This window comes from Buttiauxella brennerae ATCC 51605 (assembly GCF_001654925.1).
Lineage (GTDB): Bacteria > Pseudomonadota > Gammaproteobacteria > Enterobacterales > Enterobacteriaceae > Buttiauxella > Buttiauxella brennerae.
Genome location: NZ_LXER01000035.1, coordinates 1 through 57,671, shown reverse-complemented (window position 1 = coordinate 57,671; position 57,671 = coordinate 1). Strand labels below are relative to the sequence as shown.

General features: G+C 50.2%; 54 protein-coding genes (1 of these 54 running past the window's edge). 32 read left to right on the top strand and 22 right to left on the bottom strand.

The window, feature by feature from the left end; all coding sequences use genetic code 11:
- From M975_RS19365 to coaD, 6 genes are all read left to right on the top strand, one after another.
- Positions 1–911 carry the 3' portion of a glycosyltransferase family 4 protein gene (locus M975_RS19365; protein ID WP_064561504.1) on the top strand. 217 nt of this gene lie to the left of the window's left edge, so 911 of the gene's 1,128 nt are visible here — the last part of the coding sequence; the start codon falls outside the window, past its left edge; its stop codon occupies positions 909–911.
- 3 nt (positions 912–914) lie between these two features.
- Positions 915–2,015: a glycosyltransferase gene (locus M975_RS19360; protein WP_064561503.1), complete on the top strand. Its 1,101-nt coding sequence runs from the start codon at positions 915–917 to the stop codon at positions 2,013–2,015.
- A 20-nt stretch (positions 2,016–2,035) separates the two neighbouring features.
- The gene (locus M975_RS19355; RefSeq protein WP_064561502.1) at positions 2,036–3,037 is read left to right on the top strand and encodes a glycosyltransferase; all 1,002 of its coding nucleotides are present in this window, start codon (positions 2,036–2,038) and stop codon (positions 3,035–3,037) included.
- Between the two features lie 168 nt (positions 3,038–3,205).
- Positions 3,206–4,480, top strand: a complete 1,275-nt coding sequence (gene waaA / locus M975_RS19350) for a lipid IV(A) 3-deoxy-D-manno-octulosonic acid transferase (protein WP_064561501.1) — start codon at positions 3,206–3,208, stop codon at positions 4,478–4,480.
- A complete protein-coding gene (locus M975_RS19345) occupies positions 4,480–5,256 on the top strand; it encodes a glycosyltransferase family 2 protein (protein ID WP_064561500.1) in 777 nt (258 codons plus the stop codon). The genes waaA and M975_RS19345 overlap by 1 nt, the downstream gene beginning before the upstream one ends.
- Complete coding sequence (gene coaD / locus M975_RS19340) at positions 5,253–5,741, top strand: pantetheine-phosphate adenylyltransferase (RefSeq protein ID WP_064515006.1); 489 nt, start codon at positions 5,253–5,255, stop codon at positions 5,739–5,741. Before M975_RS19345 ends, coaD begins: the two co-directional genes overlap by 4 nt.
- Before the next feature lie 191 nt (positions 5,742–5,932).
- Here coaD and mutM read toward each other — a convergent pair whose 3' ends face one another.
- The 4 genes from mutM to radC all read right to left on the bottom strand — a co-directional run bounded on the left by mutM (position 5,933) and on the right by radC (position 8,126).
- Complete coding sequence (gene mutM, locus M975_RS19335) at positions 5,933–6,742, bottom strand: bifunctional DNA-formamidopyrimidine glycosylase/DNA-(apurinic or apyrimidinic site) lyase (protein WP_064561499.1); 810 nt, start codon at positions 6,740–6,742, stop codon at positions 5,933–5,935.
- 72 nt (positions 6,743–6,814) lie between these two features.
- The gene (gene rpmG / locus M975_RS19330; protein WP_002208990.1) at positions 6,815–6,982 is read right to left on the bottom strand and encodes a 50S ribosomal protein L33; all 168 of its coding nucleotides are present in this window, start codon (positions 6,980–6,982) and stop codon (positions 6,815–6,817) included.
- Positions 6,983–6,995: 13 nt separating this feature from the next.
- Positions 6,996–7,232: a 50S ribosomal protein L28 gene (gene rpmB / locus M975_RS19325; RefSeq protein WP_064561498.1), complete on the bottom strand. Its 237-nt coding sequence runs from the start codon at positions 7,230–7,232 to the stop codon at positions 6,996–6,998.
- Positions 7,233–7,448: 216 nt separating this feature from the next.
- Positions 7,449–8,126, bottom strand: coding sequence for a RadC family protein (gene radC, locus M975_RS19320; protein ID WP_064561571.1), 678 nt, complete (start codon positions 8,124–8,126; stop codon positions 7,449–7,451).
- A gap of 164 nt (positions 8,127–8,290) precedes the next feature.
- Here radC and coaBC point away from each other — a divergent pair, with 164 nt between their 5' ends.
- The 3 genes from coaBC (at position 8,291) to slmA (ending at position 10,655) form a co-directional block, all read left to right on the top strand.
- Positions 8,291–9,502, top strand: a complete 1,212-nt coding sequence (gene coaBC, locus M975_RS19315) for a bifunctional phosphopantothenoylcysteine decarboxylase/phosphopantothenate--cysteine ligase CoaBC (protein ID WP_064561569.1) — start codon at positions 8,291–8,293, stop codon at positions 9,500–9,502.
- Positions 9,480–9,938 carry a dUTP diphosphatase gene (gene dut, locus M975_RS19310; protein WP_064561497.1) on the top strand — a complete coding sequence of 153 codons (459 nt, stop codon included), beginning with the start codon at positions 9,480–9,482 and terminating at the stop codon, positions 9,936–9,938. The genes coaBC and dut overlap by 23 nt, the downstream gene beginning before the upstream one ends.
- A gap of 120 nt (positions 9,939–10,058) precedes the next feature.
- On the top strand, positions 10,059–10,655 hold the full coding sequence (slmA, locus tag M975_RS19305) for a nucleoid occlusion factor SlmA (protein WP_064561496.1): 597 nt from the start codon (positions 10,059–10,061) through the stop codon (positions 10,653–10,655).
- Between the two features lie 30 nt (positions 10,656–10,685).
- Here the strand turns inward: slmA and pyrE are convergent, their stop codons facing one another.
- Positions 10,686–11,327, bottom strand: coding sequence for an orotate phosphoribosyltransferase (gene pyrE, locus M975_RS19300; protein WP_064561495.1), 642 nt, complete (start codon positions 11,325–11,327; stop codon positions 10,686–10,688).
- Between the two features lie 145 nt (positions 11,328–11,472).
- Entirely contained in the window at positions 11,473–12,189 is a 717-nt protein-coding gene (gene rph / locus M975_RS19295) for a ribonuclease PH (protein WP_034461471.1), read from the bottom strand.
- Positions 12,190–12,313: 124 nt separating this feature from the next.
- Between rph and M975_RS19290 the strand changes: the two genes are divergently transcribed.
- A complete protein-coding gene (locus M975_RS19290; RefSeq protein ID WP_064561494.1) occupies positions 12,314–13,177 on the top strand; it encodes a YicC/YloC family endoribonuclease in 864 nt (287 codons plus the stop codon).
- Between the two features lie 235 nt (positions 13,178–13,412).
- On the top strand, positions 13,413–14,030 hold the full coding sequence (locus M975_RS19285) for a trimeric intracellular cation channel family protein (RefSeq protein WP_064561493.1): 618 nt from the start codon (positions 13,413–13,415) through the stop codon (positions 14,028–14,030).
- Here the strand turns inward: M975_RS19285 and ligB are convergent.
- Positions 14,024–15,715 (bottom strand): NAD-dependent DNA ligase LigB, encoded by a 1,692-nt coding sequence (ligB, locus tag M975_RS19280; protein WP_064561492.1) that lies wholly within the window; start codon positions 15,713–15,715, stop codon positions 14,024–14,026. The genes M975_RS19285 and ligB overlap by 7 nt on opposite strands.
- A 255-nt stretch (positions 15,716–15,970) precedes the next feature.
- Here ligB and gmk point away from each other — a divergent pair, with 255 nt between their 5' ends.
- The 5 genes from gmk to recG are packed head-to-tail and all read left to right on the top strand — an operon-like array spanning position 15,971 to position 21,834.
- Complete coding sequence (gene gmk, locus M975_RS19275; RefSeq protein WP_064561491.1) at positions 15,971–16,594, top strand: guanylate kinase; 624 nt, start codon at positions 15,971–15,973, stop codon at positions 16,592–16,594.
- A 54-nt stretch (positions 16,595–16,648) separates the two neighbouring features.
- Positions 16,649–16,924 (top strand): DNA-directed RNA polymerase subunit omega, encoded by a 276-nt coding sequence (gene rpoZ, locus M975_RS19270; protein ID WP_034499980.1) that lies wholly within the window; start codon positions 16,649–16,651, stop codon positions 16,922–16,924.
- A gap of 18 nt (positions 16,925–16,942) precedes the next feature.
- On the top strand, positions 16,943–19,054 hold the full coding sequence (gene spoT / locus M975_RS19265; protein WP_064561490.1) for a bifunctional GTP diphosphokinase/guanosine-3',5'-bis pyrophosphate 3'-pyrophosphohydrolase: 2,112 nt from the start codon (positions 16,943–16,945) through the stop codon (positions 19,052–19,054).
- Between the two features lie 4 nt (positions 19,055–19,058).
- Entirely contained in the window at positions 19,059–19,748 is a 690-nt protein-coding gene (gene trmH / locus M975_RS19260) for a tRNA (guanosine(18)-2'-O)-methyltransferase TrmH (protein WP_064561489.1), read from the top strand.
- Between the two features lie 4 nt (positions 19,749–19,752).
- A complete protein-coding gene (recG, locus tag M975_RS19255) occupies positions 19,753–21,834 on the top strand; it encodes an ATP-dependent DNA helicase RecG (RefSeq protein ID WP_064561488.1) in 2,082 nt (693 codons plus the stop codon).
- 4 nt (positions 21,835–21,838) lie between these two features.
- Here recG and gltS read toward each other — a convergent pair whose 3' ends face one another.
- On the bottom strand, positions 21,839–23,041 hold the full coding sequence (gltS, locus tag M975_RS19250; RefSeq protein ID WP_064561487.1) for a sodium/glutamate symporter: 1,203 nt from the start codon (positions 23,039–23,041) through the stop codon (positions 21,839–21,841).
- A 229-nt stretch (positions 23,042–23,270) separates the two neighbouring features.
- On the opposite strand from gltS, the gene M975_RS19245 reads away from it, so the two are divergent.
- Positions 23,271–24,662, top strand: coding sequence for a nucleobase:cation symporter-2 family protein (locus M975_RS19245; RefSeq protein ID WP_064561486.1), 1,392 nt, complete (start codon positions 23,271–23,273; stop codon positions 24,660–24,662).
- A gap of 125 nt (positions 24,663–24,787) precedes the next feature.
- Positions 24,788–26,470 carry an AsmA family protein gene (locus tag M975_RS19240; protein ID WP_064561485.1) on the top strand — a complete coding sequence of 561 codons (1,683 nt, stop codon included), beginning with the start codon at positions 24,788–24,790 and terminating at the stop codon, positions 26,468–26,470.
- An 11-nt stretch (positions 26,471–26,481) separates the two neighbouring features.
- On the opposite strand, the gene fabY is transcribed toward M975_RS19240, so the two are convergent.
- From fabY to M975_RS19210, 6 genes are all read right to left on the bottom strand, one after another.
- The gene (fabY, locus tag M975_RS19235; protein ID WP_064561484.1) at positions 26,482–27,423 is read right to left on the bottom strand and encodes a fatty acid biosynthesis protein FabY; all 942 of its coding nucleotides are present in this window, start codon (positions 27,421–27,423) and stop codon (positions 26,482–26,484) included.
- Between the two features lie 44 nt (positions 27,424–27,467).
- A complete protein-coding gene (gene dtd, locus M975_RS19230) occupies positions 27,468–27,905 on the bottom strand; it encodes a D-aminoacyl-tRNA deacylase (RefSeq protein WP_064561483.1) in 438 nt (145 codons plus the stop codon).
- Positions 27,902–28,774 (bottom strand): virulence factor BrkB family protein, encoded by an 873-nt coding sequence (locus tag M975_RS19225; RefSeq protein ID WP_064561482.1) that lies wholly within the window; start codon positions 28,772–28,774, stop codon positions 27,902–27,904. Before M975_RS19225 ends, dtd begins: the two co-directional genes overlap by 4 nt.
- Positions 28,771–29,367 carry a glucose-1-phosphatase gene (gene yihX / locus M975_RS19220; protein WP_064561481.1) on the bottom strand — a complete coding sequence of 199 codons (597 nt, stop codon included), beginning with the start codon at positions 29,365–29,367 and terminating at the stop codon, positions 28,771–28,773. Before yihX ends, M975_RS19225 begins: the two co-directional genes overlap by 4 nt.
- 202 nt (positions 29,368–29,569) lie before the next feature.
- Positions 29,570–30,361: a DeoR/GlpR family DNA-binding transcription regulator gene (locus tag M975_RS19215; protein ID WP_064561480.1), complete on the bottom strand. Its 792-nt coding sequence runs from the start codon at positions 30,359–30,361 to the stop codon at positions 29,570–29,572.
- A gap of 36 nt (positions 30,362–30,397) precedes the next feature.
- Entirely contained in the window at positions 30,398–31,294 is an 897-nt protein-coding gene (locus M975_RS19210) for a sugar kinase (protein WP_064561479.1), read from the bottom strand.
- A gap of 196 nt (positions 31,295–31,490) precedes the next feature.
- Here M975_RS19210 and yihU point away from each other — a divergent pair, with 196 nt between their 5' ends.
- The 7 genes from yihU (at position 31,491) to ompL (ending at position 40,243) form a co-directional block, all read left to right on the top strand.
- The gene (gene yihU / locus M975_RS19205; protein ID WP_064561478.1) at positions 31,491–32,381 is read left to right on the top strand and encodes a sulfolactaldehyde 3-reductase; all 891 of its coding nucleotides are present in this window, start codon (positions 31,491–31,493) and stop codon (positions 32,379–32,381) included.
- A gap of 20 nt (positions 32,382–32,401) precedes the next feature.
- Complete coding sequence (gene yihT / locus M975_RS19200) at positions 32,402–33,277, top strand: sulfofructosephosphate aldolase (protein ID WP_064561477.1); 876 nt, start codon at positions 32,402–32,404, stop codon at positions 33,275–33,277.
- Positions 33,278–33,293: 16 nt separating this feature from the next.
- Positions 33,294–34,535, top strand: a complete 1,242-nt coding sequence (gene yihS, locus M975_RS19195; RefSeq protein WP_064561476.1) for a sulfoquinovose isomerase — start codon at positions 33,294–33,296, stop codon at positions 34,533–34,535.
- A gap of 35 nt (positions 34,536–34,570) precedes the next feature.
- On the top strand, positions 34,571–36,610 hold the full coding sequence (locus M975_RS19190) for an alpha-glucosidase (protein ID WP_064561475.1): 2,040 nt from the start codon (positions 34,571–34,573) through the stop codon (positions 36,608–36,610).
- Between the two features lie 47 nt (positions 36,611–36,657).
- Positions 36,658–38,058, top strand: coding sequence for an MFS transporter (locus tag M975_RS19185; RefSeq protein ID WP_064561474.1), 1,401 nt, complete (start codon positions 36,658–36,660; stop codon positions 38,056–38,058).
- A 12-nt stretch (positions 38,059–38,070) separates the two neighbouring features.
- Positions 38,071–39,483 carry an MFS transporter gene (locus tag M975_RS19180; RefSeq protein WP_064561473.1) on the top strand — a complete coding sequence of 471 codons (1,413 nt, stop codon included), beginning with the start codon at positions 38,071–38,073 and terminating at the stop codon, positions 39,481–39,483.
- A 73-nt stretch (positions 39,484–39,556) separates the two neighbouring features.
- Positions 39,557–40,243, top strand: a complete 687-nt coding sequence (ompL, locus tag M975_RS19175; protein ID WP_064561472.1) for a porin OmpL — start codon at positions 39,557–39,559, stop codon at positions 40,241–40,243.
- 72 nt (positions 40,244–40,315) lie between these two features.
- Here the strand turns inward: ompL and typA are convergent, their stop codons facing one another.
- Positions 40,316–42,142 (bottom strand): ribosome-dependent GTPase TypA, encoded by a 1,827-nt coding sequence (typA, locus tag M975_RS19170; protein ID WP_064561471.1) that lies wholly within the window; start codon positions 42,140–42,142, stop codon positions 40,316–40,318.
- 343 nt (positions 42,143–42,485) lie between these two features.
- Between typA and glnA the strand changes: the two genes are divergently transcribed.
- From glnA to glnG, 3 genes are all read left to right on the top strand, one after another.
- The gene (glnA, locus tag M975_RS19165) at positions 42,486–43,895 is read left to right on the top strand and encodes a glutamate--ammonia ligase (RefSeq protein ID WP_064561470.1); all 1,410 of its coding nucleotides are present in this window, start codon (positions 42,486–42,488) and stop codon (positions 43,893–43,895) included.
- 147 nt (positions 43,896–44,042) lie between these two features.
- Positions 44,043–45,092: a nitrogen regulation protein NR(II) gene (glnL, locus tag M975_RS19160; RefSeq protein WP_064561469.1), complete on the top strand. Its 1,050-nt coding sequence runs from the start codon at positions 44,043–44,045 to the stop codon at positions 45,090–45,092.
- A gap of 8 nt (positions 45,093–45,100) precedes the next feature.
- On the top strand, positions 45,101–46,510 hold the full coding sequence (glnG, locus tag M975_RS19155) for a nitrogen regulation protein NR(I) (protein WP_034461490.1): 1,410 nt from the start codon (positions 45,101–45,103) through the stop codon (positions 46,508–46,510).
- Between the two features lie 107 nt (positions 46,511–46,617).
- Here glnG and hemN read toward each other — a convergent pair whose 3' ends face one another.
- A complete protein-coding gene (hemN, locus tag M975_RS19150; protein ID WP_064561468.1) occupies positions 46,618–47,991 on the bottom strand; it encodes an oxygen-independent coproporphyrinogen III oxidase in 1,374 nt (457 codons plus the stop codon).
- A gap of 149 nt (positions 47,992–48,140) precedes the next feature.
- Positions 48,141–48,662, bottom strand: a complete 522-nt coding sequence (gene yihI / locus M975_RS19145) for a Der GTPase-activating protein YihI (protein ID WP_064561467.1) — start codon at positions 48,660–48,662, stop codon at positions 48,141–48,143.
- Between the two features lie 586 nt (positions 48,663–49,248).
- Here yihI and yihA point away from each other — a divergent pair.
- Positions 49,249–49,905 carry a ribosome biogenesis GTP-binding protein YihA/YsxC gene (yihA, locus tag M975_RS19140; protein WP_064561466.1) on the top strand — a complete coding sequence of 219 codons (657 nt, stop codon included), beginning with the start codon at positions 49,249–49,251 and terminating at the stop codon, positions 49,903–49,905.
- Positions 49,906–49,992: 87 nt separating this feature from the next.
- Here the strand turns inward: yihA and spfP are convergent, their stop codons facing one another.
- Complete coding sequence (gene spfP, locus M975_RS23650) at positions 49,993–50,040, bottom strand: small protein SpfP (protein ID WP_071892919.1); 48 nt, start codon at positions 50,038–50,040, stop codon at positions 49,993–49,995.
- A gap of 153 nt (positions 50,041–50,193) precedes the next feature.
- Positions 50,194–52,986 carry a DNA polymerase I gene (polA, locus tag M975_RS19135; RefSeq protein ID WP_064561465.1) on the bottom strand — a complete coding sequence of 931 codons (2,793 nt, stop codon included), beginning with the start codon at positions 52,984–52,986 and terminating at the stop codon, positions 50,194–50,196.
- 447 nt (positions 52,987–53,433) lie between these two features.
- Here polA and M975_RS19130 point away from each other — a divergent pair, with 447 nt between their 5' ends.
- Positions 53,434–54,321, top strand: coding sequence for an acyltransferase (locus tag M975_RS19130; RefSeq protein ID WP_064561567.1), 888 nt, complete (start codon positions 53,434–53,436; stop codon positions 54,319–54,321).
- Positions 54,322–54,352: 31 nt separating this feature from the next.
- On the opposite strand, the gene dsbA is transcribed toward M975_RS19130, so the two are convergent.
- From dsbA to M975_RS19115, 3 genes are all read right to left on the bottom strand, one after another.
- A complete protein-coding gene (gene dsbA, locus M975_RS19125) occupies positions 54,353–54,976 on the bottom strand; it encodes a thiol:disulfide interchange protein DsbA (protein WP_064561566.1) in 624 nt (207 codons plus the stop codon).
- Between the two features lie 28 nt (positions 54,977–55,004).
- On the bottom strand, positions 55,005–55,991 hold the full coding sequence (locus M975_RS19120; RefSeq protein WP_064561464.1) for a serine/threonine protein kinase: 987 nt from the start codon (positions 55,989–55,991) through the stop codon (positions 55,005–55,007).
- Positions 55,992–56,067: 76 nt separating this feature from the next.
- Positions 56,068–56,337, bottom strand: coding sequence for a YihD family protein (locus M975_RS19115; protein ID WP_064561463.1), 270 nt, complete (start codon positions 56,335–56,337; stop codon positions 56,068–56,070).
- Positions 56,338–56,361: 24 nt separating this feature from the next.
- Here M975_RS19115 and mobA point away from each other — a divergent pair, with 24 nt between their 5' ends.
- Entirely contained in the window at positions 56,362–56,991 is a 630-nt protein-coding gene (gene mobA, locus M975_RS23040) for a molybdenum cofactor guanylyltransferase MobA (protein WP_064561462.1), read from the top strand.
- Complete coding sequence (gene mobB, locus M975_RS23035; protein WP_064561461.1) at positions 56,992–57,495, top strand: molybdopterin-guanine dinucleotide biosynthesis protein MobB; 504 nt, start codon at positions 56,992–56,994, stop codon at positions 57,493–57,495.
- Positions 57,496–57,671: the final 176 nt, after the last annotated feature.

Below are 57,671 nucleotides of genomic sequence, written 5' to 3'. Positions count from 1 at the left end.
ATGCTGCCAGAAAACTGTGGCAACGCGAAAATTTCGATATTGTTCAGAGCCATGAACGCATCGCTGGGTGTGATATTTATCGGGCTGGAGATGGCGTTCACCGCCGCTGGTTGCTCCAGAGAGCGCGGATTTTACCGGCCTGGCGCAGAAAATGGTTGTTTCTGGACAGATACCATCGCTATGTCATGCAGGCTGAAAGGGCGATGTACCAGGCTCCTGAGCTAAAAGCCGTCATCTGCAACGCCGAAATGGTAAAACAAGAAATCATCGAAGATTTCTCTATACCTGCTAATAAGATACATGTCATCTATAATGCAATTGACTCCTCCCGCTTCGTTCCAGCAAGCGAAGACTTAAGGGTCAAACTACGCAATGAAATGGCTATCCCGCAAAATGCGGTGGCACTGGTCTTTGTGGGCTCAGGGTTTGAACGTAAAGGGCTTGCGGGTGCAATACAGGCCATTGCTGGCACCGATCGCTATCTCATCGTTGTCGGGCAAGATAAAGCAGAAAAACAGTACCAGGCGCTGGCGCAATCACTCGGCTGCCTGAGTCGGGTTCGCTTTATGGGAATGCAGAAAAATACTCTGCCTTTCTATCAAGCCGCTGATGGATTATTACTACCAACGCTATATGATCCATTTCCAAATGTGATTCTTGAAGCGATGGCATGTGGTTTACCGGTTATTACGTCACTCACCTGTGGTGGGGCGGAATTTATAACAACCGGACAAAATGGATACGTTTGCGATGCACTCAATATTTCGCAGTTATCTGCAGCGGTAATGGCTATACCGTCACGCTTAGCAGATGAGAAAATGGGAGTTTATGCTCGTGAGCGCGTCAGGGATGCGACACCGGAAAAACTTTCACAGCAATTGATTTCGCTGTATCAAAACATACTGGATTAGACGATGCGTATCCTAATGATTATTGATGGCCTGCCTGGTGGCGGTGCTGAAAAAACTGTACTCACCTTGTCGAAAGGTTTGGTTGGTATGGGCCATCAGGTTTCAGTGTTTTCTCTGCGCCGCGTCTGTGACTACGAGATCCCGGAAGGTGTTGATTATCAGGTCATTCTGGATACCTGCAAAAAACCCTGGCGCAAGCTGACTGAGCTGTCGCGCCGTGCCGCTCTACTCGACAGCGCGATAGAACAGGCACAGATAAAGGGAAGTTTTGACCTCATCTTTTCGCATCTGCATAAAACCGATCGCATTGTTGCTCATACCAAATCTATTCCACGCGAAAAACTCTGGTATTGCGTTCATGGCATGTTCTCTTTCTCCTATCTTCAGCATCGCCGTGGTTTCTCGCGTTGGTTAAAACGTAAGAAAATTCAAAACGTTTATCAAAAAAGCAATGTTGTCGCTGTATCAAAAGCAGTACTGCAAGATATTACTCAGGGTTTCGACATCACTCTCTCCCGGAGCGCTGTTATACATAACCCATTCGATATCGACGGCATTCATCTGCGAGCGAAAGAGCGTTGTGAAATGGCCGGGCAGGATTATCTCATCCACGTTGGTCGCTACCATGAACATAAACGGCATGACCGATTAATCAGCGCCTATGCCATGAGTGGGATTCAGGCTCCGTTAGTCTTAATGGGCAACGGTAGCGACGAACGTATCGCCGAGTTAAAAGCACAGGCCTCTGCGGAAGGCGTTACAGATCGCGTTATCCTGAAATCATTTGTTCCGAACCCTTATCCGTGGATTTCCAACGCACGCATGCTGATATTAAGTTCAGATTGCGAGGGGTTTGGTAACGTGCTGGTCGAAGCGCTGATTTGCCAGACTCCCGCCGTCAGTACGCATTGCCCTGGCGGGCCTGCGGAGATTCTCACCGGCGAGCTCGCTCGTGGTCTTTCAGGAATGAGTGCCCAGGAACTTGCGAATACCATGCTGGATATTTATAACAACCCACCGGTTATTGATACCACGACGATTGAGTCATATAGCATTGGTGCCATCTGCCAGCAGTATTTGTCTCTGGCTACAGAAGAAAGATAACAAAATTTTCAGGTAATTTTATGCCACAGAATTCACGTCCCCTACTGAGCGTTGTCGCCGCCGTATATAACGGTGAGCTTTTCTTAGCTAAGTTCTTCGCCTGCCTTGCAGCGCAGAATATCGACAACATGGAAGTCATTATGGTGAACGATGGTTCAACTGATGGTTCCATGGCGATTATTGAAGCCTGGCGCAGCAAGTTCCCCGGCATGAAAATCATCGAGCAAGAAAACCAGGGTGTTTCTATTGCGCGCAATACCGGACTCGCAGTGGCAACAGGTCAGTACCTTTCCTTCCCGGATATTGATGACGATTTTAAGCCCGGCATGTATCGCCATTTGCTTGATCTGGCACTGAAAAACAACCTGGATGTCGTTACCTGCAATGGTAATTACGTGTATGAGAGCAATAAGAAACCTACACGCCCTATTTTCCCGCAGGATAAACTTCAGTCCACCGATGTACTGAGTGGTCCACAATGGCTGAAGCGCGCACTGGATTCACGCAAATTTCTGCACGTTACCTGGCTAAACCTCTATCGCCATGATTTTATTCGCGAACATGGGTTTACGTTTGAGCCAGGTTTGCGCCACCAGGATATTCCATGGACAACAGAAATTTTGCTGGCCGCAGAACGCGTTCAATACACTGATGAACAGTACTACGATTACTATATTCATTCGGCTTCGGTTTCCCATAAACCTGATACCGACGACACGCTGATCCGTTCGGCCCGTCACTATATGAAAATACTGGAAATGCTGGATGCGATTAACCAGCGTTACCCGGATGCAGTTAAAAATATCCCCGCCTGTAACTGGCAAATAGCAAAAGAAGGCCTTGGGATACTGCATACTTTCAATAACATGAAAGATCCGCATAAGAAGAAGATGATCATTCAGGAGTTTTTTGATCGCGGAATCTGGCGCCTTATCTGGAAAAATGCCCGTGGATTCCGTCTGCGCTGGCGCCTGGGTCGCCGTTATCTGAAACTAAAGAAAGCGACACGCGTACCAGGCTAAACAATCGTTCTGTTGAGGGGAGCCGCGTGCTGCCCTCCATTTCTGCAATACCAGCACTATCTCATTTGAATACTAAGCAATGCCTTCGTGAAGTTACCAAAACAATAGCTTTAAGCTTCCCGAATGCTTAGAATTTGCCCGCCGATAATGAAAATACGGAAAATTCGCTTGGAATCGTTGTATACCGCCCTGTTCTACCTTATCCAGCCCCTTGTGTGGCTGCGACTATTACTCCGTAGCCGTAAAGCTCCTGCGTATCGTAAACGCTGGGCGGAACGCTACGGCTATTGCCGTGGAAAAGTGGAGCCCGATGGTATTCTTCTGCATTCAGTTTCCGTAGGGGAGACTCTGGCCGCAATTCCGTTGGTCCGGGCATTACGCCATCGTTACCCAACGATTCCGATTACCGTTACAACAATGACGCCAACAGGCTCAGAACGCGCCGAATCTGCATTTGGGCAAAACGTGCATCACGTCTATTTGCCTTATGATCTCCCTTGCGCAATGAAGCGCTTTTTCAATACCGTGCGCCCCAAACTGGTTATCGTGATGGAAACCGAGTTGTGGCCCAACATGATCAACGAATTACACAAACGTAAAATCCCACTGGTCATTGCCAATGCCCGCCTTTCTGCCCGCTCGGCAAAAGGGTATAAAAAACTGGGTAAATTTACGCGCCGTCTGATGAGCAAAATTACCCTCATCGCCGCGCAGAATGAAGAAGATGGCGGCCGTTTCATCGAACTTGGCCTGAAACGCTCGCAGCTCACTGTAACCGGCAGCCTGAAGTTTGATATCTCTGTGACCCCTGAACTTGCCGCTCGAGCGATAACTTTACGCCGTCAGTGGGCGCCGCATCGTAAAGTCTGGATTGCCACCAGCACCCATGATGGCGAAGAGAGCATCATTCTTGATGCCCACCGCCAGTTGCTGGCGAAATTCCCGGATTTACTGTTAATTCTTGTGCCTCGTCACCCGGAACGCTTCAAAGATGCACGGGATATGGCGCAGAAAGCGGGTTTCAGCTACATCATGCGCAGCAGTGGTGAAAAGCCATCCAACAGCACCCAAGTCGTGATTGGCGATACTATGGGCGAACTGATGATGCTGTACGGAATTGCCGATCTCGCTTTTGTTGGCGGCAGCCTTGTTGAACGGGGCGGTCATAATCCGCTGGAACCTTCCGCTCATGCAATTCCAGTGCTGATGGGACCTCATACCTTCAACTTCAAAGATATTTGCGCCAGATTGCAGCGTGCTGACGGGCTGATTACCGTCACGGATGCAGCGTCATTGGTTAACGAAATCACGACACTGCTGACTGACGAAGATTATCGCCTTTACTATGGCCGTCATGCCGTAGAAGTGCTGCACCAGAATCAAGGCGCATTGCAACGCTTGCTACAATTACTGCAACCGTATCTGCCACAACGGAGCCATTAATGCCCAATCGTTTGTCCGTCGTGATGATCGCTAAAAATGCGGCAGACGTTCTGCCAGAGTGTCTGGCTTCCGTCGCATGGGCAGATGAAGTGGTCTTACTGGATTCAGGAAGTACGGATTCTACCGTCGAGATAGCCCTTCAGGCTGGTGCAAAGGTTTTCATTAATGAAGACTGGCAAGGCTTTGGCAAGCAGCGTCAGCTCGCACAGAGCTACGCCAGCCACGATTATATTTTGATGATCGATACCGATGAGCGCGTCACACCAGAGTTGGCCAGCACACTCAAAGCGGTACTGGATAACCCTCAGGCGGATGCGGTGTACAGCATTGCACGCCGTAACCTGTTTCTCGGGCGTTTTATGCGCCACAGCGGCTGGTATCCAGACCGTGTGACTCGCCTCTATGCCCGCTCGCGTTACCACTATAATGATAATCAGGTTCATGAATCTCTCGAGGCACCCGGGGCAAAAGTTATCCCGCTTAAAGGGGATTTGCTTCATTTGACCTGCCGTGATTTCGCAAGCTTCCAACGCAAACAGTTGAATTATGCGTCCGCCTGGGCGCAGGAACGCCATCAGCGTGGTAAACAAGTCAGCATCGCGGGTATTTTCGGTCACACCTTCGGGGCATTTTGTAAAACTCTGCTGTTACGCGCTGGTTTTCTCGATGGGAAACAGGGCTGGTTACTTGCTGTCGTCAATGCACAATATACATTTAACAAGTACGCTGAACTCTGGGCACTGAATCAAAGCTACACGGAAAACAAACCTCTATGACCACCCGAGCGATTTACCCAGGCACGTTTGATCCCATTACCAATGGTCATCTGGACATCGTGACTCGCGGTGCGATGATGTTCGATACCCTGATTCTGGCGATTGCGAACAGCCCGCATAAAAAAACCCTCTTCACACTGGAAGAAAGAGTTCAGCTCGCGCAAGGCGTTACGGCACATTTGCCGAATGTTGAAGTGGTCGGTTTTAGCGATCTGATGGCAAACTTTGCGAAGACCCAGCAAGCGAATGTCCTGGTGCGGGGGTTACGTACAGCAGCGGATTTTGAGTATGAGATGCAACTGGCTCATATGAACCGCCACTTAATGCCCGAGCTTGAAAGCGTGTTTCTGATGCCGTCGAAGGACTGGTCTTTTGTCTCTTCGTCGCTGGTTAAAGAAGTGGCTCGCCACCATGGTGATGTTGCACATTTCCTGCCGAAAGCAGTTTGCAAAGCGTTACTGAAAAAAATCAATCAGCCCCAATAGCATTCGAGTTGCAGGTAGGCGGCAAGGAAGCAACAAATTTGTCTGGAACAAATTTGAACGCTGCTTGCAGCGTCCCCAAAGGGGTAAGGCCCATGGATGGGCCGCATAATCCCCAGGAGCTTACTTGAGTAAGTGACTGGGGTTAGTGAGCGCAGCCAACACCCCTGCGGCTTGAAGGATGATGGGGATAATTAATGCTGGCAGTGGCGGCAATAAAAAGTACTGCGCTGTCCATGCTTGCTGATAATAATTGGTGCACCACAAACCCTGCATGGTTCACCTGCCCGTCCATAAACTTGTAATTCCTGAGCGAAATAGCCCGGCTTACCATCAGACTGCAGAAAATCTTTAAGTGTCGTACCACCTTGATCAATTGAGCGAAGCAGCACTGCTTTAATCGTCTTAACCAGTAAATCACATTCTGTTTGAGACAATGACTGCGCAGCTCTATCCGGATGGATCCCCGCAGCAAACAGCGATTCGCTGGCGTAAATATTACCCACTCCCACCACAAGCTTGTTATCCATCAGCCACGGCTTAATGGCGATTTTCTTTTTCGCGGATTTTTCACGCAGATAATCAGCCGAAAACTCGTCGCTCAGTGGCTCTGGGCCAAGATGTGCCAGCACATTGCTACCTTCAAGCTCTTTCGCCCACAGCCACGCACCAAAGCGGCGTGGATCTGTATAACGCAGGACTTTGCCGTTACTCATCACCAAATCGACGTGATCGTGTTTTTCAGCAGGATAATCTTCAGGAAGAATGCGCAGGCTACCCGACATGCCAAGATGGATAATAATCCAGCCATCGGGAAGTTCGAGCAGCAAGTATTTAGCGCGACGCTGCACACTTAAAACGGGTTTATCACTCAGAGCATGGATTTCATCAGAGACAGGCCAACGCAGTCGACCATTACGCACGACAGCATGCAAGATGGTTTCACCAACCAGATGCGGCTCTATACCACGTCGGCTGGTTTCTACTTCAGGTAACTCGGGCATAAATCCTCCGCACTCTAAGTCCTAAAACAAAAAAACCCCGCCGAAGCGAGGTTTTCATCAAAGACACTAAAATTATTTAATTTTAGCTTCTTTGTACAGTACGTGTTGACGGACAACTGGATCGAATTTTTTCAATTCCAATTTTTCCGGCTTAGTACGCTTGTTCTTCGTGGTGGTATAGAAGTGACCAGTACCAGCAGAAGAAACCAGCTTGATCTTCTCGCGAACACCTTTAGCCATGACTTAGTTCCTCTTAGTACTTTTCGCCACGGGTACGCATATCGGCCAAGACCGTTTCGATACCCTTCTTATCAATTACACGCATACCTTTAGCAGATACACGCAGTGTGACAAAACGCTTCTCGCTCTCAACCCAAAAACGGTGAGAGTGCAGGTTCGGCAGGAAACGGCGTTTAGTCGCGTTCATTGCGTGGGAACGGTTATTACCCGCCACCGGACGCTTGCCAGTAACTTGGCAGACTCGGGACATGTCTATTCTCCAAAAATCAAATTAGCTCGAGCTTCGTATAGGGTTATGGCGCCTCGTCAGGCCGCAAGCCTGGTCCCTGGCGGTTCAATGTGAACCACAGTTCCAGGCGCATAATGCCAAAACCCGAGATTCTCAAAGGTGGCGTAGTATACGCTGCCTAACGCATGTGCTCAAGTCCCGAACAGACAAAGATCCCCAAGGATCGCGCAATTCGTCTTAAATCCACCCACGTTCGGCAAAAGAAACGTACTCTCCACGGCCAATAACAAGGTGATCGAGCACTCGAATTTCCATAAACAGGCAAGCTTTTACGATACGCTCAGTAATAACACGATCAGCTTTACTCGGTTCTGCTCGACCAGACGGGTGATTATGCGCGAGTATTAGTGCCGCTGCATTGCATTTCATCGCTTCACGCACAATTTCTCTCGGATGAACCTCAACATGGTTCAATGTTCCCGAAAACATAGGGCAATGTTTAATCACCCGATGCTGATTATCCAAAAAAATAACCATAAAGATCTCACGCTCTGCTGTGGTCAGTTGGCTTTGGATGAAATCCCTTACAGAATCAGGCTCATTGAGTGTTAATTCCTCAACGCCACGCGAATAGTAATAACGCCTCGCCAACTCAGCTATGGCGTTCAACTGGGTGTATTTAGCGTTCCCAATGCCCTTCACATCTTTGAATTGTGAATAATCTGCCGACAATAGTCGACTTAACGAGCCAAACTGCTGCAGCAAACTTTGCGCAAAGCTCAGTACATTCATATGTCTGCGACCAGTGCGTAAAAAAAGCGCCAGTAATTCCACATCAGATAATGAGCTAGCCCCAAATTTCAAAAGCTTTTCTCGCGGCATTTCTACTTTGACTTGTCTCAATGACCCATCCATCAGAACCTCCATGCTCTTGTTTGTCCTGATTGTGCACAACTCGAGCCATACATACGACACGCAAATATTCTCCATGCGGGATGCCTCGCAAACAGCAAAAAGTCGATACCGAATGAGTGTGGTAAAATAGCCAGATGACTGTGACTTCTGGTGGGAAAATCATGATGGGGCTTTCTGGCAAAAAAATTGTTCTGGGTGTGAGCGGCGGTATCGCGGCGTATAAAACACCTGAACTGGTACGCCGTCTGCGCGAACGCGGCGCTGAGGTTCGGGTGGTAATGACAGAGGCTGCCAAAGCTTTTATTACACCTCTTAGTTTACAAGCCGTGTCCGGTTATCCAGTGTCAGACAGCTTGTTAGATCCCGCAGCAGAAGCAGCGATGGGCCATATTGAATTAGGGAAATGGGCCGATTTAGTTATCCTCGCCCCCGCGACGGCAGATTTAATTGCCCGCATTGCCGCAGGTATGGCTAACGACCTGGTGAGCACGATTTGCCTTGCGACTCCGGCCCCTGTTGCTGTCTTGCCCGCCATGAACCAACAAATGTATCGGGCAATAGCAACTCAGCACAATCTTGAAGTTCTCTCATCACGCGGTTTGTTGATGTGGGGGCCCGATAGCGGCAGCCAGGCCTGTGGCGATGTGGGTCCAGGCCGTATGCTTGACCCGTTAACGATTGTGGAAATGGCCGTCCAACATTTTAGTGTCATCAAAGACCTGCAACATCTTAACGTTATGATTACTGCGGGCCCGACCCGCGAACGTCTGGACCCGGTACGGTATATCACCAACGATAGTTCGGGGAAAATGGGCTATGCGATCGCAGCTGCAGCTGCAGCGCGTGGTGCTAACGTGACATTAATTTCAGGGCCCGTGTCCTTGCCAACACCGCCATGGGTGAACCGCATTGATGTCACCACGGCTCTGGAAATGGAAGCGGCAGTTCAACAACACGTCCAGGAACAACACATTTTCGTTGGCTGTGCGGCTGTTGCAGACTATCGTGCCGCTGCGGTTGCAGGCGAGAAAATCAAAAAGCAAGGCGATGAAATCACAATAAAAATGATAAAAAACCCGGATATTGTTGCCGGTGTCGCAGCACTTTTAGCTCATCGCCCTTATGTTGTTGGGTTTGCCGCCGAAACAAATAATGTGGAAGAATACGCCAGGCAAAAACGCGTAAGTAAAAACCTCGATCTGATTTGTGCGAACGATGTCTCACAAGCAGGCCAGGGATTTAACAGCGAAAACAATGCATTGCACCTTTTCTGGCAGGATGGAGATAAAGTCTTACCTCTTGAGCGTAAGGAACTCCTTGGCCATCTTTTACTGAACGAGATAGTTACCCGTTATGATGAAAAAAATCGACGTTAAGATTCTGGACCCACGCGTTGGCCAACAGTTCCCACTGCCGACTTATGCAACTTCCGGCTCTGCGGGCCTTGACCTGCGTGCATGCCTGGATGACGCCGTAGAGCTTGCCCCAGGCGTAACGAAGCTGATTCCAACCGGGCTTGCTATCCATATCGCCGATCCGTCTCTGGCGGCAGTCATTCTGCCTCGTTCAGGTCTCGGTCATAAGCATGGCGTAGTATTAGGCAATCTTATTGGGCTGATAGACTCCGATTACCAGGGCCAGTTAATGGTTTCTGTCTGGAACCGCGGGCAAGACCACTTCACTATTGAGCCGGGCGAGCGCATTGCACAAATGGTGTTTGTGCCTGTCGTGCAGGCGGAATTCAACCTGGTTGAAGATTTCGACTCCAGTGACCGTGGCGAAGGCGGTTTCGGCCATTCTGGCCGCCAGTAACTTCGTTTATAAACGTAACCCCACAGCGTAAAAAATGTGAAAAAATCGCAAACTTCAAGTTTGCGAGCGCTGTGTGGCTACTTGCCTGACAAGTGCGTTATTTCAGGGGTATTTTAGAACATGGCAGAAAAACAAACTGCGAAACGGAATCGTCGCGAAGAAATACTTCAGTCTCTGGCCCAAATGCTTGAATCCAGCGATGGAAGCCAACGAATTACAACCGCCAAACTTGCGGCGACTGTTGGCGTTTCCGAAGCGGCACTTTATCGACATTTTCCAAGCAAAACGAAAATGTTCGATAGCCTTATCGAGTTCATTGAAGACAGCCTGATTACCCGTATCAACCTTATTTTGAAAGATGAGAAAGATACCCACGCCCGGTTACGTTTGATTGTTCTTCTGATTCTTGGTTTTGGCGAACGCAACCCTGGCCTTACTCGTATCCTCACAGGCCATGCGCTGATGTTTGAACAAGACCGTCTGCAAGGTCGCATCAATCAGCTCTTTGAGCGTATTGAAGTGCAAATGCGCCAGGTCATGCGTGAAAAGAAAATGCGTGAAGGCGAAGGTTTTATTACCGATGAGTCACTGCTGGCAAGCCAACTTCTGGCGTTCTGTGAAGGGACGTTGTCGCGTTTTGTTCGTAGCGAATTCCGCTATCTGCCTACCGAGGATTTTGATACCCGTTGGCCGCTGGTTGCCTCACAACTTCAGTAATTGAAAAGGGCCTTTGAAAGGCCCTTTTTCTTACACGCCGTACTGAGTACGGTATTCCTGCACGGCAGCCAGATGCACGGCCATTTCAGGTTTTTCTTCCAGATATTCAACCAGGTCTTTCAACGTGATGATGGAAATCACTTTGCACTGATAATCACGCTCAACTTCCTGAATGGCTGAGATTTCGGCACGGCCACGTTCCTGGCGATCCAGTGAAATTAACACGCCAGCCAGTGATGCATTGTTGGCTGCAATGATTTCCATTGATTCACGGATTGCCGTACCGGCAGTGATAACATCATCCACCAGCATCACACGCCCTTGCAGCGTGCTACCAACGAGACTTCCGCCTTCACCGTGATCTTTTGCTTCTTTGCGGTTGAAGCAATATGGCACATCACGCTCGTGATGTTCAGCCAACGCAACGGCGGTCGTCGTCGCAATGGGGATACCTTTGTAAGCCGGCCCAAACAGCAAATCGAAATCAATACCGGAATCCATTAACGCGGCGGCATAAAAACGGCCCAACAGTGCCAGATCACGCCCGGTATTGAACAGCCCGGCATTGAAGAAATATGGGCTGGTACGCCCCGATTTCAGCGTGAACTCTCCAAACTTAAGTACCTGCTTGTTAAGCGCAAACTCAATAAACTGGCGCTGATACGGTTTCATGGATTTGCTCCTTTGCATTTCATTTAAATATTTACCCAAAATAATCCGAGTGGCATCACGTCGACAAGAGAGCGAATGCAGCCAACAAAGATGCAGCTTGAAGTATGACGGGTATAAAAAAGGCGACTCTCAGAGTCGCCTAAAATTAATTTTCTAACGCCGCCTTCTGCGCCGTTACGATTGATTCAATTCCCCCTCGCGCCAACGCCAGTAGCGCCAGTAACTCTTCATGGGTGAACGGCTCGCCTTCGGCGGTGCCCTGAACCTCGATCATTCGGCCATCTTCCATCATCACGACATTCATGTCGGTTTCTGCAGCAGAATCTTCAACATACTCAAGATCGCAAACAGCAGCGCCATTAACAATCCCGACGGATACTGCAGCGACCATCCCTTTCATCGGGTTGGTTTTCAGCTTACCTGCAGCAACCAGTTTATTCAGCGCATCAGCCAGCGCAACACATGCACCGGTAATAGACGCGGTACGAGTACCGCCGTCAGCCTGCAAAACATCGCAGTCCAGCGTGATGGTGTATTCACCGAGAACTTTCAAATCTACTGCTGCGCGAAGCGAGCGAGCAATCAGGCGTTGAATCTCAAGAGTACGACCGCCTTGCTTACCTTTTGCTGCTTCACGGAAGTTACGCGTATGAGTTGCACGAGGCAACATACCGTATTCTGCAGTGATCCAACCCTGGCCCTGTCCTTTCAGAAAACGCGGAACGCCTTCTTCAACAGTGGCGGTGCAAAGCACTTTGGTATCGCCGAACTCGACCAGCACGGAGCCTTCTGCGTGTTTGGTGTAATTACGGGTCAGGGTGACTGGGCGCACTTGTTCGGCGCTACGACCTGATGGACGCATGGGGTTATCTCCGGCTAAAACGAATGTGGCTGCGCATTATACGGACTTCGCTCGCTTATTCCTATCCTGCCAGGGCAGGCATGGCTATAATCCCCACATCTATTACGCAATACGGTTACGAAATATGATCCGCAGTATGACCGCTTATGCCCGACGTGAAGTAAAAGGCGAATGGGGCAGCGCCTCCTGGGAGTTACGTTCGGTAAACCAACGTTATCTCGAGACTTACATTCGCATGCCAGAGCAGTTCCGTAGCCTCGAACCCGTGGCACGCGAGCGTATTCGCACCCGTTTAACACGCGGAAAAATCGAATGTAATCTGCGTTTTGAACCTGATGCCCGCTCCCAAAGTTCTTTGCTGCTCAATGAAAAACTGGCTAAACAGCTGGTAGAAGCGGCCAACTGGGTCAAAATGCAAAGTGATGAAGGCGAAATCAACCCGGTTGATATTTTGCGCTGGCCTGGTGTGATGTCCGCACAAGAACAAGATTTAGACGCCATTACCGCTGAAATCCTTGCCGCACTTGATGGGGCGCTGGACGACTTTATTGTTGCCCGCGAAACCGAAGGCGAAGCGCTGAAAGCAATGATTGAGCAACGCCTGCAAGGTGTGAGCGCTGAAGTCATCAATGTTCGTGCACAGATGCCTGAAGTTTTGAAATGGCAGCGCGAGCGTCTGGTTGCAAAACTGGAAGATGCCCAAGTTCAGCTTGAAAATAATCGCCTTGAGCAAGAGTTAGTGTTGATGGCGCAGCGTGTCGATGTTGCTGAAGAGCTGGATCGCCTGGAAGCGCACGTCAAAGAGACATACAACATTCTGAAGAAAAAAGAAGCTGTTGGCCGCCGCCTCGACTTTATGATGCAAGAATTCAACCGCGAGTCGAATACCCTTGCCTCAAAATCTATCAATTCAGATGTCACCAATTCAGCGATTGAACTGAAAGTGCTGATTGAACAGATGCGTGAGCAGATTCAGAACATCGAGTGATGTTCACATTGTCTTTCTAAGCCCGCACTATGCGGGCTTTGTCATTTAAACGACCTAATCCATCAATTTAAATAATCCACTTTAAATACATAAACCACAGAAAACCCCTATCTCACTGCTAAAAAACACGATTACGCATTAGTAAATGTAATCAAAACCGCTTCGCTTTAAAAAAACTCAATCGTGACATTGTTCACAAAACGTTACCCTCTCAGCGTTTCCACTGGAGGTATCAATGCTATTACACATTCTTTATTTGGTCGGGATTACCGCCGAAGCAATGACCGGCGCACTCGCTGCAGGCCGCCGCCGCATGGATACTTTCGGTGTCATCATTATTGCGACAGCTACTGCACTTGGCGGTGGGTCTGTGCGTGACATTCTGCTTGGGCACTACCCGTTAGGCTGGGTGAAACACCCTGAATACGTCGTGATTGTGGCCGTTGCCGCTGTACTCACCACCGTGTTTGCTCCTGTGATGCCTCATCTGCGCCGCCTTTTCCTGGTTCTCGACGCGCTTGGATTGGTTGTTTTCTCTATCATCGGTGCACAAATCGCCTTGGATATGGGTGAAGGCCCAATCATCGCCATTATTGCAGCCGTAGTGACCGGCGTATTTGGTGGTGTCCTGCGCGATATGTTCTGTAAACGTATCCCACTGGTTTTCCAGAAAGAGCTATATGCGGGCATCGCTTTCGCCGCAGCAGTGCTTTACATTGTTTTGCAGCACTATGTTTCGAACCAGGACGTGGTGATCATTTCCACACTTATCTTTGGATTCACTACGCGCTTACTGGCATTACGCCTGCGCCTTGGGTTGCCTGTGTTTCATTACAAACATGCCGATCACTGATCGATAAACCCCTGAATTCCTTGCTGCGCAAGGAAAGTCGCTAACGCAGCAATTTGGGGGTTATTCACAAACTCGACCAACTTTTTAGCTCTCCCAGCCCCAATTCCCGGTAGTTTTTGCCAGCTAAGCTCATCCCGCGCGACTAAATGCGACCACTGTGAATCTGGCAGTGTGCTGAATACTGCCCTTGGTAGCGGTAAACCAAATGCCATCAACCACTGGCTGAACGGTTGTTGCCGGGCCTGGGTAAATTGCTGCCATAAATGCGCTACCCGGGCCGCAGAAATACCACCTATTTGAGACAACTCCCCCTGCGTTAGCGTGAGCCACGAAAAGATGTGCGCCAGATGGAGGTGCTGTTGAAGTTGCTGCCAGGAACGCAAGCTCACGCCATTGATATTCAACACAGACGGGGAGCTCAACCAGGCAAGCCGGGCGATAAACTGCTCGCGGCACCGCTCTTCAAAATACAGGCAGCTCAATGGGGTGAGCGTTTTCTCCTCAGGAGGTTGCGGTTTATTTCTCTGGCTGACTCGCCATACCACCTCATCCATACGTGGAATTCCCTGCCCCGCGAGACTCACCAGGACTTGATCACCAGAAACAACATCCAGGTTTTGCCAACGCTTAACCGAACCGATGCTCACGCGTTTTATCTGTTTATCATCTATTTGTAAGGGAACCAGGTTAAGGACAACAGCAACCTTTCCCGTACGCCCAACCGTAAACTCAATGCTTTTCACTTCAGCAAGTTGTTGGGCTGGTGAGAACTTCCATGCAATCACCCATGTCGCACTCCCAGGAAGCCAATATTTCCCAGGGGGCTCTGCTGCTTCACGGATAACAATGCCATCTGTCACAAAGGGCAGGGGTGACATAAACCAGGACTCCCGCAGCGAGGCTATTTCGTCCACAGACTTAACGGGCTTTGACCAGCTTTTAGTCAGCGGGAAGCCCGCCTGTGCAAGCACGTCCAACTTCTGGCTCATTTCGGCAGGGCCATCTGGCCAGGCCCATATGAATACCCCCAACTCATTGAGCAATTCGGGATCGCCCTGGCGCATCATGGCACCCGCAACTTTTCCTCTGGCGTTAATTCCACCCATAACGTTCTGGACGTGGTTATCTCTTTTCCAAAAAAGCTCTCCCTGTAATACGCTATTGGCCAGCGGCCCTGACAGCGTTTTAGGGATGGCAGGAATCATTTTGGCTTTTGCTGACCAGTCTTGCCCTTTCTGACCATCGCCACGACTCAGGAATCCGGCCAGATGCCCCTGCCTGTATACCAACGTCACCGCGACGCCATCAACTTTAGGTTGTACCCAAAGATCGGTTTTACCTTTTATCCACTGCATAACGGCTGCCCGGTCGGGGAGTTTAGTCACACCAGTATGAGCAATCGGGTGCAGCGCTTTTCCCTGTGTCGAAAGTTGGGGCTGCTGCAGTTCTTCCCCCGGGGTAAAACAATGTTGCCATTCGTTGAACTGCGCGCGCAGGGCATCGTATGTCGTGTCACTGACGGTACTGACGCCTTGCTGGTAGTAAGAGCGATCCCATTGCGTAAGTTTCTCATCCAATTTCTCCATCTCCTGCCGGGCTTGAACAGACGACCAGGCCGGGCACGTCGCCGACGCCATTGCGCTGAGCATTCCCAGCAACCCTATAAGCTTTGTTACCCACCTCATAAATGCCTCCATTTCAAACGAATAGAGGTATAACGCCTGGCTGTGAGCAATACGAATGGAGATTAAAGCGCGTGCGGGACACCTTCAGAGACTTTTACTTTGTTGCAGAAACTGGGCGCATTCTTTGGAAAGCATTGCGCAAAATGGCAGAAATATTGCTGGGGAGTGCGACAAATTCTCCGTGAGTCGCAGACGACGTGTATAATAGGCTCGCATACGCTCTTCTTTTTATGCTTACCGAATAAGTTAGAACTCATGGCTCAAGGCACGCTTTATATCGTTTCCGCTCCAAGTGGCGCGGGGAAATCCAGCCTCATCCAGGCTTTGTTAAAAACACAACCGCTGTACGACACGCAGGTTTCTATCTCCCATACCACTCGTGGTATTCGCCCGGGAGAGAAACATGGTGAACACTATTTCTTTGTAGAAAAGGAAGAGTTCAGGCAGATGATTGCTGAAGACGCATTCCTGGAACACGCTGAAGTGTTTGGCAATTACTATGGCACTTCACGCCATGCCATTGAACAAGTTCTGGCTACAGGTGTGGATGTGTTTTTGGATATTGACTGGCAAGGTGCGAAGCAGATTCGTCAGAAAATGCCGCACGCCCGCAGTATTTTTATCCTGCCGCCGTCAAAAGACGAGCTTGATCGTCGCCTTCGTGGCCGTGGGCAAGACAGTGAAGAAGTTATCACTAAGCGAATGGAGCAAGCTGTTGCAGAAATGAGCCATTACGCGGAATATGACTATTTAATCGTCAACGACGATTTTGACACCGCACTGTCAGATTTAAAAATTATCATTCGTGCCGAGCGTCTACGAATGGGTCGCCAAAAAGCGCGACATGACGCTTTAATCAGCAAACTATTGGCAGACTGAGCCCAGTTTCAGTATCATGCCCAGTCATTTCTTCATCTGTGGAGCATTTTAATTATGGCACGCGTAACTGTTCAGGACGCTGTTGAGAAAATTGGTAACCGTTTTGACCTGGTTCTGGTCGCCGCACGTCGCGCTCGTCAGATGCAAACTGGTGGTAAAGATCCACTGGTCGCTGAAGAAAACGATAAAACGACTGTAATCGCACTGCGCGAAATCGAAGAAGGGTTGATTACCAACCAAATTCTCGATGTTCGTGATCGCCAGGAACAGCAAGAGCAGGAAGCCGCAGAACTGCAGGCTGTTACCGCTATTGCTGAAGGTCGTCGTTAATTAGCCTGCGGGTAGCCCTTGTATCTGTTTGAAAGTCTGAATCAACTGATTCAACAATACTTGCCCGAGGAGCAGATAAAGCGACTTCGGCAAGCATACCTTGTTGCGCGTGATGCTCACGAGGGGCAAGCACGTTCAAGTGGTGAACCCTATATCACCCATCCCGTAGCGGTTGCCTGCATTCTGGCCGAGATGAAACTCGACTATGAAACGCTTATGGCGGCGCTACTGCATGATGTGATTGAAGACACCCCTGCCACCTACCAGGATATGGAACAACTGTTTGGCAAAAGCGTTGCCGAACTGGTGGAAGGGGTATCTAAGCTCGACAAGCTGAAATTCCGCGATAAGAAAGAAGCTCAGGCTGAAAACTTCCGCAAAATGATCATGGCGATGGTGCAAGACATCCGCGTCATTCTGATCAAACTCGCCGACCGCACGCATAACATGCGCACTCTCGGGGCGTTGCGCCCTGATAAACGTCGCCGCATTGCTCGCGAAACCCTCGAAATTTATAGCCCTCTGGCGCACCGTCTCGGTATTCACCACCTGAAAACCGAACTGGAAGAGCTGGGCTTTGAAGCGCTTTACCCGAACCGTTACCGCGTTATTAAAGAAGTGGTTAAAGCGGCGCGTGGTAACCGTAAAGAGATGATTCAAAAAATTCTCTCTGAAATCGACGGGCGTTTACAAGAAGCGGGCATTCCTTGCCGCGTCAGTGGTCGCGAAAAACACCTTTATTCCATCTACTGCAAAATGACGCTCAAAGAACAGCGTTTCCACTCGATTATGGATATCTACGCTTTCCGCGTAATTGTTCACGACATGGATACCTGTTACCGCGTTCTTGGGCAGATGCATAGCCTCTACAAGCCACGTCCGGGGCGGGTTAAAGACTATATCGCCATTCCAAAAGCGAACGGATATCAGTCCCTGCATACTTCAATGATTGGCCCACACGGCGTGCCGGTTGAAGTGCAAATCCGTACCGAAGATATGGACCAGATGGCAGAAATGGGTGTTGCCGCTCACTGGGCTTATAAAGAGCAAGGTGAAAGTGGCACTACCGCGCAAATCCGCGCCCAGCGTTGGATGCAAAGCCTTCTGGAATTGCAGCAAAGCGCCGGTAGCTCATTTGAATTTATCGAGAGCGTAAAATCCGATCTGTTCCCGGATGAGATTTATGTTTTCACGCCTGAAGGGCGCATTGTCGAATTACCTGCAGGTGCGACACCTGTCGATTTCGCCTATGCCGTGCATACCGACATCGGCCACGCCTGTGTTGGCGCACGTGTCGACAGGCAACCCTATCCGCTGTCTCAGTCGCTCAGTAGCGGCCAGACAATCGAAATTATTACCGCACCGGGCGCTCGCCCGAATGCTGCCTGGCTGAACTTTGTGGTGAGCTCAAAAGCTCGCGCCAAAATCCGCCAGATGCTGAAAAACCTGAAGCGTGATGACTCGGTCAGCCTTGGCCGTCGTCTACTTAACCATGCTTTGGGTGGCAGTCGTAAACTCGCCGAGGTTCCACCAGAAAGCATTCAACGTGAGCTTGAGCGCATGAAGCTCGCCACACTTGATGATTTACTGGCTGAAATAGGCCTCGGTAACGCCATGAGCGTTGTTGTGGCCAAGAACCTGCAAGGTGAATCATCCGTGATTGCGCAGGGCAACACGCCTGCACACAGCCACTTGCCTATCAAAGGCGCTGATGGCGTGCTGATTACGTTTGCTAAGTGTTGCCGCCCTATTCCTGGCGACCCGATTGTCGCTCACGTCAGTCCTGGCAAAGGGCTGGTTATCCACCATGAGTCTTGCCGTAACATTCGTGGCTACCAGAAAGAAGCCGAGAAGTTTATGGCGGTGGAATGGGATAAAGAGACTGAGCAGGAATTTATCACTGAAATCAAAGTAGATATGTTCAACCATCAGGGCGCCCTGGCGAACCTGACAGCGGCTATCAACACCGCAGGCTCGAATATTCACAGTCTCAATACCGAAGAAAAAGATGGCCGCGTCTATAGCGCGTTTATCCGCATGTCTGCCCGCGATCGTGTGCATCTGGCCAACATTATGCGCAAAATTCGCGTAATGCCGGATGTCATTAAAGTTACCCGCAACAGAAACTAGTGTTATGAATCCTCAACGTTATGCGCGTATTTGCGAGATGCTTGCCAGGCGTCAGCCTGACTTGACCGTCTGCATGGAGCAAGTCCATAAACCTCATAACGTCTCGGCGATTATTCGCACCGCTGATGCGGTTGGCGTACATGAAGTCCACGCAGTCTGGCCGGGTAACAGAATGCGCACTATGGCTTCTGCTGCTGCGGGAAGTAACTCCTGGGTTGAAGTCAAAACGCATCGCAATATAGGCGATGCGGTTGGTCATCTGAAAAACAGCGGGATGCAAATCCTCGCCACCAACCTTTCTGATAAAGCCGTCGATTTCCGCGAAATTGATTACACCCGCCCGACCTGCATTTTGATGGGTCAGGAAAAAACCGGTATCACTCAAGAAGCTTTAGCGCTGGCAGACCAGGACATCATTATTCCGATGATCGGGATGGTGCAATCGCTCAATGTTTCTGTCGCATCCGCACTGATTCTTTATGAAGCGCAGCGACAGCGTCAGAATGCCGGGATGTATCAGCGCGAAAACAGCACTCTGCCAGAGTCAGAACAACAGCGCCTGCTGTTTGAAGGCGGCTACCCTGTACTGGCGCGCGTTTCCCGCCGTAAAGGTTTGCCCTACCCGCATGTGAATCAGCAAGGTGAGATAGAAGCTGATGCCGCATGGTGGGCCACAATGCAATCTGCGGAGTAGCTGGATGAAAGGTCGTTTGCTGGATGCCATACCGTTAAGCACGCTTGCCGGAGTCGGTGCCAGCCAGAGCGGCAAACTGGCCAAAATTGGCCTGTACACCATTCAGGATCTTCTTCTCCATCTGCCTCTTCGCTACGAAGACCGCACCCATCTCTACCCTATCAATGACCTGCTGCCAGGCGTTTACGCCACGGTGGAAGGTGAAGTGCTGAACTGCAATATCAGTTTTGGCCGCCGCCGTATGATGACCTGCCAGATTTCGGACGGCACCGGCATCCTGACGATGCGGTTTTTCAACTTCAACGCTGCAATGAAAAACAGCCTCGCGACCGGTAAACGCGTGCTTGCCTATGGCGAAGCAAAACGCGGGACGCACGGCGCGGAAATGATTCACCCGGAATACCGTATTCAGGGCGATCTCAGCACTCCTGAACTACAAGAAACGCTGACACCGGTTTACCCCACAACAGAAGGTATCCGCCAGGCAACATTGCGCAAACTGACCGACCAGGCGCTTGAGTTGCTGGATACCTGCGCTATTGCTGAATTGCTCCCGGCTGATTTGAGCAAGGGAATGATGAGCCTGCCGGAAGCATTGCGTACTTTGCATCGTCCACCGCCAAGCTTGCAGTTAGCCGATCTGGAAACAGGAAAGCACCCGGCTCAGCAGCGCTTAATCCTTGAAGAATTACTGGCGCATAACCTGAGCATGCTCGCGCTGCGTGCTGGTGCGCAGCGCTATCACGCATTACCTCTGCATAACCACGATGAGCTAAAAAACCGCCTGTTGGCAGCATTGCCGTTTAAACCAACGAATGCGCAAGAGCGGGTTGTGGCTGAAATCGAACATGATTTAGCACTGGATGTGCCGATGATGCGCCTGGTGCAGGGTGACGTTGGCTCAGGAAAAACGCTGGTTGCCGCCCTCGCCGCCCTCCGTGCGATTGCCCATGGCAAACAAGTGGGGTTGATGGCACCAACGGAATTGCTCGCCGAGCAGCATGCTAATAACTTCCGCCAGTGGTTTGCGCCGCTCGGAATTGAAGTGGGCTGGCTTGCAGGAAAGCAGAAAGGCAAAGCGCGTATCGCTCAACAAGACGCCATCGCCAGCGGCCAGGTGTCGATGGTGGTGGGAACGCACGCGATCTTCCAGGAACAGGTGCAGTTCTCGCAATTAGCGCTGGTCATCATTGATGAACAACATCGTTTTGGCGTCCACCAGCGGCTGGCACTGTGGGAAAAAGGCCAAATTCAAGGGTTCCACCCGCATCAGTTAATCATGACTGCGACGCCAATTCCGCGCACGCTGGCCATGACGGCTTATGCCGATCTGGATACCTCCACAATCGACGAACTCCCGCCAGGCCGTACACCGGTTACCACCGTCGCCATTCAGGACTCGCGCCGCAGCGATATTATCGAGCGGGTACGGGGTGCCTGTAGCGACGAAGGCCGCCAGGCATACTGGGTTTGTACGCTGATTGAAGAGTCTGAGTTGCTTGAAGCACAGGCAGCAGAAGTCACATGGGATGAGCTGAAAGTCGCCTTGCCGAACCTGAATGTCGGCCTGGTTCACGGCCGTATGAAGCCGCAAGAGAAGCAGGCGGTGATGCAGGCGTTCAAAGAGGGTTCAATTCACCTGCTGGTTGCGACCACCGTCATTGAAGTCGGCGTGGATGTGCCAAATGCCAGTCTGATGATTATCGAAAACCCTGAGCGTCTTGGTCTTGCGCAACTCCACCAGCTCCGTGGCCGTGTGGGCCGTGGTGCGGTCGCCTCTCACTGCGTGTTGCTTTATAAGTCGCCGCTCTCAAAAACCGCGCAGCTACGATTACAAGTGTTACGCGACAGCAACGATGGCTTTGTGATTGCGCAAAAAGATTTGGAAATTCGTGGGCCGGGGGAATTACTCGGCACGCGCCAGACGGGCAATGCGGAGTTTAAAGTGGCTGATTTGCTGCGCGATCAGGCGATGATCCCGGAAGTACAGCGCCTTGCGCGCCATATCCATGAACGCTATCCGGGACAGGCAACCGCGCTCATTGAACGCTGGATGCCTGAAACAGAACGCTATTCAAACGCCTGATAGCTTAGCCAAAGATTGGCAGCATCAGATACATTTTGATGACCAGCGCGTTGACGATATCAATAAAGAACGCGCCGACCATCGGCACCACCAGGAATGCCATGTGCGACGGGCCAAAACGCTCGGTAATCGCCTGCATATTGGCGATCGCCGTTGGTGTTGCCCCCAGGCCAAAACCACAATGCCCCGCAGCGAGTACCGCCGCATCGTAGTTTTTACCCATTAAGCGGTAAGTTACGAAAATCGCATACAACGCCATAAAGATGGTTTGCACGGTCAAAATTGCCAGCATCGGCAATGCCAGCGAAGCCAGTTCCCACAGCTTGAGGCTCATCAGCGCCATGGCGAGGAACAGCGATAAACAGACGTTCCCTAACACGGAAACCGCACGTTCAAATACCCGATAGAAGCCGAGCAGTGACATGGTGTTGCTGAGGATAACCCCAACAAATAACACGCAAACGAATGTCGGCAATTCAAAGCTGGTGCCTTGAATGAGATGGCCGACAAACTTACCCACCGTAAGGCAAATAGCAATCATCGCGATGGTTTCAATCAACACCATAGAGGTGATCATGCGCCCGACTGCTGGTTTCTCAAAAGCGGTTGGGTCAATGCTGTCTTCAGGTGTGCCATCAGGTGTAGATGAGTGTTTGACAAGATATCGTGCCACTGGCCCGCCAATCAAACCGCCCAGCACCAGACCAAAGGTTGCGCATGCCATAGCAACTTCGGTGGCATTCTGGAAACCATAACGTTCGGTGAACAGCTTACTCCAGGCTGCACCTGTGCCATGCCCGCCCGATAACGTAATTGAACCCGCCAGTAAACCCATTAACGGGTCAAGGCCCAACAGACTCGCCATACCAATACCGATGGCGTTTTGCATCACCAGCAAACCCACCACAACAACCAGGAAAATACCGACAACTTTGCCACCCGCTCGCAAGCTGGACAGGTTGGCGTTCAGACCGATTGTGGCAAAGAAGGCGAGCATCAAAGGATCTTTGAGGCTCATATCAAATTCAAATTCCCAGCCAATGCTCTTCTTGAGCACCAATAAGGCCAGAGCGATTAAGAGTCCACCCGCTACCGGTTCAGGGATAGTGTATTTTTTTAACAGCGGTATGGTGTGGACCATTTTGCGGCCCAGTAACAACACGAGAGTTGCGGCAACAAGCGTAGAAAGGGTGTCGAGATAAAACATAGAAGTGCTCCTGTTTGCGCATATTTCTCACAGACGCTTTTAATTATCCTTCACTGGAATTTCAGGGTTTAGAAAAGTCAGCAGCTGGATTTTAACCAAAAAACAGCTGAAAGTTATATAAAAAGCTCGTTATATACACTTTTTATCTTAGGAAATATGGTAAGCAAACGTTTGCTTTTACCATTCAGTCCGCTAAAATCACCGTCTTTTCACCCGGGGATAATTTCTAATGTCTGTTAATGTTGTTGAGTCTGAAGATGCGCAACCGATTGCTCAGGCTCGTTCCAGTGAGTTGATTTACCGCCTCGAGGATAGACCTCCTCTCCCACAAACACTTTTTGCTGCTGGCCAACATCTGTTAGCCATGTTTGTCGCGGTTATCACACCTGCAATGTTGATTTGCCAGGCACTGGGGCTCCCTGCTGAAGATACCCAACACATTATCAGTATGTCGTTGTTCGCATCAGGCGTGGCATCGATTATCCAGATTAAAGCCTGGGGCCCGGTTGGTTCTGGGCTTCTGTCCATTCAGGGCACCAGTTTTAACTTTGTCGCACCGCTGATCATGGGTGGTATGGCATTGAAAAATGGCGGGGCCGATGTCCCAACCATGATGGCGGCACTATTCGGCACGCTGATGCTGGCAAGTTGCACAGAAATGCTGTTATCTCGTTTCCTGCATCTGGCTCGGCGAATTATCACACCGCTGGTTTCTGGTGTGGTTGTCATGATTATAGGTCTTTCGTTGATTCAGGTTGGCCTGACGTCTATCGGCGGTGGTTACTCTGCCATGAGCGACCATACCTTTGGCGCACCGAAAAACTTGCTGCTGGCGGGAGCCGTGCTGCTGGTCATCATTTTGCTTAACCGTCAGCGTAATGCTTATTTACGCGTGGCTTCTCTGGTTATCGCGATGGCAGTAGGTTATGCGCTGGCCTGGGCAATGGACATGCTGCCAAATGTCGCGCCATCAACCAATACTGACCTGATTATGGTTCCAACACCGCTTTACTACGGTTTGGGCATTGACTGGAATCTGCTTGTCCCTCTGATGCTGGTCTTTATGGTGACCTCACTGGAAACCATTGGCGATATTACGGCAACATCTGACGTTTCCGAACAGCCGGTATCTGGCCCACTCTATATGAAGCGACTGAAAGGCGGCGTGCTGGCCAATGGGCTGAACTCCTGCGTTTCTGCGGTATTCAATACCTTCCCTAACTCCTGCTTCGGCCAGAACAACGGCGTTATTCAGCTCACCGGCGTTGCCAGCCGCTATGTCGGTTTTGTGGTAGCCCTGATGCTGATTGTGCTTGGCCTGTTCCCGGCGGTAAGCGGGTTTGTGCAACACATTCCTGAGCCCGTTTTGGGCGGCGCAACTATCGTGATGTTCGGTACCATCGCCGCATCCGGTGTGCGCATTGTCTCCCGTGAGCCACTGAATCGCCGGGCGATCATGATTATCGCGCTGTCCCTGGCTGTCGGTATGGGTGTGTCTCAGCAACCGCTGATTTTGCAGTTTGCGCCTGACTGGTTGAAAACCTTGCTCTCATCTGGCATTGCAGCTGGTGGTATCACCGCTATCGTTTTGAACCTGATTTTCCCGCCTGAAAAAAATTGATTTATCTCACGCGCTGGTTATTTGTTCTCATCAGCGCGTGTTACCCCTCCTGACAATCCCATCCTTGAGCTATAACGGTAAATGGGGCATAACACCCTTACCGAAACTTCATGGGATGGAAGACAATGAAATTTCTCGGAAAGCTCATCATTGCGTTATTGGTTGTCATACTTGTTGTGCTGATAGCCGCCTATTTTTTGCTGCAAACTCGCTGGGGAGCAGCCCAGATAAGCAGTTGGGTTAACGAAAAAAGTGATTATTCTTTCTCTTTTGAAGAGATGGATCACCGCTGGGCATCACCAACTCACCTCACGCTGACGAATGTCACATTTGGGCGTAAAGGCCAGCCAGCAACGCTTGTGGCGAAAAATATTGATATTGGGCTCAGCTCGCGCCAATTTTCGCAACCGATGCATGTCGATAAAATTCTACTGCAAGACGGAACGCTAAATATCAGCCCTGATGCTGCACCATTACCTTTCCAGGCCGACATGCTGCAATTGAGTGATATGGCAATAAACAGCCCAAATACCGGGTGGGAATTGCATGCTCAACGCGTCAACGGCGGCGTAATGCCATGGCAACCAAAGCAAGGGAAAGTGCTGGGGAGTACCGCCGATATCCAATTTAGCGCCGGTTCCATGACGCTGAACGGTGTTCCTGCCACCAATGTGCTGCTGCAAGGTGCGATCAACAACGAGCAAGTGACGCTCGCCACCATCGGCGCTGATATGGCGCGTGGCTCGCTCACCGGCAACGCAAACCGCCTGGCCGATGGATCGTGGCAAATCGGCAGTCTGCGTTTGAACGATATCCGTCTGCAAACAGACAAATCCATTACCGATTTCCTGGCGCCGCTTGCCACGGTTCCTTCTGTTAAAATTGATAACCTCGAAGTCACCGATGCGCGGCTGGAAGGTAAAAATTGGGCTGTTACTGATTTAGACCTGAGTTTGCGCAACCTGACGCTGGCAAACGGCGGGTGGCAAAGTGATGACGGGCGACTGTCGATGAATGCCAGTGATTTCATTATTGGCGCGTTGCAGCTAAATGACCCGATCGTGAATATCGATTTTGACCCGCAAACCGCAGTGCTACGCCAGTTCACTTCACGCTGGGAAAGAGGCATGGTGCGCGCCTCAGGCCAATGGCAACGCAACGAGAAAAAACTGGCGCTGGATGAGCTGGTTTTTGCCGGGCTTGAATATACGTTGCCTGCCGACTGGAAAACGCTTTGGCTGGAGCCTTTGCCAGCGTGGTTGAACACGGTGACGATTAAAAAGCTGTCGGCAAACCGTAATCTGATTATTGATATTGACCCAACCTTCCCGTTCCAGCTCACCGCATTAGATGGCACAGCGAACAATCTGGAACTGGTGCGCAATAGTCAGTGGGGGATCTGGAGTGGTGACGCCACCCTGAACGCATCAGCAGCCACGTTTAATCGCGTTGATGTTCGCCGCCCGTCTATTTCATTGAATGCCACGGATAACCAGATTTCGATTACTGAGTTGAGTGCTTTCTCAGGTGAAGGGATGCTGGAAGCAACGGGTGCTATTTCACAGGCACAGCAACGTAATGCAGCAATTAATCTGCGCGGGCGTGCGGTGCCAGTAAACTTGTTGCAGCAATGGGGATGGCCAGCTTTGCCGCTGCAAGGCAACGGCAATTTACAGCTTTCTGTAACCGGCAGCCTTGCGGCTCAAACACCGCTGAAACCGACGGTAAGCGGAACATTGCAGGCCACCAGCAGCGATGGAAAACAAGTGCAGCAGACCATGCAGAATGGGGAAATCCCCGGCACTTGAGTGCCGGGTGATTATTCTTCTTCGTTCCCGCCTTCCTCTAGCGGGCCAAACGGCCTGGCGGGTAAAACTAAATACACGCCTTCAAATACCGCACCTTGCGTGTCATCGCCAAAAAGCTCAACTTGCAATGCAACGCGAGCTTTGCGGCCGCGGGCAAGTCTGTCCAAATCGCCGCTTAACGAACCTAAATCTGCAATCGCACCCGGCCTTCCGGTGATCGGGCTGCTATATCGGATATGCGCATCAGCCAGAATAATCGTCCCGCCGAGGTGGCGTTCACGCAGCATCAGCCAAATCAGCCCCCAGCCGGTCAGCGTCGCAAGCGAGAAAAGACTGCCCGCGAATAAGGTCTGGTGAGGATTTTGATTTCCCGCTTCGGGCATCGTCGTGATGAATTTCTGCCCGGTGTATTGCAAGATACGCACGCCCATCTTCTCGCTCAGCGGAATATGTTCGTACCAGGCCTGCTGTAACTGCCCGCACCAGTCTGCGCGATGGAGAATATCATCGAGCGAGGCGACCGGTTTAATCATTAAAAAGTGGCGAATGGGAGTGGTGGAAGGCGTGGTGATTTCACCCTGGTTCTCAAAACCGAGCTTAGCAAAAAACTCTACGGCGTCTTCACGTGCGCTACATACCACACGTTTAACCCCTTCCTGGCGCGCGACAGTTTCCAGCGTCATTGCCACCAGCGTACCCAGACCTTTGTCTTGCACCGAGGGGTGAACCGCCATAAAACGGATCGCTGCTTCGTTATCAGCATTGATGTACAGGCGGCCAATAGCCACAGGATTGCCCTCTTCGTCCACCACCATCTGGTGGTGAGCTAAGGCATCCCAGGCGTCACGTTCTGAGCCTTTGGGTTGATGCAGCGGCTTGCGCAACATCTCCCAGCGAAACTGGTAATAGAGCTCAAGCTCTTCTTCGGTTTGCGGTACGCGAAGGTGATACATACATGTACTCTCTCTTGTTACGCGGGACCGTAATTGCTGCGAATTCAGACCTGTAACCAAAACGTCACCGGGCCATCATTGGTCAGACTGACTTGCATGTCGGCGGCGAAGCGCCCTGTCTCGGCAACAATGCCCTGCTGCCGGCAGCGTTGAACAAAGTAGTCATATAACTCTTCAGCAAGCTGTGGCGCCGCGCCACCAGAGAAACTCGGGCGCATACCGCGTTCGGTATCAGCGGCAAGGGTAAACTGCGATACCACCAGCACACTGCCACCGGCTTGCTGAACGTTCAGATTCATCTTGTCGCTTTCATCGCCAAAAATACGATAACCCAGAACCCGTTCACAAAGGCGATTGGCTTTCTGTTCGTTATCTTCTTTTTCGACACCCAATAACACCAAAAGTCCCGGGCCAATTTCACCCGTCACTTCACCGTCCACAGTGACGCGAGCGTGGGTGACACGCTGAATTAATGCAATCATGGTTCTTCCAATTCTTCCTGCTGTGCTTCGATGCGAAGTCTTCGGTAATCGCCGAGAGTGACAGTAATTTCGGCTCCGAGCAACACGATACACCAGGTCCAATAGACCCAGACAAATAAAATGGGGATCACGGCTAACACGCCGTAAATCAATTGATAAGAAGGGAACATGGTGATGTAGAGGGCAAAACCTTTCTTCCCAAGCTCAAATAAAAGAGCGGCCACCAGCGAACCAACCAGTGCATCTCGCACCGGGACGCGAGTGGTTGGAACAATGCTATATAGCATCCAGAATGACAGCCAGGAGAGCAGTAACGGAAAGATACGCAACACAATATCAATCGTGCTGTTAAAGCCCGTCACCCAGCGCAGCGAAAGCAGATACGAACTAATCGCCAGACTCGCACCCGCCAGTAATGGCCCGAGGGTTAAAATCATCCAGTAGACGGCAAACGAATAGATTTTTGGCCTTGTGCGGGTGCTGCGCCAGATGGTATTGAGCGCACTGTCCACGGCATACATCAGCAGCAATGCGGTGACGATAAGCCCGCAGGCACCCACTGCAGTCATCTTGTTGGAGTTAGCAACAAACTGTTCGATATAACGCTGGATGATATCGCCCGTCGCGGGCAGAAAATTTGAGAACACAAAATGCCGGAGTTGGACACTGACGTCGGCAAACATCGGGAACGCTGCAAACAACGCAAACACAACCGCAACCAAAGGCACCAGCGAGAGTAATGACACGTATGCCAGGTTACCTGCAAGCGTAGTCATATTGTCCTGGTCGATGCGATGCCAGAGCAACTTCCCCCAGGCTATACAGGGCCTGAGGTGGTTACTCGTTTTGCGATGAATATCTTTTATCATAGATTTTTTGCGAAATAACCGGGCACCGTCTCTTTTCCGGTCACCAAAATACTGGTGATACCCAACTGTTGAGCTCCCTTTATATTATCGGCGTTGTCGTCAAAAAAGACCGCTTCACTTGCAGAAAAACCTTCTGTTTCGAGGAGTTTTTGGTAGATCTCTGCATCGGGTTTACGCATTCCCATTTCCTGAGACAGATAGATTTTATCTGCCGCCTCGGCGATTTGCGGATATTCACCGGGCCAGAAATAAGTGTGTAAACGGTTGGTGTTAGAGAGCACCACGACACGATGCCCCTGTTCACGAAGCTTGTTCATGACAGCGATAACGTCCGGACGTAAGCCAACAAAAATAGCCTGCCAGCCTGCAGAAAACTGATCAAAGCTCAACGCCATGCCCATTTCTTCGCATACCGCAGCAGCAAATTCTTCGTCGCTAATTTGCCCACGTTCATGGCGCTGGAAAGCCTCGCCCATCACAAAGCTTTTTTGCAAATTCGCCAGCGGCACGCGGCTGTAATCACTCCATACCCCCATCACGCGGTTGAAGTCGATATCAACAATGACGTTGCCTAAATCAAAGATATACAACATAAGCCTCTCCTTTGCGTATGGAGAAATAACTGTAGCGGTAATAGAAGAAGGTGGATAGTGCGTGTTACAACAACAGCTCAACGAATGCGAGCCAGATCGTTAATCAGTGAAACGTGACCGCAAGATACCCCCTCTATAAAGCCAGTACCTGATATTTTGCGGTTACGTCGCCAGGGTTTAACCTTCGCGTCGGTTAGTCGGGCTATTCCTGCACCCCCAACTCAGAAACCACCAACTCAACATGCTCATTTTCCAGCAATGTTTTAAATGAAGCCGTTGGGATTTGGTCGGTAAATAACGCAGTGGCTTGTTTCACATTGCCAATTTCTACCGCAGCTGACGCATGGAATTTAGTCGAGTCTGCCGCCACCAAAACATGTCGTGAATGCTTCATCATCGCTTTCACCACGCTGACTTCGTTCACGTCAAAATCCAGCAACGCGCCATCGGGTTCAATGGCACCCACGCTGGTTATCAGGTAATCCGCGCGGAAACCTTCCACAAAACTGGTCGCCGCTGGCCCGACTATGCCGCCATTATGCGGGCGCAATGTGCCGCCCGGCACCATCACTTCAAAACGCGGGTTCTTATACAGGATATGCGCCACGCGCAGGCTGTTGGTAATAATGCGCAACCGGTCATGGTTCATCAACGCACGCGCAATATGCTCAACTGTGGTGCCAATGGTGATGAAAACCGTCGAACCATCGGGAATGAAGTCCGCAATCGCTTCAGCGATGGCCATTTTCTCGCTCGTCAACGACACTTCTCGTTGTTCGAATGCCACGTTTACCACACTCGATGCACGCCCCGCGCCACCGTGATGGCGGGTAATCAGTCCTTGATCGCTCAACTTACGAATATCCCGGCGTACCGTTTGGGTCGAAACGTCCAGCAGTTGCGCTAGCTCGTCGATATTCATGTAGCCACGCTCGGCAATCAGCTGTAATAACAGGTCATGGCGCGGGTTGCCGGTTAACTCAGTGATGCTCATGCACATTCTCCTAAAATGACCGCCTCGAGGTGTATTTTATACAAAAAGGGACATGAAAGAGTCAGTTTGATCACAGTCAGGTATTCCCGCACGCCCACCCGGACGAGTGCATTTCAAAGCCGCAACCGCGTTGGCAAAGCGTACAGCTTCATATATCTCAATATCTTTCGCTAATTTTACGGCTAATGCCCCGTGGAAAACGTCTCCGGCTCCGGTGGTATCCACCACTTCAACCCGAAACCCAGCATGATGGCGCAACTCATTATTTTCTAACCAATAACAGCCAGATTTCCCTTGAGTGACATAAACATGTCCATTTGTGATCGCTTGTGCTCGTTTTAGTGCTAATAGTAGGTCACCTTCACCACTCAGGCGCTGCAGGCCCGGCGCAGAAAATGCCGCGTGATCCGCCAACGCCACCAGCTCAGAGATATCTTGCGGGGTTATATCAGCATCCAGAACCGTTGTGACTCCCACAGACCGCGCCAAAGTGAATGCTGTTTTCGCTCCCTGATGCCAACGCACATCTGCTAACACCACGTCATAAGCCGTGAAATCAATCTCATGCAGCCAGCTTGCGTCTTCCGACAGTTCAGGGCTTGGGTAATTCACGATAATCCGCTCGCCTTGTTCATCTACCAGAATCGCTGATTGCGATGAGTTGGCATTTTTACAACGCCGCGAAAATGCCGTGTTAACCCCCCAATTCTCCAGTTCATCTAACAGAACTTTCCCCGTTGCGTCATCGCCCACGCGCCCGATGAAATCGACATACGCCCCGAGCCTTGCCGCAGCCACTGCAGCTGTTGCTGCTGGACCACCGCCCACTTCACGATAATGCTGCGCCACATATTTCCCACCGCATTCAGGTAATCGGTTCAGGTAATAGAGTCGGTCTTGTACCGCAATTCCCACGCACGCTATTCGAATCACATCACTTTCCTTTCGCTGTTTTTGACTTCGACAGCGCATAAATCAACCGCCGATCACATGGGGCTTATTGTAATTCCATCAATTGTTAAAAGAGTGACGGCTGTCAATTTTTTAACCATAAATTACAAATACGATCAAAAACAGACAACAATAATGACAACACCTAACAGAAAATGACATTCACCCAGGAGGATACATGAGCAGTGTCGCTTTTATCGGTTTAGGGCAAATGGGTGCGCCAATGGCGCGCAATTTGCTCAAACAAGGGCATCGGTTAGCGGTGTTCGATTTGAACGCTGAGGCCGTAAACGCACTGGTTCAGCTTGGTGCCAGCGCCAGTAAAAACGCCGCCGAGGCCGCGCAAGATGCCGAATTCGTAATAACCATGCTGCCAAACGGCGATCTGGTTCGGGAAACGTTATTAGGCGAAAACGGTGTGTGCCAGACGCTGAGTAAATCCGCGCTAATCATTGATATGTCGACCATTCACCCGCTGCAAACTGACCTCCTGATTAGCGATTTAGCCAGCGGTGGTTTCAGCATGATGGACGTGCCTGTTGGGCGCACTTCCGATCACGCCATCGCCGGAACGCTTTTGCTACTGGCTGGCGGCACACCACAACAAGTCGAACGCGCCAGACCGCTACTGATGGCGATGGGATCCGAGCTTATCGAAGCTGGCGGGCCAGGTATGGGTATCCGCGTGAAGCTCATCAACAACTACATGAGCATCGCACTGAATGCGCTTTCCGCCGAAGCCGCCGTGCTTTGCGAGGCCCTCGGTCTTTCCTTCGAAGTGGCGATGCAAGTCATGAGCGGAACACCTGCGGGCAAAGGCCATTTCACCACTTCCTGGCCGAACAAAGTGCTGAAAGGCGACCTCACTCCCGCCTTCATGATTGACCTCGCCCATAAAGATTTGGGTATCGCGCTAGATGTCGCCAACCAGCTGCATGTGCCGATGCCGTTGGGCGCGGCCTCCCGCGAAGTTTACAACCAGGCCCGCGCCGCCGGACGTGGACGCCAGGACTGGAGCGCAATTTTAGAGCAGGTACGTAACAGTGCCGGGATTAATCACAAAAATTAGTTATTTCATAAGGATAGAAAATGAATCACTACACACTTAAAGACATTACCCGGCCAAGCGGCGGTTTCGCCATGTTGGCGGTGGATCAACGCGAAGCGATGCGCCTGATGTTTGCCGCCGCAGGCAGCAAAGCGCCGGTTGCCGACCAGGTTTTGACGGATTTCAAAGTTAACGCCGCCAGGATTTTATCGCCATACGCATCAGCCATTCTGGTTGATCAGCAGTTTTGTTACCACCAGGTGGTTGAGCAAAACGCGCTGGCAAAAAGCTGCGCGATGATTGTTGCAGCCGATGAGTTTATCCCCGGCAACGGCATTCCCGTGGATAGCGTGGTGATTGATAAAAAAGTTGATCCGCAAGCGGTGAAACGTAACGGCGGCAAAGCCTTAAAGCTGCTGGTGTTGTGGCGCAGCGATGAAGATGCGCAGCAACGCCTGGAAATGGTGAAAGAGTTTAACCAGCTTTGCCATGCCAACGGCCTGCTGAGCATTATCGAACCGGTAGTTCGCCCGCCGCGCCGTGGCGATAAGTTCGACCGCGAACAAGCGATTATCGACGCCGCCAAAGAGCTGGGTGATAGCGGTTCCGACCTCTACAAAGTGGAAATGCCGCTTGCAGGAAAAGGCTCACGCCCTGAACTCCTCAAAGCTTCTCAACTCCTCAATGAACAAATCAACATGCCGTGGGTGATCCTTTCTTCAGGCATCGATGAAAAGCTTTTCCCACGAGCAGTGAGTGTTGCCATGACTGCTGGCGCATCAGGGTTTTTGGCTGGTCGCGCCGTCTGGTCTTCGGTTGTAGGTTTACCGGATACCGAAATGATGCTGCGTGATATTTCAGTACCGAAATTGCAGCGCCTGGGCGAAATCGTCGACGAAATGATGGCTCGCCGTTAACCGAGGGAATGTGACGATGAAATGGTTTAACACACTGAGCCACAACCGCTGGCTCGAGCAAGAAACTGACCGCATTTTCGATTTTGGCCGCAAATCTGTGGTGCCAACGGGATTTGGTTGGCTCGGTAATACCGGTCTGGTGAAAACGGACATGGGCACACATTTATGGGTCACCGCTCGTATGTTGCACGTTTACGCCGTCGCTGCGTCAATGGGCCGCCCTGGCGCTTATCAACTGGTTGAGCATGGCATCAACGCGCTCAATGGTGTGCTGCGCGATAAGCAATACGGCGGCTGGTATGCCTGCGTGAATGACGAAGGTGTGATTGATGCCTCGAAGCAAGGTTATCAGCATTTCTTTGTGTTGCTAGGCGCGGCAAGTGCGGTAACCACTGGCCACCCTCAGGCACTCAAACTGCTGGATGACGCCATCGACGTCATCGAAAAGTACTTCTGGAGCGAACAGGAACAAATGTGCCTGGAGTCGTGGGACGAAGCGTTCAGCAAGACGGAAGAATACCGTGGCGGCAATGCCAACATGCACGCAGTAGAAGCGTTTTTAATTGTTTACGATGTCACGCATGACCGCAAATGGCTCGACCGTGCGCAAAGAATTGCCTCGGTGATTATTCATGATGTGGCTCGCAGCGGCGAATATCGCGTCAATGAACATTTCGACGCCGACTGGAACCCAATCCGCGATTACAACAAAGACAATCCTGCTCACCGTTTCCGCGCCTACGGCGGCACGCCAGGCCACTGGATTGAATGGGGCCGCCTGATGCTGCACCTTCATGCGGCACTTGAAGCTCGTTTTGAAATACCTCCAGCCTGGTTGCTAGAAGACGCAAAAGGCTTGTTCAACGCGACCATCCGCGATGCCTGGGCACCCGACGGCGCAGAAGGTTTCGTATATTCCGTGGGTTGGGATGGTGAGCCAATTGTTCGTGAACGTGTGCGCTGGCCAATCGTTGAAGCCATGGGAACGGCATATGCGCTATTCACGGTAACCGGAGATGCACAGTACGAAACCTGGTATCAGAAATGGTGGGATTACTGCATTAAGTACCTGATGGATTACGAGAACGGTTCGTGGTGGCAGGAGTTGGATACCAACAATGAAGTGACCACCAAGGTCTGGGATGGCAAGCAGGATATTTACCATCTATTGCATTGCCTGGTGATCCCAAGATTGCCGCTAGCACCGGGTTTAGCGCCCGCAGTGGCCGCTGGTTTGTTGGATTGCAACGCCAAATAAACCACAACACGTACCCTACATTTACGGAGTTAATAATGGCCTTATCACAACAAAATTTAGAAAGCCTTGAACTCACCACGTTGAATGATGGCTTTGCCCTGAGCTGGCAGAATCGCCTGATTTTGCGGCACACCGCGCAAACGCCTTGCTTATGGGTGGGCGCGGGTGAAGCCGATATTGATATGTTCCGTGGCAATTTCAGCATCAAAGACAAGCTGGATGAAAAGATTGCCCTGACCGAAGCCGCCATCATCCCACAAGATGCGGGCTGGAGTGTCCGCTTCACACGCGGCGATACCGTGAATGCTACGCTGCATATCGGCATCGATGCCGAAGGCCGCCTTGAGCTGAAACTCAAAAACGACAGCGCCAGCCATAACCGCATCTGGCTGCGCCTTGCCGCGAAGCCAGAAGACCATATTTATGGTTGTGGCGAGCAGTTCTCTTACTTCGATTTGCGTGGCAAGCCGTTCCCGTTGTGGACCAGCGAGCAAGGTGTCGGGCGCAATAAACAGACTTATGTGACCTGGCAGGCCGACTGCAAAGAAAACGCGGGCGGCGATTATTACTGGACATTTTTCCCACAGCCGACATTCGTCAGCACGCAAAAGTATTACTGCCACGTTGAAAACAGCTGCTACATGAATTTCGATTTCAGCGCGCCAGACTTTCATGAACTGGCAATTTGGCAAGACCAGGTGGTGCTGCGCTTTGAATGTGCCGACAGCTACATTCAGTTGCTGGAAAAACTCACCGGTTTATTAGGCCGCCAGCCGGAAATGCCGGACTGGATTTATGACGGCGTGACGCTGGGCGTGCAGGGTGGCACCGAGGTTTGCCAGCAAAAACTCGATGTAATGCGCAAAGGCGGTGTCAAAGTTAACGGTATCTGGGCGCAGGACTGGTCGGGTATTCGCATGACGTCGTTTGGCAAACGCGTGATGTGGAACTGGCGCTGGAACGGCGATTTGTACCCTGAGCTGAATACGCGCATCAAACAATGGCAGTCCGAAGGCGTGCGTTTTCTTTCCTACATTAACCCTTATGTGGCAAGCGATCGCGACCAGTGCGAAGAAGCATCGAAGCTCGGCTATCTGACCAAAACTCATGACGGAAAGGATTACCACGTCGAGTTCGGCGAGTTTTACGCGGGCGTTATCGACTTAACCAATCCCGAAGCCTACGACTGGTACAAAGAACTCATCAAACGCAATCTGATCGAGCTTGGTTTTGGCGGTTGGATGGCGGATTTTGGCGAGTATTTACCAACCGATACCGTGCTGCATAACGGCGTTAGCGCTGAAGTCATGCATAACGCGTGGCCTGCGCTGTGGGCGAAGTGTAATTACGAAGCGCTTGAAGAAACCGGCAAGCTGGGCGAGGTGCTGTTCTTTATGCGTGCGGGTTATACCGGCAGCCAGAAATACTCGACGATGATGTGGGCTGGTGATCAGAACGTGGACTGGAGCCTGGACGATGGTCTGGCGTCAGTGATCCCGGCGGCGTTGTCGTTGGCTATGACCGGGCACGGTCTGCATCATAGCGATATCGGAGGTTACACCACGCTGTTCGATATGAAGCGCAGTAAAGAGTTGCTGATGCGCTGGTGCGAATTTAGCGCCTTCACGCCGATGATGCGCACACATGAAGGTAACCGTCCAGGCGATAACGTGCAATTCGATCACGATAGCGACATCATCGCGCAATTTGCCCGCATGACAACGGTATTCACCACGCTTAAGCCGTATATCAAACACGCCGTAGCGCTTAACTCTCAAAGCGGCTTACCAGTGATGCGCCCGTTATTCCTCCATTACGAAGACGACCCGCAAACCTACATACTGAAATATCAGTATCTGTTTGGCCGCGATTTGCTGGTCGCACCGGTTCATCAGCCAGGTAGCAGCGAATGGACGCTGTATTTGCCACAGGATAACTGGGTCAACCTATGGACGGGCGAATCGTACACCGGAGGCGGTGAAATTACCGTTGCTGCGCCAATCGGCCAACCCCCAGTGTTTTACCGGGCCACCAGCGAATGGGCCGAGCTGTTTACCTCGTTGCGCCATATCTGATATCCGTAACGGCGAGTACAAATCTCGCCGTCATAAGGAGAATAAAAATGAGTCATCAGACCGACAGCCGGGGCAGCGATCCGGCCACTTTATTGCTTCCGTTACGGGAAAAAATCGCCTATGGAATGGGCGACCTGGGTTCAAATATCTTGCTGGATATCGGCACACTTTACCTGCTGAAGTTCTATACCGACGTTTTAGGGCTGCCCGGCACTTACGGCGGCGTGATTTTCCTGATTGCCAAGTTTTTTACCGCGTTTACCGATATGGGCACGGGCATCATGCTCGATTCACGGCGCAAGATTGGGCCAAAAGGGAAATTCCGCCCGTTCGTGCTGTACGCGGCATTTCCCGTCACGTTACTGGCGATAGCTAACTTTGTCGGCACGGATTTCAGCATTACCGGCAAAACCGTAATGGCGACGGTGCTGTTCATGTTGTATGGCTTGTTCTTCAGCATGATGAACTGTTCTTACGGCGCGATGGTTCCGGCGATGACTAAAAACCCCAATGAACGTGCATCGCTGGCGGCGTGGCGACAAGGCGGTGCCACGCTCGGCCTGCTGTTGTGCACTGTCGGTTTTGTGCCGGTGATGAACATGGTCGATAACAATCCGCAACTGGGTTATATCGTGGCAGCAGCGTTGTTTAGCGCATTCGGCTTGTTCTTTATGTGGTGGTGTTATTCAGGCGTGAGAGAGCGTTATGTCGAAACCCAGCAACCTGCACCTGGGCACAAGCCGGGTTTGCTGCAATCATTCAAAGCTATCGCCGGAAACCGCCCGCTGTTTATTCTTTGCATCGCCAATTTGTGCACGCTCGGCGCATTTAACGTCAAACTGGCGATTCAGGTTTATTACACGCAATACGTGCTCAATGATCCACTGCTGCTTTCATACATGGGTTTTTTCAGCATGGGCTGTATTTTCTTCGGTGTGTTCCTGATGCCTTCTGCCGTGCGCCGCTTCGGCAAGAAAAAGGTCTATATCGCCGGGCTGCTTATTTGGGTAGTGGGAGATTTGCTCAACTACACGATGGGCGACAGTTCAGTCAGCTTCGTAATGTTCTCATGCCTGGCGTTCTTCGGCTCTGCGTTCGTCAACAGCCTGAACTGGGCGCTGGTTTCCGACACCGTGGAATACGGTGAATGGAGAACAGGCGTGCGCTCTGAAGGCACGGTCTATACCGGTTTCACCTTCTTCCGCAAGGTTTCGCAAGCATTGGCGGGCTTCTTCCCTGGTTTGATGCTGACGCAAATCGGCTATGTGCCAAACGTAGTGCAATCAGCCGGAACCGTTGAAGGGCTACGGCAGTTAATATTCATCTGGCCGAGCGCGCTGGCGGTGGTGACGATTATCGCGATGGGCTGCTTCTACAATCTGAATGAAAAAATGTACGTGCGGATTGTGGATGAGATTGAAAGCCGCAAACGGGCTGCTGCACATTAATAAGGGTCGGCCATGAATGTATTAACGCTAAAACTCAGTTTGCGAGAAAAGTTCGCGTACGGCATGGGGGATTTTGGCTCAAACCTAATGCTGTGTATCGGTACGCTGTATCTGTTGAAGTTTTATACGGATGTGCTTGGTCTTCCGGCATTTTACGGCGGCGTTATTTTTCTGGTCGCCAAATTCTTCACCGCCTTTACCGATATCCTAACCGGCGTGTTGATTGATTCACGCCGGAATATCGGCCCCAAAGGGAAGTTTCGCCCTTTCATTTTTTATGCGGCAATGCCGGTGGCGCTGGTGGCAACAGCACAATTTGTGGATACCGGTTTAACCCTGACGATGAAAACGGCGTTATCGACTGTATTGTTTATGTTGTTCGGCCTGTTTTACAGCCTGATGAATTGCTCTTACGGCGCGATGGTTCCGGCGATAACTAAAAATCCGCATGAACGCGCGCAACTGGCGGCGTGGCGGCAAGGTGGCGCCACACTTGGGTTGCTGCTTTGTACTGTGGGATTTATACCTATTCAGGCGCTGTTTGTTGAGCGCTCATCGCTGGGTTATTTAGTTGCAGCAACACTCTTCGCAACCTGCGGGTTATTTTGCATGTGGTGGTGCCACAGCGGCGTCAAAGAGCGTTATGTGGAAGTGGTGCCGGAAAGCCATAAGCCGGCCATCGCTAAGTCGTTTCTCGCAATCTTTCGCAACCCGCCTTTGCTGGTGTTATGCATCGCCAATCTTTGCACGCTGGCGGCTTTTAACATCAAGCTGGCAATTCAGGTTTATTACACCCAGTACGTACTGAACGATATCCATCTGCTTTCCTGGATGGGATTTTTCAGTATGGGCTGCATCCTGATTGGCGTGCTGATGGTGCCAACGGCGGTGAAACGTTTCGGGAAAAAGCAGGTTTATCTGGGCGGATTGTTGTTATGGGCGGCGGGAGATTTGCTGAATTATGCCTGGGGAGACAGTTCGTTATCGTTCGTGCTGTTTTCCTGCATGGCGTTCTTTGGCACCGCGTTTGTCAACAGCCTGAACTGGGCGTTGGTGCCGGATACTGTGGATTACGGTGAGTGGAAAACCGGCATTCGCGCCGAAGGCTCGGTTTATACTGGTTACACGTTTTCACGCAAAATTTCGGCAGCACTGGCGGGCTTTTTACCCGGCATTATGCTGACACAAATCGGGTATATCCCCAACATCGCGCAGAGTGAAACCACGTTAAATGGCCTACGCCAATTGATATTTATCTGGCCATGCAGCCTGGCGATTACCGCAGCGATGACCATGGGGCTGTTTTATAAATTAAATGAACAGCGGTTTATGCAAATAATCGCCGAATTAAATGAACGCAAACAGGAGGCTTTCACTACACAACTGTCAGCTGACAATACCAAAGAAGCTTCCGCAACTTTATAAAAAAATAATGATTAACCGTCGCTCTTTAAATGGCGACGGCTTGCTTACGCCTATTACATTCAAGGATAAGAATATGAAAGTGTCACAATATCTCGTGTTATTAGCGTCTTCGATTCCCTTTCAGGTTTTTTCCGGCGCTTATCTGGAGACGCGTGAAGCCTACAATACCGCCTCAGAAGAAAGCGAAGTTATTCTGCGAGTCGGATATAACTTTGATATGGGAGCCGGGATTATGGCAACCAACGCCTACAACCTCGGGAAATGGGATCAAATAAAGCACAGCTATAACGAAATTGAAGGGTGGTATCCATTGTTCAAACCCGGTAAGTGGACATTTCAGCCTGGTGGTTTGATTAACGATAACAGCACCGGTTCCGGCGGCGCGCTTTATATGGATACTAATTACAAATTCACTACATGGTTTAATCTGACATTCCGCTATCGCTATAACCATAATAATTATGATTCGGTTGATTTACGTGGCGATAAAGACAGAAATGATACTCAGGAATTTGTGAATTACTGGAATTTTAAAGTTACTGATAGTTTTTTTTATACCTTCGAGCCGCATTATTTTTTGCGCGTAAATGATTTCCACAGTAAAAACGATAAAGATCATCACTGGGAAATTACCAACAAATTTATCTATAAGATTGATAAAAACTGGATGCCGTATCTGGAGTTACAATGGCTCGATCGCTGGAATTATTACAATAGTGAGCAGTATCGTATTCGTTTAGGAGTACGATATTCGTTTTAGAAGGGTATAAATCAGAGCAAAAAAAAGCCCCGCCTAAACAGGCAGGGCTTCAATGCTTTGCAGGAAAGAAACTTACGCTTCTTTGCCGCCACGACCCGCGCGTTTGCGGTCGTTTTCAGTCAGGTGACGTTTACGAATACGTACGGACGTCGGAGTCACTTCTACCAGTTCGTCATCATCGATGAATTCCAGAGCTTGCTCCAGAGACATCTTCTGTGCAGGAACCAAAGTAGTTGCTTCGTCAGTACCGGACGCACGCATGTTGGTCAGTTTCTTACCGGTCAGGCAGTTTACAGTCAGGTCGTTAGAACGACTGTGAATACCGATGATCTGGCCTTCATAAACTTCTGCACCGTGACCCAGGAACAGCTTACCGCGGTCCTGCAGGCTGAACAGTGCAAACGCAACTGCTTTACCCTGGCCATTAGAGATCAGCACGCCGTTCTGGCGCTGGCCGATATCGCCTGGTTTCACGTCATCATAATGGCTGAATGTGGAGTACAGCAGACCAGTACCAGAAGTCATGGTCATGAACTCAGTACGGAAGCCGATCAGGCCACGTGCTGGGATCAGGTAATCCAGACGGATACGGCCTTTGCCGTCAGGGATCATGTCTTTGACATCGCCCTTACGCTCGCCCATCGCCTGCATTACAGAACCCTGGTGCTGTTCTTCGATATCCAGAGTCACGTTTTCGAACGGCTCTTGCATACGACCATCGATCATACGGTTGATTACTTTCGGACGGGACACAGCCAGTTCGAAGCCTTCACGACGCATGTTTTCGATAAGAACAGACAAGTGCAGTTCGCCACGACCGGATACACGGAATGCATCCGCATCTTCGGTTTCGTCAACACGCAGTGCAACGTTGTGCACCAGCTCTTTGTTCAGGCGGTCAAGGATCTGACGAGAGGTAACATATTTACCTTCTTTGCCACAGAACGGAGAGGTGTTGACGTTGAAGAACATGGTAACAGTTGGTTCATCAACAGACAGTGCTGGCAGCGCTTCAACATTTTGCGTATCGCAAAGGGTGTCGGAGATGTTCAGCTCGCCCAGACCGGTAATCGCGATGATATCGCCTGCTTCGGCTTCGGTGGACTCAATACGCTCCAGACCGAGGTGAGTCAGTACTTTACCAACTTTACCGTTACGAGTTTTACCTTCGCTGTCGATGATAGTGATTTGCTGGTTAGGCTTCACTTTACCGCGTTTGATGCGACCAATGCCGATTACGCCAACGTAGTTGTTGTAATCCAGCTGGGAGATTTGCATCTGGAACGGACCGTCGAGGTCAACGCTTGGTGCTTTAACGTGGTCAACAATCGCCTGGTACAGCGGGGTCATATCTTCCGCCATCTCAGCATGATCGTTACCCGCGATACCCATCAATGCAGATGCATAGATGATTGGGAAATCGAGCTGCTCGTCGGTTGCGTCAAGGTTTACGAACAGGTCGAAGACCTGGTCAACAACCCAGTCAGGACGCGCGCCAGGACGGTCAACTTTGTTGATAACAACAATCGGCTTCAAACCATGGGCAAATGCCTTTTTGGTTACGAAGCGCGTCTGCGGCATTGGGCCATCCATTGCGTCAACGACCAGCAGAACGGAGTCTACCATGGACATTACACGTTCAACTTCACCACCGAAGTCGGCGTGCCCAGGGGTATCAACGATGTTGATACGGTAGTCATTCCATTTGATAGCGGTGTTTTTAGCGAGGATGGTAATCCCACGCTCTTTCTCCAAATCGTTGGAGTCCATCACGCGTTCAGTGGCTTCAGCACGTTCGTTACTGAAAGTACCAGATTGCTGCAGCAGCTTATCAACCAAGGTAGTTTTACCATGGTCAACGTGCGCGATGATGGCGATATTACGCAGATTTTCGATCACAACTTTGCCTCAGGCATTAGAAATAGCGCGTTATTGTACACGTATTAATCGAAGGACATAACAGGATCACAAAGAACTTTTACAAACAATGTAAAAAGTAATGGTTTGTGATCGCTTTCACGGAGCAAAAAAGGGCGCGACAGCGAAAATTGCACCAATATGGTGCTCAAATCTCAGATTGAAGCACTACATTGGTGCAAACTATCCATCGTGGTGCAGCCCTTTTGCACTATAGTGCGCATGATAGCGCCTTTTTAGGGTAATTTAAAAGTTGGCACAGATTTCGCTTTAATCATTTCAGGGCAACAAGCCAATTCAATGACCAAATCCGGGAGAGTTAAGTATGTCCGCTGAACACGTTTTGACGATGCTGAATGAACACGAAGTGAAATTTGTAGATTTGCGTTTCACTGACACCAAAGGTAAAGAACAGCACGTCACTATCCCTGCTCATCAGGTTACTGCTGACTTCTTCGAAGAAGGCAAAATGTTTGATGGATCTTCAATTGGTGGCTGGAAAGGCATCAACGAGTCTGACATGGTTCTGATGCCAGATGCTACTACTGCTGTCATCGACCCGTTCTTCGCTGATTCTACGCTGATCATTCGTTGCGACATTCTTGAGCCAGGCACCATGCAAGGTTATGACCGCGACCCGCGTTCCATTTCCAAGCGTGCTGAAGACTACCTGCGTTCTACTGGTATCGCTGATACCGTACTGTTCGGGCCAGAGCCAGAGTTCTTCCTGTTCGACGACGTTCGTTTCGGTAGCTCTATTTCCGGTTCTCACGTCGCTATCGATGATATCGAAGGCGCATGGAACAGCGGCACCAAATACGAAGGCGGCAACAAAGGCCACCGTCCAGCTGTTAAAGGCGGTTACTTCCCGGTTCCACCAGTTGACTCCGCACAAGACCTGCGTTCTGCAATGTGTCTGACCATGGAGCAAATGGGCCTGGTTGTTGAAGCTCACCACCACGAAGTTGCAACTGCTGGTCAGAACGAAGTGGCTACTCGCTTCAACACCATGACCAAAAAAGCAGATGAAATTCAGATCTACAAATATGTCGTGCACAACGTTGCTCATGCTTACGGCAAAACAGCGACCTTTATGCCAAAACCAATGTTTGGCGATAACGGTTCTGGTATGCACTGCCATATGTCCCTGGCTAAGAACGGCGTAAACCTGTTCGCTGGAGACAAATATGCGGGCCTGTCTGAGCAAGCGCTGTACTACATCGGTGGCGTTATCAAACACGCTAAAGCCATCAACGCCCTGGCTAACCCGACCACCAACTCCTACAAGCGTCTGGTCCCGGGTTACGAAGCTCCAGTCATGCTGGCTTACTCTGCAGCTAACCGTTCTGCTTCAATCCGTATCCCAGTTGTTGCGTCTCCGAAAGCACGTCGTATCGAAGTGCGTTTCCCTGACCCAGCGGCTAACCCGTACCTGTGCTTCGCAGCACTACTGATGGCTGGTCTTGATGGTATCAAGAACAAAATCCATCCGGGAGAAGCAATGGACAAAAACCTGTATGACCTGCCGCCAGAAGAAGCTAAAGAGATCCCACAAGTTGCGGGTTCTCTGGAAGAAGCACTGAGCTGCCTGAACGAAGACCGCGAGTTCCTGACTGCGGGCGGCGTGTTCACTGATGAAGCTATCGATGCTTACATCGCGCTGCGTATCGAAGAAAACGACCGTGTGCGCATGACTCCACACCCAGTTGAGTTCGAGCTGTATTACAGCGTTTAATCACGTTGTAAATATCCAACATTAAAATGTTGAGAAGCCCATCTTCGGATGGGTTTTTTTCTCCACAAATAACCTGTTGCAGCAACTTATTTTGCCGCCAGGAAACTATAATGCACCATCACAGTGCAAATTTTCGGAGACTGCTGTATGGCAACCGGCACGCTGCCCGATGCTGGGCAGATCCTGAATTCTTTAATCAACAGTATTTTACTGGTCGATGACGAGCTGGCGGTCCATTACGCCAACCCGGCGGCACAGCAACTTTTAGCGCAAAGTTCGCGCAAGCTGTACGGTACACCGCTACCTGAACTGTTGAGTTATTTTTCGCTAAATGTTGGCTTGATGCAGGAAAGCCTGACGGCAGGCCAGGGCTTTACCGATAACGAAGTCACACTGGTTATTGATAGCCGCTCCCATATTCTTTCTCTGACAGCACAACGTTTACCAGAAGGTTTCATCCTGATGGAAATGGCGCCGATGGATAACCAACGCCGTTTAAGTCAGGAACAGTTACAGCAGGCGCAGCAAATTGCCGCTCGTGACCTGGTCCGTGGATTGGCTCACGAGATTAAAAACCCTCTCGGCGGGTTACGCGGTGCAGCGCAACTTCTGGCAAAAGCCTTACCGGACCCTTCGCTCACTGAATACACCAAGGTGATTATTGAGCAAGCCGACCGCTTACGTAACCTGGTCGACAGGCTGTTAGGCCCGCAACAACCCGGCATGCACGTCACAGAAAGTATTCACAAAGTCACCGAACGGGTGATGAAACTGGTGTCGATGGAATTGCCAGCGAATGTCACGCTGATAAGAGATTACGACCCAAGCTTGCCAGAGTTGGCGCACGACCCGGATCAAATTGAACAGATTTTACTGAACATCGTGCGCAATGCGCTTCAGGCGTTAGGCAATGACGGTGGCGAGATTGTGTTACGTACGCGAACCGCTTTCCAGCTCACGTTGCACGGCTCGCGCTACCGTCTGGCTGCACGCATTGATATTGAAGATAACGGTCCGGGGATCCCGGCCCATCTGCAGGACACACTATTCTACCCAATGGTGAGCGGACGTGAAGGAGGGACAGGTTTAGGTCTTTCTATTGCACGCAACTTGATAGATCAGCATTCGGGAAAAATCGAATTTAACAGTTGGCCAGGCCATACCGAGTTTTCGGTTTACCTGCCTATTCGTAAGTAGAGGTCTTTATGCAACGAGGGATAGTTTGGATCGTTGACGACGATAGCTCCATCCGTTGGGTGCTGGAACGCGCACTGACTGGAGCGGGTTTAAGCTGCACCACATTTGAGAGTGGCAATGAAGTCCTGAATGCTCTTGCAACCAAAACCCCGGACGTTTTGTTATCTGATATTCGCATGCCGGGCATGGATGGTCTGGCGCTGCTAAAGCAGATTAAACAACGCCACCCGATGTTGCCGGTCATCATAATGACCGCTCATTCAGATCTTGAAGCAGCGGTAAGTGCCTATCAGCAAGGTGCTTTTGATTACCTGCCAAAACCTTTTGATATTGATGAAGCGGTGGCACTCGTTGAGCGCGCCATTAGTCACTATCAGGAGCAGCAGCAACCGCGCAATGTGCAGGTTAATGGGCCAACCACCGATATTATTGGTGAAGCGCCAGCTATGCAGGATGTGTTTCGAATTATTGGCCGCCTCTCCCGTTCATCAATAAGTGTGTTGATCAACGGCGAATCGGGTACCGGTAAGGAGTTGGTTGCACACGCTCTGCATCGCCATAGCCCACGCGTGAAATCACCTTTTATTGCGCTGAACATGGCCGCAATCCCGAAGGATTTGATTGAGTCTGAGCTGTTTGGTCACGAGAAAGGCGCGTTTACCGGTGCGAATCAAATTCGCCAGGGCCGTTTTGAGCAAGCCGACGGTGGCACACTTTTCCTCGATGAAATCGGTGATATGCCGTTGGATGTGCAGACTCGCTTGTTGCGCGTACTCGCTGATGGTCAATTTTATCGCGTTGGCGGTTATGCACCGGTAAAAGTCGATGTACGAATCATTGCCGCGACCCACCAGAACCTTGAGTTGCGCGTGCAGGAAGGGAAATTCCGTGAGGATTTGTTCCATCGCCTGAACGTTATTCGCGTGCATTTGCCCCCGCTGCGTGAACGCCGCGAAGATATTCCACGTCTGGCTCGCCACTTCTTGCAGGATGCGGCCAAAGAACTGGGCGTGGAAGCGAAATTGCTGCACCCGGAAACAGAAAATGCGTTAACGCGCCTTGCCTGGCCTGGAAACGTGCGCCAACTGGAAAACACTTGTCGTTGGTTAACCGTGATGGCTGCGGGCCAGGAAGTGTTGATTCAGGATTTGCCTGCTGAGCTATTCGAAACAACCATTCCCGATAGCCCGGCGCATTCTCAGTCAGACAGTTGGGCAACACTTCTGGCGCAATGGGCGGACCGCGCATTACGTTCCGGTCATCAAAATCTACTGTCTGAAGCTCAGCCTGAAATGGAGCGCACATTGCTAACAACAGCACTGCGGCATACGCAGGGACACAAGCAGGAAGCGGCTCGTTTACTTGGCTGGGGACGAAATACCCTGACGCGTAAATTGAAAGAGTTGGGAATGGAGTAAAAAAAGGGATAAGCCAGCGCCATCTGGCTCTTTCTGGTGGATGTCGCTTCGCTAATCCCCCCTACTGATCGTGTAGGTCGGATTAGCGAAGCGACATCCGACACAGATCAGATAACGCGAGAGAACTGCTGCAACCGCGCCTTCTGACGCAAGTAACTATCAAAACACATGCAGATATTACGGATAAGCAGGCGACCTTTTGCCATCACCTGAATGTGTTTTCCGTCGATATCCACCAGCCCATCTTTCGCCAGTGGTGAAAGCAATTTCAGGTCTTCTGCGAAGTACTCTGCAAAATCCACATCCCAAAGCTGCTCGATTTCCGCAAAGCTAAGCTGGAAATTACAGATAAGCGCCTTGATCACGTCACGGCGAATGCAGTCATCACGGGTTAACGCCAGGCCACGCCACAGCGCATCGCCTTGGCTATCTACCTGTTGATAATAGGTTTTAAGCTCTTTCTGGTTCTGCGCATAACAGTCGCCAATCATGCTGATGGCAGAAACGCCCATCCCAAGCAAATCTGTATCACCCTGCGTGGTATAGCCCTGGAAATTACGATGCAATTTCCCTTCACGCTGCGCGATCGCCAGTTCGTCATCTGGCCGGGCGAAGTGGTCCATACCAATAAACTGGTATCCGGCATGGGTCAGCGAGCCGATAGTTTCTTGCAGAATATCGAGTTTTTGCTGAGCGCTGGGTAAGTCTGCATCTTTGATTTTACGTTGTGCGGCAAACAGAGTCGGTAAGTGCGCATAGTTAAAAACGCTTAACCGATGCGGGCTAAGTTCAGCAACACGCTTGAGCGTGAAGGCAAAACTTTCTGGCGTCTGTTTTGGTAGGCCGTAAATCAAGTCGATATTGGTCGAGGTGAAACCGAGTTCACGCGCACGTTGAATCAGCGCAAAGATAAACTCTTCATCTTGCTCACGGTTAACCAGGCGCTGCACTTCTTTGTTGAAATCCTGCACCCCCATACTCAGGCGGGTAAACCCTTCCTGACGCAAATGGTCCAGCACATCGAGTTCAATTTCACGCGGATCAATTTCAATAGAGAGTTCAGCATCTTCGTTGAAACTGAAATGACCCCGTAGAAGCCCCATCAGACGGCTTATCTGCGCTTTACTGAGGTAAGTGGGTGTACCGCCGCCCCAATGCAGTTGACTGACGTGACGGCCTTTAAAGAGCGGCGCACGGTGGGCAATCTCTTGCTCCAGGGCATCGAGATACTGATCGGCCTTATGCGTCTGGCGAGTCACGATTTTATTGCAGCCACAGAAGTAGCAAAGCTTGTGGCAGAACGGGATATGGACGTATAGCGAAAGCGGGCGCTCAGGATAACGAGCAACCGCTTCAAGAAATGCCGCCTCGCCAAAGCCCTCTGAGAACTCCAGCGCGGTAGGATAAGAGGTATAACGCGGCCCTGAATAATTATATTTCTGGATCAGGGCCAGATCCCAATCAATTAACTGCTCAGACATGCTTACTTCCTCCGGTGATGCCGCATTCGTTGACGGCGCAACGATTTTTGCAATCGCGACAACCGCCGTAGTTTAACGAATAACCACAGCAGATAACACACCAGAGGAATAACCACGCAAAGAACAGGTAATCCCATTGAGATTTACCGTTAGTCGGTGCCTTTGAGCAGACGCATTAAATCATCGCCTTTCTCTTTTTCTTCTTCATCTTCGTCATCTTCATAGGCGATGCCGAGTTCAGCCATCAGCGCATCGATGCGATCAAGCTTAGCGTTAACCCAAGCCTGCTCTTCTGCGTTGAGTGTTTCACCTTCTTCAAGACGCTCTAACAGCGCATCCAGGCGCTCATCGTTCTCCAGCAAATCCAGTTCAGCCTGTGGTGTTAGCATAGGTTTCTCGACTTTAGGTTTGTGCTGTTTAGGTTTTTTGACCTGGACTTCAGTTACGCCCAGGGCGATTGGTTTTTTGCTGCCAATGCGCGGATCTTTAGCCTGTGAGCTGCCACTTCCACTTTTTTCCTGCGTGCCACCGGTTGAACGGCTACCCGCTGCGTGCCCGCTGCGTTTTTTCTCACGCTTACGGTCACGTGCTTCACGATCGATCTCTTCACGCGTTTTGCGACGTGCTTTTGAAGGTTTGGAACCGGGTGCTGCTGAGTTTTGTTGCTTCATAATAAATTATCTTGAGCCATTTTTATTCAGTATAGAATTGCGGCGGAATCTAGCAGAAAGCAAGCAAAGAAAAAAGGCGGCAGGTTAACCTGTCGCCTTTTTCTTGTCTCTGGACCTATATAAGGTCACACAATCCCTGTTTGCACTCGACGCCCTGTCTTTCCCTTGCAAACAACTTCCGTGTAAATCCTTGTCCTTTTTAAACGTCTCCAGACGTTGCCTCCTGGCATTTTCCTGGTTCTTCGCCATCCTGACGATCCTGAACCCTCATCCTGAGTTGCTATCCTTGGTGGCTCTCCTTTGCCTGTGCCGCTTACTTTACTCTTACCCTTTGATTCTACAAGACGACTATTTGGGTTAAGTCATTAATGTAATCCATCGAATAACACCTAACACATTGTTATATATATTTTTTTAATTATGTCTGCATCTAACAACACTGCGTTGTCTGTCATTATGAATGGTCAATGTCTTACAAACCAAGGGCGTATTTCTGTAATCCTGCCAGCCTTGCCGAGAAACACGGCGTTTTCTCCCCGTTCAGGTATAATCCCCCACAATGCTCATCCTGAGGGAGACAACCGTTTTGAAAAACTGGAATTACCAGCTGACCCACTTCGTGCTTAGCGCACCGGACATTCGCCATTTACCTTCTGATACCGGTATTGAGGTTGCTTTCGCAGGCCGCTCCAACGCAGGGAAATCCAGCGCATTAAATACGCTGACCAACCAGAAAGCCCTGGCGCGTACCAGTAAAACACCAGGCCGTACGCAGCTCATCAACTTGTTTGAAGTGGCTGAAGGCTTACGTGTAGTGGATTTACCGGGCTATGGCTACGCGGAAGTACCGGAAGAAGTAAAACTGAAATGGCAGCGCGCGCTTGGCGAGTATCTGCAAAAACGTAATAGCCTGAAAGGTTTAGTCGTGCTGATGGATATCCGTCATCCGCTGAAAGACCTTGATCAGCAAATGATTAACTGGGCTGTTGCGAGCGGCATTCCAGTGATGCTGCTGTTAACCAAGGCCGACAAACTGGCGTCTGGCGCGCGTAAAGCACAGCTGAAAATGGTGCGCGAAGCGGTGGTGGACTTTGGCGGAGATATTCAGGTAGAAGCGTTTTCATCGCTGAAAAAGATCGGTGTCGATGTACTGCGTCATAAGCTCGATGGTTGGTATAACGATATCCCACCAGCGACCGAAGAAGATGATGTAGAAGAAGACGACGAAACATCTGGCGAATAAAAAGAGGCATGGGTTCGCCCGTGCTTTTCCTGACTCGCGCGCAATAAAAAACGCCCCAGTCATTACTGACTGGGGCGGCTAAAATATTCAGCCAAATCCGATTACGTGAAGTAAAAGGTCTGAAAGATAGAACATCTTACCTCTGTACCCTACGCAAATAACTCTACTCCTTTTTATTCGGTTGAAAAAGCATTTTTTGTAGTTTTTTTTCACCCTTTACACTCCGATATTGAAGCGTCATCACAAAAAGCTATGAGTTATGTTGCTTAGTTACATAAACCGTCTTTATTAGTGAGCTTCATCCCAATTTGCACCACTGCCCACTTCCACCAGCAACGGCACATCAAGTGTCATACTGCCTTCCATCAGTTCGTGGATTTTCTTCGATACGGCGGCCAAATCATCCTGGTGAACTTCAAACACTAATTCATCGTGCACCTGCATGATCATTTTCACGCGTGGTTTTTCTGATTCCAGCCAGGCATCAACCGCAATCATTGCGCGTTTAATAATATCAGCCGCTGTTCCTTGCATCGGGGCATTAATCGCCGCACGTTCAGCTCCTGCACGACGGGCCGCATTGCTGGAGTTGATGTCAGGTAAGTACAGGCGACGGCCATCCAGCGTTTCGACATAGCCCTGCTCTTTTGCCTGTTTACGAGTGCGTTCCATATATTCCAGAACACCAGGATAACGTTCGAAGTACAGATCCATGTATTTCTGCGACTCTTTGCGTGGAATATTGAGCTGACGCGACAAACCAAATGCACTCATGCCATAAATCAGGCCAAAGTTGATAGCCTTAGCACTGCGGCGCTGTTCGCCTGAAACACTATCCAACGGAAGGCCAAACACTTCTGCGGCTGTCGCACGGTGAATATCTTTGCCTTCCGCAAAAGCAGTGAGCAGCCCTTTGTCGCGGGATAAATGCGCCATGATGCGCAATTCGATTTGCGAATAGTCGGCAGAAACGATCAGGTAATCTTTTGGCGCAATAAAAGCCTGGCGAATACGACGCCCTTCTTCATTTCGCACTGGGATGTTTTGCAGGTTTGGTTCGGTAGATGACAAACGCCCGGTAGCCGCAACAGCCTGATGATAAGAGGTGTGTACGCGCCCGGTTTTCGGGTTAATCATCAATGGCAGTTTATCGGTGTAAGTCGATTTCAGTTTTGCCAGGCCACGGTGCTCAAGAATAACTTTAGGCAGTGGGTAATCCAGAGCCAGTTCTTCCAGCACTTCCTCAGAAGTTGACGGTGCGCCACCCGGGGTTTTCTTCAGCGGCTTGATGCCCTGCTTTTCAAACAGAATAGTTTGCAGCTGCTTAGGAGAAGCCAGATTAAAGGCTTCGCCTGCGATTTCATGAGCCGTGATTTCCAGTTCAGCAAGACGTTTGGTGAGCTGCTCAGAATGTGTGTGCAGCACAGCCGGATCAATCTTCACGCCATTTCGTTCAATGCGTGAAAGCACAGGCACCAGCGGCATCTCAATGTTTTTAAAGATGCTCAAAGGCCCTTCGCGCTGCTCGAGTTTCGGCCACATTTTCAGGTGCAGCTGCAAGGTCACGTCTGCATCTTCTGCAGCGTAACGCCCGGCTTGCTCAAGATCTATTTGGTTGAAGGTCAGCTGCTTTTTACCTTTACCGGCAATTTCTTCAAAAGTGATCGTGGTGTGCTTCAACCAGCGAGCTGACAGGCTATCCATATCATGACGGCCCGCAACGCTATCAAGAATGTAGGACTCCAGCATGGTGTCGAACGCGATACCACGCAGCTCGATACCGTAGTTCTGCATAATGCCACGGTCATACTTAAGGTTTTGACCCACTTTGAGAACGCTTTCATCCTCAAGCAATGGCTTGAGCAGCTCTAAAGCACGCTCACGTGTAATTTGTACCGGCGCATCTAAATAGTCATGCGCGACAGGGATATAGCATGCAACGCCCGGCTCAGTGGCAAATGACAGACCAACCAGATTCGCACTGATATTATCCAGGCTGTCAGTTTCGGTATCAAAGGCGATGACAGGGGCTTTTTTCAGGCGGGTAATCCACTCCTCAAGTACGCTTTCTTCAAGAATGGTGACGTAGTTGTCATGCGAGAGTGCATTAGCTGGCTCTTCCGGTTCAACTTCGGCTTCAATCTCTACCGTTTTCGTGGATTGTGCCGCAGGTTTTGCACCCTTAGCTTGCATCCACTTGCCGGCTTCGACGTCCGTGATCCAGCGTTTAAATTCATATCGTTTGAATAAGTCGAGAAGCTCTTCATCTGCCGGCTGCTGGACTTCTAACTGTTCGCAGCCCAGCTCAAGCTCCACATCTGTTTTGATAGTGGCCAGCTTATAGGAGAGGTAAGCAAGATCTTTGCTTTGCTCAAGCTTCGCAGCCATGGTCTTCGCACCACGGAATGTCAATTCTGCAATTTTCTCCGGGTTGGCATACAGCGTGTCCAGACCACCTAAACCTTGCAGCAGAGCCTGTGCGGTTTTCTCACCCACACCCGGCACACCAGGGATGTTATCTGAGGAGTCGCCCATTAATGCCAGGAAATCGATAATAAGTTCTGGAGGAACGCCATATTTGGTACGGACTTCATCCGGTCCAAGAATGGTATTCGTCATGGTATTAATGAGCGTGACACCCGGCGTAACCAGTTGCGCCATGTCTTTATCGCCGGTACTAATCAGCACCGGGCGGCCAACACGTTCCGCCTCAAGTGCCAGAGTACCAATCACGTCATCAGCTTCCACGCCTGAAACAGCCAGCAGCGGCAAGCCCATAGCTTTAACCATTGCATGGAGTGGCTCAATTTGAGCACGCAGATCGTCAGGCATTGGCGGGCGGTGAGATTTGTAATGCTCAAACAGCTCGTCACGGAAGGTTTTGCCTTTAGCATCAAACACCACAGCGGCATGCGTCGGTTGATACTGCAACAACAGACTGCGCAGCATATTCAGCACGCCGTACATTGCCCCGGTCGGTTCACCTTTGCTATTGGTCAGCGGTGGAAAGGCGTGATAGGCACGATAGAGATAAGATGAGCCATCAACGAGGATAAGTGGGTTTTGCGCAATCTGAACCATAATGTTCCGTTCCGTGACTGGTTTTTTAGTTTATGGCTAAAGGATGCCATAGCCTGGCTGAAAACATGAACTTTTGAGGCAGATAAGGTGAAAAGTTTTGTTGATCTTCGAGATCGCCCTCAAGATCAATATTGTGGATAAGTTTGTGCATAATTCTTTAAGCAATTGATTGCTTAATACAAAAGAAATCCAGCCCCCGGTAAATACTATTATTTATCATGGTGTTATGTTTTGTCTATTCATTGAGAGGAGATTTCATGAATGATCTATAAATGTGGATATAAAAAATAACTATGTCTTAGAGCAATAATATCGGAACCCCATCACACACTGTTCTTTAATGAGCAGTTTTAGTTTCATCACCTACTAATGTTTTCTGATAAAATTTCCCCCTTATTATCCTTTCCCCGACAACTGACACTCTCTAACCATCTGAAAAATTTACTTATGACGAGATTATTCGCCGCGATAACGTTGATTCTGAGTGTCGCTCTTACCATTCTGGTAACTATTGCCTGCTCAGTTCCCATTATTATCGCCGGCATCATTAAGCTGCTATTACCCATCCCCATCATCTGGCGCTCAATCTCAGTATTTGCTGATTTTATGATGTACTGCTGGTGCGAGGGTTTGGCTTTGCTACTTAAGCTCAATCCGCATTTGAAGTGGGATGTGGAAGGGCTGAATGATCTCAGCAAAAAGAACTGGTACTTGCTGATTTGTAATCACAGAAGCTGGGCAGATATCGTCATTTTGTGCGTGCTATTTCGTAAACATATCCCGATGAATAAGTACTTCTTAAAGCAGCAACTCGCCTGGGTGCCATTTATGGGTCTGGCCTGTTGGGCTTTGGATATGCCTTTTATGAAACGTTATTCGCGTGGCTATTTACTCAGCCACCCGGAACAACGCGGTAAAGACGTTGAAACAACCCGCCGTTCCTGCGAAAAATTTCGCTCTCATCCCACAACGATTGTGAATTTTGTCGAAGGCTCAAGGTTTACCCAAGAGAAGCGTCTACAGACACGCTCAGCTTTTCAAAACCTGCTTCCACCGAAAGCTGCGGGTATCGCAATGGCGCTCAATGTATTAGGGAAACAGTTCGACAAGCTGCTCAATGTGACGCTCTGCTATCCTGAAAACGCGCAAAGCCCGTTCTACGATATGTTAACCGGCAAGATGACCCGGATTGTGGTGAGAGTTTCGCTGGTGCCGATAGCAGAGGATCTGCATGGTGACTATGTGAATGACAAAGGATTTAAGCGGCGCTTTCAACAGTGGTTGAATGCGGTGTGGCATGAGAAAGATGCTTTGCTAACGAGTATCAAACAATAGAAGAAAGCCGGTCATTGACCGGCTTTTTTAATTACTTTTTCTCGACCAGGAACTTAGCCACTTCAGCATACTGCTGGACGAATACGTCCATATTGCTGGTGTCCATTCCTTGTGGATTCAACTGGTATTTACCGTTCACGAAAATAGCAGGAACACCCTGCAATTGCAGGTCAGCTGCTGCTTTCTCTTGTTGAGCAACCAGAGATTTCACCACAAAGCTGTTCCATGCCGCATCGTATTCTTCTGCTTTAATGCCAGCATCAATGAACACTTTACGGATGTCCGCAACGTTTTGAACAGATTGGGTTTTCTGAACAGCTTCAAACATTGGTGCGGTGATTTTGTCTTCCACGCCCAGAGCCATCGCAACCGCCCATGCCTGAGTCAGATCCTTGCCCAATGGGCCGAGGAACTCAACATGGTATTTGGTCATCTTGGTGCCTTCCGGCAGCTTTTTCTTCACATTATCAGAAACATGAAGCACTTCTTCAAACTGGTAGCAATGCGGGCAATAGAAAGAGAAGAACTCTAATACTTGTGGTTCACCAGCGACAGGTTTTTCCAGAGTCACGAACTCTTTGCCGTCAGTGAACTGCGCAGCAGACACGCTAAATGCCAGGATCATCCCCGCCAGCGCCAGCCAAATCTTTTTCATCATCAAATCTCTCCTGAATAAATACTGATTAATACATTGGCGTTAATGTTAATGGTGGTTCACGTAGAACCCGAACCTGCTCTGTAAAAGTCGCAGTTTGTGTTCTCCAGTAATCTTCGTCTGTAATCCACGGAAAATTTCTGGGGAAAGCAGGGTCATCCCAGCGTCGAATTATCCACGCGAGATAATAAACCATCCGCATTGCTCGTAAAGGTTCTATGAGTGCAATTTCGTCTGATTCAAAGGGGGCAAACTCTTCATACGCCTCAACAATCATTTCCAGCTGCATTCTCTGCTCGGCTTTTTCACCATTCAGAAGCATCCAGATATCCTGAATTGCCGGGCCATTACGGGCATCATCCAGATCGACAAACAATGGACCATCGCGCCAGAGAATATTCCCCGGGTGACAGTCGCCATGTAATCGTAGTGACTGGAAATTGCCATGCCAGCGAAGTTTCACTTCCTCGATTAGCACATCAGTGGCTTTGAGAAAGTTTTTCTTGAGTGCTGCTGGGATCAGTTTTGTATGCTCAAACAGTTCACGCGGTTCAAACAAATACTCATTTAAGCCGATATCAGGACGAGCGGCAAATTGCTTACGGCGCCCGGTTTGATGAATACGGCCAAGGTAACGACCCACCCATTCCATTTGATCAAGGTTATCTGTTTCGTATTGTCTCCCGCCTAAGCTGGGAAACACTGCGTACATAAAGCCTTGATGACGTAGTAATGTTTGGCCGTTGAAATGCATTGGCGCCGCGACCGGAACTTCATCTGCTTGCAGTTCAAGGGAAAACTGATGTTCTTCTTCTATCTGCTCTGGGGACCAGCGGTGGGGGCGATAAAACTTCACCACATAACGTTTGCGATCCTCGTCCTGAAACTGATAGACGCGATTCTCAAAACTGTTGAGTGGGGTCAAGCCGGAATCCACCCGTATGCCCTGTTCGAAAAGGGCATCCATGATGGTATCCGGATGTAGTGTTTGAAAATTGAAAGCGCTGTCTGTCATCCAGGCAACCGACTGTAAATACGAATAGTTGAGGATAACATTTCATAGCCGTTAAAGTGGCCTGGCTTACAAGCTTTTACTCTTTAATTACGCCACGGGCGCGCAATAATGCCGTCTTAAAATCTTCTTCGTAGTCTTTCTGAATGCCAGGAATAACAGCATCTTTCGCAGAATCACGCATTTTCAGATGATAGATAAGCACATCATCGGTGAGATCGGTTAATTCACCGGTAAAACCTGACTCTTTACTCAGTTTCTGCAAAAATTGAATCAAGTTGAGATCTGGCTCTTTCTGCCATGCGGGCTGAAGTAGCTCGAGCAGTTCGTTAAGGCGTTTACATTTCATGATTGTGCTCCTTTCACATGAGAGATGTCACACGTTAGCAGGCTCAAACCCACATTAAAAGAGGCGATATTAGTGAGATGTTTAACGGAAGTGACGGGTGTGGTGTTGGCCGGTGGAAGAGCAACAAGGATGGGCGGCCAGGATAAAGGACTTATCAGTCTGAATGGCCATCCCCTGTTTGAACACATCATGAGTAAGCTTGCGCCTCAAGTGGGTAATGTGGCGATCATCGCCAACAGAAATATCGAAATATATCAGTCTGTTGGTGTTAATGTTCTGAGCGATACACTGCCTGATTATCCAGGGCCACTGGCTGGAATGTTGTCGGCAATGCAGCACCTGAGTGGCGAATGGTTTCTGTTCTGCCCGTGCGATACGCCTAATATCCCCGAGGATCTGGCATATAAACTGTGGGTGCAAAAAGAAGAATCCTGTGCAGTATGGGTGAACGATGGTGAGCGAGATCATCCAACCATTGCACTTATGCACCGTAAACTCATCACGGATCTTGAGCAATACCTGGCCGCTGGTGAAAGAAGAGTGATGCTTTTTCTGCGTGAAGTGGGCGGGAAACCTGTGCTGTTTGCGCATCAGATGCAAAACTTCATCAACGTAAATACACCTGAAGATCTTATGCAATGGGAGAAACAATAGATGCTGCCATTGTTAGCGTTTGCAGCTTGTAGTGGGACGGGGAAAACAACGCTGTTGAAGCGAGTAATTCCTTTATTGAATGAACGAGGTATTCGTCTTGGGCTGATTAAACATACGCATCACGATATGGATGTAGATAAGCCAGGAAAAGATAGTTATGAACTACGCAAGGCTGGAGCGGCGCAAACCATTGTTGCGAGCCAAAAGCGCTGGGCACTCATGACTGAAACACCTGATGAGAACGAGTTAGATCTTTACTACCTTGCCAGCCGAATGGATGAATCATCACTGGATGTGATACTGGTCGAGGGTTTTAAGCATGAATCAGTACCCAAGATACTGCTCTATAGAGAGGGTACTTCTCTGAATGCTGGCGATTTAGCGATCGATAGCCATGTCATTGCCATCGCCAGTGATGTAAATCTGCGCATATTACTCCCTATCCTGGACATTAATCACCCTGAACAAGTCGCTGACTTCATCGTTAACTGGTTAAAAAAATAGAAATTTAAGAAACAAACGGAGAAAAGCAGGCAGGAATTTCATAAATCGCAGACAGCAAAAAGCCCTGTACGTCAGTACAGGGCTTGTATTCGTATCATCCTGATACTCACCCCTCCGGGGCCGTCGCGAGCGACGTGCAACATTGTTCCCGACAATGTTGTCCACTTATCAGGCAC

Bases quoted from the DNA above. Each gene is read 5' to 3' on its own strand.
- dtd (WP_064561483.1), bottom strand. From the start codon at position 27,905: ATGATTGCATTAATTCAGCGTGTCACCCACGCTCGCGTCACTGTGGAC.
- glnG (WP_034461490.1), top strand. From the start codon at position 45,101: ATGCAACGAGGGATAGTTTGGATCGTTGACGACGATAGCTCCATCCGT.
- M975_RS19215 (WP_064561480.1), bottom strand. From the start codon at position 30,361: ATGAGCATCACTGAGTTAACCGGCAACCCGCGCCATGACCTGTTATTA.
- M975_RS19360 (WP_064561503.1), top strand. From the start codon at position 915: ATGCGTATCCTAATGATTATTGATGGCCTGCCTGGTGGCGGTGCTGAA.
- yihS (WP_064561476.1), top strand. From the start codon at position 33,294: ATGAAATGGTTTAACACACTGAGCCACAACCGCTGGCTCGAGCAAGAA.
- glnL (WP_064561469.1), top strand. From the start codon at position 44,043: ATGGCAACCGGCACGCTGCCCGATGCTGGGCAGATCCTGAATTCTTTA.
- M975_RS19130 (WP_064561567.1), top strand. From the start codon at position 53,434: ATGACGAGATTATTCGCCGCGATAACGTTGATTCTGAGTGTCGCTCTT.
- hemN (WP_064561468.1), bottom strand. From the start codon at position 47,991: ATGTCTGAGCAGTTAATTGATTGGGATCTGGCCCTGATCCAGAAATAT.
- ompL (WP_064561472.1), top strand. From the start codon at position 39,557: ATGAAAGTGTCACAATATCTCGTGTTATTAGCGTCTTCGATTCCCTTT.
- M975_RS19240 (WP_064561485.1), top strand. From the start codon at position 24,788: ATGAAATTTCTCGGAAAGCTCATCATTGCGTTATTGGTTGTCATACTT.
- dsbA (WP_064561566.1), bottom strand. From the start codon at position 54,976: ATGAAAAAGATTTGGCTGGCGCTGGCGGGGATGATCCTGGCATTTAGC.
- gltS (WP_064561487.1), bottom strand. From the start codon at position 23,041: ATGTTTTATCTCGACACCCTTTCTACGCTTGTTGCCGCAACTCTCGTG.
- glnA (WP_064561470.1), top strand. From the start codon at position 42,486: ATGTCCGCTGAACACGTTTTGACGATGCTGAATGAACACGAAGTGAAA.
- rpmG (WP_002208990.1), bottom strand. From the start codon at position 6,982: ATGGCTAAAGGTGTTCGCGAGAAGATCAAGCTGGTTTCTTCTGCTGGT.
- mobB (WP_064561461.1), top strand. From the start codon at position 56,992: ATGCTGCCATTGTTAGCGTTTGCAGCTTGTAGTGGGACGGGGAAAACA.
- M975_RS19285 (WP_064561493.1), top strand. From the start codon at position 13,413: ATGCTATTACACATTCTTTATTTGGTCGGGATTACCGCCGAAGCAATG.
- polA (WP_064561465.1), bottom strand. From the start codon at position 52,986: ATGGTTCAGATTGCGCAAAACCCACTTATCCTCGTTGATGGCTCATCT.
- radC (WP_064561571.1), bottom strand. From the start codon at position 8,126: ATGGATGGGTCATTGAGACAAGTCAAAGTAGAAATGCCGCGAGAAAAG.
- M975_RS19180 (WP_064561473.1), top strand. From the start codon at position 38,071: ATGAATGTATTAACGCTAAAACTCAGTTTGCGAGAAAAGTTCGCGTAC.
- yihX (WP_064561481.1), bottom strand. From the start codon at position 29,367: ATGTTGTATATCTTTGATTTAGGCAACGTCATTGTTGATATCGACTTC.
- ligB (WP_064561492.1), bottom strand. From the start codon at position 15,715: ATGAGGTGGGTAACAAAGCTTATAGGGTTGCTGGGAATGCTCAGCGCA.
- fabY (WP_064561484.1), bottom strand. From the start codon at position 27,423: ATGTATCACCTTCGCGTACCGCAAACCGAAGAAGAGCTTGAGCTCTAT.
- M975_RS19115 (WP_064561463.1), bottom strand. From the start codon at position 56,337: ATGAAATGTAAACGCCTTAACGAACTGCTCGAGCTACTTCAGCCCGCA.
- yihT (WP_064561477.1), top strand. From the start codon at position 32,402: ATGAATCACTACACACTTAAAGACATTACCCGGCCAAGCGGCGGTTTC.
- slmA (WP_064561496.1), top strand. From the start codon at position 10,059: ATGGCAGAAAAACAAACTGCGAAACGGAATCGTCGCGAAGAAATACTT.
- mobA (WP_064561462.1), top strand. From the start codon at position 56,362: ATGTCACACGTTAGCAGGCTCAAACCCACATTAAAAGAGGCGATATTA.
- recG (WP_064561488.1), top strand. From the start codon at position 19,753: ATGAAAGGTCGTTTGCTGGATGCCATACCGTTAAGCACGCTTGCCGGA.
- mutM (WP_064561499.1), bottom strand. From the start codon at position 6,742: ATGCCCGAGTTACCTGAAGTAGAAACCAGCCGACGTGGTATAGAGCCG.
- M975_RS19190 (WP_064561475.1), top strand. From the start codon at position 34,571: ATGGCCTTATCACAACAAAATTTAGAAAGCCTTGAACTCACCACGTTG.
- M975_RS19345 (WP_064561500.1), top strand. From the start codon at position 4,480: ATGCCCAATCGTTTGTCCGTCGTGATGATCGCTAAAAATGCGGCAGAC.
- trmH (WP_064561489.1), top strand. From the start codon at position 19,059: ATGAATCCTCAACGTTATGCGCGTATTTGCGAGATGCTTGCCAGGCGT.
- rph (WP_034461471.1), bottom strand. From the start codon at position 12,189: ATGCGTCCATCAGGTCGTAGCGCCGAACAAGTGCGCCCAGTCACCCTG.
- pyrE (WP_064561495.1), bottom strand. From the start codon at position 11,327: ATGAAACCGTATCAGCGCCAGTTTATTGAGTTTGCGCTTAACAAGCAG.
- M975_RS19245 (WP_064561486.1), top strand. From the start codon at position 23,271: ATGTCTGTTAATGTTGTTGAGTCTGAAGATGCGCAACCGATTGCTCAG.
- coaD (WP_064515006.1), top strand. From the start codon at position 5,253: ATGACCACCCGAGCGATTTACCCAGGCACGTTTGATCCCATTACCAAT.
- M975_RS19225 (WP_064561482.1), bottom strand. From the start codon at position 28,774: ATGATAAAAGATATTCATCGCAAAACGAGTAACCACCTCAGGCCCTGT.
- rpoZ (WP_034499980.1), top strand. From the start codon at position 16,649: ATGGCACGCGTAACTGTTCAGGACGCTGTTGAGAAAATTGGTAACCGT.
- gmk (WP_064561491.1), top strand. From the start codon at position 15,971: ATGGCTCAAGGCACGCTTTATATCGTTTCCGCTCCAAGTGGCGCGGGG.
- M975_RS19355 (WP_064561502.1), top strand. From the start codon at position 2,036: ATGCCACAGAATTCACGTCCCCTACTGAGCGTTGTCGCCGCCGTATAT.
- M975_RS19185 (WP_064561474.1), top strand. From the start codon at position 36,658: ATGAGTCATCAGACCGACAGCCGGGGCAGCGATCCGGCCACTTTATTG.
- dut (WP_064561497.1), top strand. From the start codon at position 9,480: ATGATGAAAAAAATCGACGTTAAGATTCTGGACCCACGCGTTGGCCAA.
- M975_RS19120 (WP_064561464.1), bottom strand. From the start codon at position 55,991: ATGACAGACAGCGCTTTCAATTTTCAAACACTACATCCGGATACCATC.
- yihU (WP_064561478.1), top strand. From the start codon at position 31,491: ATGAGCAGTGTCGCTTTTATCGGTTTAGGGCAAATGGGTGCGCCAATG.
- yihI (WP_064561467.1), bottom strand. From the start codon at position 48,662: ATGAAGCAACAAAACTCAGCAGCACCCGGTTCCAAACCTTCAAAAGCA.
- rpmB (WP_064561498.1), bottom strand. From the start codon at position 7,232: ATGTCCCGAGTCTGCCAAGTTACTGGCAAGCGTCCGGTGGCGGGTAAT.
- M975_RS19290 (WP_064561494.1), top strand. From the start codon at position 12,314: ATGATCCGCAGTATGACCGCTTATGCCCGACGTGAAGTAAAAGGCGAA.
- coaBC (WP_064561569.1), top strand. From the start codon at position 8,291: ATGGGGCTTTCTGGCAAAAAAATTGTTCTGGGTGTGAGCGGCGGTATC.